Genomic DNA, 56145 nt, shown 5'->3' on the forward strand with positions numbered 1-56145 from the left:
CGTCTCCTACCCGGCCGCCTACCCGGGGGTCATCGCCACCACGGCCGTGGACAAGTACGGCACCCGCGCCTCGTTCTCCACCCGCCGCTGGTACGCCGCGGTCAGCGCACCCGGAGTCAACGTCGTGATCGCCGACCCCGACCACGAGTACTACGAGGGCTGGGGCACGAGCGCGGCCGCCGCCTTCGTCTCCGGCGCCGCGGCACTGGTCAAGTCCGCCCACCCCGGCCTGACCCCGGCGCAGATCAAGGAGATCCTGGAGGACACCGCCAGGGACGCCCCGGTAGGCGGCCGCGACGACTCCCGAGGCTTCGGCATGATCGACCCGGCGGCCGCCCTGAAGGCGGCCGCCCGCCTGAAGCCGAGGGGCCTGCGCCCGGCGTCGTACGGCGAGAAGTACTTCGGTCCGGGCCCGGACGCCTCCGAGGCCTCGAGCACCGCCTCCGACTGGGCGGCCCCCCTGGCGGGCAGCGCAGGCGGTGTGCTCCTGGTGGCAGGGGTGATCCTCTGGAGGAGCCGCAGGGCGACCCCCTGAGGGGCGCGGCGCACCGCGCGATCCGCCACGGCGCACCCGCGCCCCGCCGGACGGCAAGTCCCTACGGCGCCGGGGCGAACCCCGCCACCACCGCCTTCGCGGCCGCCACCACCAGCGCGATCCCCCTCGCCTGACTCAGGTCCCCCTCGACAGCACCGCCACCGGGTACTCGGCCGAGTCCACCGTCACCCGCCCGATGCTGTCGACGTCCCACAGGCCGGTCGTACTCCGCGCCAGCCACCCGTTCTTCAACGCCGACGAGGAACCGGCGGCGGCAGCCGAAACAACCCACCGCTGATCGGCCTCCACCCCCTTCATCAGCCCCCGTACATACGTCCGCGGCGCGGCACTCGGTTTCGACTCCACGCCGAACACCTGCTGGAGCAGGACCAGTTGATCCGCGGCCGCGGTCTGCGTCAGCCCCCACAGCCCGCCCGAGCCGGCAAAGACCTCTGTCAGCCCGAACCGCTTGTTCGCGGCGTCCAGCCCCGACGCCCGCCCGTCATCTCGGCCGCCGTCAGCCGCCGTCAGCCGCCGTCCCGCGTCCTGCGCCAGGAGCAGCAGCGCGGCCAGGATGTCGACCTTGACGATGCTCGCCGTGTCGGGGCCTGGACTGTGCGCCCCGCCGCGGGACCGACGTGAGACACGGATCAGGGAGAGCCGAGATCTTCGGGAAAGCGGTGACGCCGGCGTCTCCAGGCCCCGCACAAGCCCGGCGGCTTCCCCCCGATAGGGTCGGTGACCGTGGCGAACAAGAACATTCCCGACCCCGGCTTCTCCGACGACGACGGCTCCGCCGACCCCCGGCTGAGCGCGGCGCTCGCCGCCTGGGCCGAGGACCGCAGCGCCCTGGGGCCCGTCCTGGAGGCGCTCAAGGGCGCCCGGCTGCTGGTCCCCGTCGTCGCCGTGCTCGGCGAGGTCGAGGAGGGCGGTCGGGAGGGGGGCGAAGCTCCTTCGAAGGGTGGCGGGCTGCGCCGCGAGAAGACCAGCGACATGGCCGTACCCACCCTGAAGGCCGGCCGGCGCACCGCCCTGCCCGCCTTCACCTCCACCGACTCCCTGGCCCGCTGGGACCCCGAGGCCCGCCCGGTCGCCGTACCGCTGCACCAGGCCCTCGAGGCCGCCGCGCACGAGAAGGCCGACACGGTCGTACTGGACCTCGCCGGACCCGTGCCGTTCGAACTGACCGGCCCGGCGCTGCTCGCCCTCGCCGAGGGCCGCACCAGCACCGATCCGCTCGCCGATCCGGCCGTCGTCGAGGCCGTCCGCACGGCCGTGGCGGCGGAGCCCGCCGTGCTGCGCGCCCACCTCGGGCCCGGGCAGGCCGACGGCACCCTCGCGCTCGTCCTCGACCCGGCCGCCCCGCCCGCCGAGGCCGCCCGCGCCGTCGCCGAGCGTCTCGCGGCCGACGAAACGCTGAGGGCCCGCCTGGTGCGCGGCCTCGACCTGGCACTGCTGCCGGCCGGGACCACGCCTCCGGGCGAGCCCTTGTACGTGCGTGGACGAGCTGGATGAACTAGCCGTAGACGGGGCCGGTGTACTTCTCGCCGGGGCCCTGGCCCGGCTCGTCCGGGACGACCGACGCCTCGCGGAACGCCAGCTGCAGCGACTTCAGACCGTCGCGCAGCGGCGCCGCGTGGAAGGAGCTGATCTCGGTCGCGCTCGCGTCCAGCAGACCCGCGAGCGCGGTGATCAGCTTGCGGGCCTCGTCCAGGTCCTTGTACTTCTCGCCCTCCTCGCTGAGCCCGAGCTTCACGGCGGAGGCGCTCATCAGGTTGACGGCGACCGTCACGATCACCTCGACGGCGGGGACCTCGGCGATGTCCCGGGTCATCGCGTCGAAGTCGGGGGACTCGGCAGGGGTGTCACTCATGTCCCACACGATAGGCGGTCCGGCCGGGCGTCCTTCAATTAGCCCTTGTCAAGCGATGCTGCTAATCTGGTGGACGACCGGCCGGACATGCCATGAGGAATCAGGGCACCCGGCCCACAAGTGGAGGCTCCGATCTCCCACCTGACCGTCCTCCGGGACGGCGGGTCTCCGGTCAGGCGGCCACCATCGTTCCGTACGGACGATGGAGTCGCCCGAAAGTGCGCCCCGCGGTCACCGCGGCGGTGCTCCGGTAGTCATTGGAGCCCGCCTGTGATCGTCCGGGGCGTTTTTTGTGCTTCGGCGCGGTTAGGTCTAACGAACAAAGACGTTACGCGGCTGTCCGCCAGACCGTCGCGTGGTGCTACCGAGGAGGATCCATCAGCGCCGAGCCCCGCATCAACGACCGGATTCGCGTTCCCGAGGTGCGACTTGTCGGTCCCAGTGGCGAGCAGGTCGGCATCGTGCCGCTCGCGAAGGCACTGGAGCTTGCGCAGGAGTACGACCTGGACCTGGTCGAGGTCGCGGCGAACGCCCGTCCGCCCGTCTGCAAGCTCATGGACTACGGGAAGTTCAAGTACGAGTCGGCCATGAAGGCCCGTGAGGCGCGCAAGAACCAGGCGCACACGGTCATCAAGGAGATGAAGCTCCGGCCGAAGATCGACCCGCACGACTATGACACCAAGAAGGGTCACGTCGTCCGGTTCCTCAAGCAGGGCGACAAGGTCAAGATCACGATCATGTTCCGTGGTCGCGAGCAGTCCCGCCCCGAGCTGGGCTACCGACTGCTGCAGCGTCTCGCGGAGGATGTCCAGGACCTCGGTTTCGTCGAGTCGAACCCGAAGCAGGACGGCCGCAACATGATCATGGTTCTCGGTCCGCACAAGAAGAAGACCGAGGCCATGGCCGAGGCCCGTCAGGCGCAGGAGGCCCGCAAGGCCGAAGCGAAGGCGAACCCCGGTAAGTCGCAGAACCCTGCCGAGGCTGAGGCGCCGTCCGAGGAGCCTGCCGAGGCGTGATCCCGGGGGACACCCGTCCCCAAGGATGTAACCGACAGAACGAGCGACGCTCCACCGTGCCCGGTTTTCGTGACCGGGCACCGGAGCGCCACCGACGAGGAGAGAACGGCGCTATGCCGAAGAACAAGTCGCACAGCGGTGCCAGCAAGCGCTTCAAGGTCACCGGCTCCGGCAAGGTGCTCCGTGAGCGCGCCGGCAAGCGCCACCTGCTCGAGCACAAGTCGTCCCGCGTCACGCGTCGCCTCACCGGCAACGCCGAGATGGCCCCGGGCGACGCCGCGAAGATCAAGAAGCTTCTCGGCAAGTGACGCCGCGGCGCCGCCTGAGCGCCGTACGTCTGGACCGGGACCGAATCGTTTCCGGGCCGTGTGAGTACCCCCACGGCCCCGCTACAAGGAGTTAACAAGTGGCACGCGTCAAGCGGGCAGTCAACGCCCACAAGAAGCGCCGGGCGATCCTCGAGCAGGCCTCCGGCTACCGCGGTCAGCGCTCGCGCCTGTACCGCAAGGCCAAGGAGCAGGTCACCCACTCGCTGGTCTACAACTACAACGACCGCAAGAAGCGCAAGGGTGACTTCCGTCAGCTGTGGATCCAGCGCATCAACGCCGCTGCCCGCGCCAACGGCATCACCTACAACCGCTTCATCCAGGGTCTGAAGGCCGCGAACGTCGAGGTCGACCGCAAGATCCTGGCCGAGCTGGCCGTGAACGACGCGAACGCCTTCGCGGCGCTCGTCGAGGTCGCGCAGAAGGCGCTGCCGTCGGACGTCAACGCGCCGAAGGCCGCGTGACGCTGCGCCGGCCCTAGGCCGACGTAACGGTACGGACCCGTGGGCTGCCGCCTGCGGGTCCGTTCGTGTTGTGTGGTGCGGGTGTCTCCGGCACCGTCGAATTCCGCCGTCGTGGTCGCTCGCCGTTGCGACGGGACAAAGTTGAGGTGACTTTCGATGCCCCCCGTCAGCCCCGAGCTGATCTCCCCCCGCTCCGCCCGTGTGAGCGCCGCGCGGCGGCTCGGCAAGCGGAACTTCCGGGGCAAGGACCGGCTGTTCCTCGCGGAGGGACCGCAGGCCGTCAGGGAGGCGGCCGGGCATCGTGTCGACGGCACCCCCACGCTCGTCGAACTGTTCGCCACGGTCGAGGCCGCGGAGCGGTACGCCGACATCATCGGAGCGGCCCGGAGCGCGGGCGCCCGGGTGCACCTCGCCTCCGAGGAGGTCATCGCCGACATCTCCACCACCGTCACCCCGCAGGGCCTGGTCGGGGTCTGCCGGTTCCTGGACACCCCGTTCGAGGGCATCCTCGCCGCGCGCCCCAGGCTCGTCGCCGTCCTCGCCCATGTGCGCGACCCGGGCAACGCCGGCACGGTGCTGCGCTGCGCCGACGCCGCCGGCGCCGAGGCCGTGATCCTCACCGACGCCTCCGTCGACCTGTACAACCCCAAGGCCGTACGGGCCTCCGTCGGCTCGCACTTCCACCTGCCCGTCGCCGTCGGTGTCCCCGTCGAGCGGGCCGTCGAGGGGCTGAAGGACGCCGGGGTGCGCGTCCTCGCCGCCGACGGCGCCGGGGACCGAGACCTCGACGAGGAACTGGACAAGGGCACCATGGGCGGGCCGACCGCCTGGGTGTTCGGGAACGAGGCCTGGGGGCTGCCGGAGGAGACCCGCGCGCTCGCCGACGCCGTCGTGCGCGTCCCCCTCCACGGCAGGGCCGAGAGCCTGAACCTCGCCACGGCCGCCGCCGTATGTCTCTACGCGTCGGCCCGTGCACAGCGCGCCTCCGGAGGGTGCCGTTCCGTCACCGAGAGCTAGTCGAGAGCTAGTAGGGTGACCAGCTCGGGGCCCTGCGCCGTCTGAGAGGTGGGGTACGGGGATGAGTGTGGCCGGCACGAGCACTGCGCCGGAAGGACGGGACGCGCGGCGCACATCCGCGCCCGGGCACCGGGACACGGGGCCGGACATCGATCCCGACCAGCTGCCCGACGGCCTCGTCGTCGCCGACGAGCACGGCCGGGTCGTCCGGTTCAACGCCGCCGCCGCACGGATCACCGCCGTAGCGGCCGCCGACGCCCTCGGCGTGCCCCTGGAGAAGGCGCTGCCCCTGGAAGACCTGGAAGGGCGGCGCTGGTGGCAGCTCACCGACCCCTACGGCGGACTCGCCATCCGCGTCCGGCAGCCCGAGCGCAACCTGCTGCTGCCCGGCGGCCGGGAGGTGCTGGTCTCCGCCCGGTACGTGCGGGACGAGCCCCTCGGGCCCGTGCGGCGCGTGGTCGTCTCCCTGAGGGACACCGAGGCCCGCCGCCGCACCGAGCGCAGCCACGCCGAGCTGATCGCCACCGTCGCCCACGAACTGCGCTCGCCGCTGACCTCCGTGAAGGGCTTCACCGCCACGCTCCTCGCCAAGTGGGAACGCTTCACCGACGACCAGAAGCGGCTGATGCTCGAGACCGTCGACGCCGACGCCGACCGCGTCACCCGCCTCATCGCCGAGCTGCTGGACATCTCGAGGATCGACAGCGGGCGGCTGGAGGTGCGCCGGCAGCCCGTCGACATCGGCGCCGCCGTCTCCCGGCACATCCAGGCCCACGTCGCCGCGGGCCAGCGGGCCGACCGCTTCCTGCTCCGTATCGAACAGCCACTGCCAGCCCTGTGGGCCGACCCCGACAAGATCGACCAGGTGCTCAGCAATCTGCTGGAAAATGCCGTGCGGCACGGCGAGGGAACCGTCACCATTGACGTCACGCCCTCGGCGTCCCCGCGCGAAGGCGAGGAAACCGGCACGTCGGTCACGGTGGGCGACGAGGGGCCCGGCATCCCGGAGGAGTCCATGAACCGCGTCTTCACCCGCTTCTGGCGGGGCAGCAAGCGCGGCGGCACGGGCCTCGGCCTGTACATCGTCAAGGGCATCGTCGAAGCCCACGGCGGCACCATCACGGTCGGCCGCGCCCCCGAGGGCGGCGCCGAGTTCCGATTTACGTTGCCCGTGGGGGCCCCGGCGTATCTCACCTGAGAACGCCCGAGCAGCCCGCGGGCGCATTCGTACACCTCCACCCCGTTAGACTCGGCCTTTGGCACCTTTGTGTCCTGCACACGGCCCAGCGCCGGTCACGGGGACCATCCGCCAGCCAATCGGAAGCACGGGAAGAGATGTCGGCACCGAATAAGTCGTACGACCCTGTCGAGGTCGAGGCGTTGAAACCGGAAGAGATCGAGCGCATGCGGGACGAGGCGCTCGCCGCCTTCGCCGCCGCGGACTCCCTCGACGCGCTCCATGAGGCCAAGGTCGCCCACACCGGCCCCGCCTCCCCGCTGGCCCTCGCCAACCGCGAGATCGGCGCTCTGCCCCCACACGCCAAGGCCGAGGCCGGCAAGCGCGTGGGCCAGGCCCGCGGCGCCGTGAACAAGGCCCTCGCCACCCGCCAGAGCGAGCTGGAGGCCGAGCGGGACGCCCGCGTGCTGGTCGAGGAGAACGTCGACGTCACGCTGCCGTACGACCGCGTCCCGGCCGGCGCACGCCACCCGCTGACCACGCTCTCGGAGCGCATCGAGGACGTCTTCGTGGCCATGGGCTACGAGGTCGCCGAGGGCCCTGAGGTCGAGGCGGAGTGGTTCAACTTCGACGCCCTGAACATCGGCCCGGACCACCCGGCCCGCGGGGAGGCCGACACCTTCTTCGTGCAGGGCCGGGGCGGCGGCACCGAGTCCGGTGTCGTGCTGCGCACCCACACCTCGCCCGTCCAGATCCGTTCACTGCTCGACCGCGAGCTGCCGGTCTACGTGATCTGCCCGGGCCGCGTGTACCGCACCGACGAGCTGGACGCCACGCACACCCCGGTCTTCCACCAGGTCGAGCTCCTCGCCGTGGACGAGGGCCTGACCATGGCCGACCTCAAGGGCACCCTGGACCACATGGTCCAGTCGCTGTTCGGCGAGGGCATGAAGACCCGGTTGCGGCCGAACTTCTTCCCGTTCACCGAGCCGTCCGCCGAGATGGACATGGTGTGCTACGTCTGCCGAGGCGAGTCCGTCGGCAACCCCGACCGGCCCTGCCGCACCTGCTCCAGCGAGGGCTGGATCGAGCTGGGCGGCTGCGGCATGGTCAACCCGCGGGTGCTGGCCGCCTGCGGCGTCGACCCGGAGAAGTACAGCGGCTTCGCCTTCGGGTTCGGCATCGAGCGGATGCTGATGTTCCGCCACAACGTCGATGACATGCGAGACATGGTCGAGGGTGACATCCGGTTCACCCGGCCGTTCGGGATGGAGATCTGATGCGGGTCCCGCTTTCTTGGCTGCGGGAGTACGTCGACCTGCCGGCGACGGAGACCGGGCGCGACGTCCAGGCCAAGCTCATTTCGGCCGGCCTCGAGGTCGAGACCGTCGAGCACCTCGGTGCCGACCTCAAGGGCCCGCTCGTCGTGGGCCAGGTGCTGACCATCGAGGAGCTGGAGGGCTTCAAGAAGCCGATCCGCTTCTGCACCGTCGACGTCGGCCAGGCCAACGGCACCGGCGAGCCCCAGGAGATCGTCTGCGGCGCCCGTAACTTCGCGGTCGGCGACAAGGTCGTCGTGGTCCTCCCGGGCGCCACGCTGCCCGGCGGCTTCTCCATCTCCGCCCGCAAGACCTACGGCAGGACGTCCCACGGCATGATCTGCTCCAGCGACGAGCTGGGCATGGGCGACGACGGCAACCACGGCATCATCGTGCTGCCGCCGGAGACCGAGGTCGGCAAGGACGCCATCGAGCTGCTCGAGCTGGTGGACGAGGTCCTGGACATCGCCGTCACCGCCAACCGCGGCGACTGCCTGTCCATCCGCGGCGTCGCCCGCGAGACCGCCATCGCCTACGGCCTGCCGCTGCGCGACCCGGCCCTGCTCGACGTGCCGGCCCCGAACGCCTACGGCTACCCCGTCCAGGTCACCGACCCCGCGGGCTGTGACCGCTTCACCGCCCGCACGGTCACCGGCCTGAGCCCCGAGGCGCGGTCCCCGATCTGGCTGCAGCGCCGCCTGCAGAAGGTCGGCATGCGCCCGATCTCGCTCGCCGTGGACGTCACGAACTACGTGATGATGGAACTGGGCCAGCCCCTGCACGCCTACGACCGCAAGCTGGTCCAGGGCACCATCGGCGTGCGCCGCGCGGAGGAGGGCGAGAAGCTCGTCACCCTCGACGGCGTCGAGCGCACGCTGCACGCCGAGGACCTGGTCATCACCGACGAGCGCGGTCCGATCGGCCTCGCCGGTGTCATGGGCGGCGCCAACACGGAGATCGCCGACCACGAGGACGTGGAGAACGCCACGGCCGACGTGGTCATCGAGGCGGCCCACTTCAACGCCGTCTCGATCGCCCGCACGGCCCGCCGCCACAAGCTGTCCTCCGAGGCGTCCCGCCGCTTCGAGCGGGGCGTCGACCCGCAGGCCGCAGCGGCTGCCGCGCAGCGCACCGTGGACCTGCTGGTCCTGCTCGCGGGCGGCACGGCCGAGGCCGGCGTCACCGAGATCGTCGCGCCCTCCGCCCCGCACACGATCACCGTCCCGGCGAACCACCCGGACAGGGTCGCGGGCGTCGACTACGGCCGCGAGACCGTCGTCCGCCGCCTGCAGGAGATCGGCTGCGACGTGTACGGGCAGGACGAGCTGATCGTCACCGCCCCGTCCTGGCGGCCCGACCTCGCCGAGGCGAACGACCTGGCGGAGGAGGTCATCCGCCTGGAGGGCTACGAGAACCTGCCCTCCACGCTGCCCAAGCCCCCCTCGGGCCGCGGCCTGACCCACCGCCAGCGGCTGCACCGCCGCGCCGGTCGCGTGCTGGCGGGCGCCGGCTACGTCGAGGCGCCGAACTACCCGTTCCTCGGGGAGCAGGTCTTCGACCAGCTCGGACTCGACTCCGACGACCCGGCCCGCCGGGTCGTGAAGCTGGCCAACCCGCTCAACGACGAGGAGCCCGCTCTCCGTACGACGCTGCTGCCGGGCCTGCTGGGTGCGCTGCGGCGCAACGACGGCCGGGGCTCGCACGATCTGGCGCTGTTCGAGACCGGCCTGGTCTTCCTGCCGCGCGAGGAGCAGCGTGCCGCCGTGCACCTGCCCGTCCACCGGCGTCCCACCGACGAGGAGATCGCCGAGCTGAACGCCGCGCTGCCCGAGCAGCCGCGGCACGTCGCCGTCGTCCTCGCGGGCGCTCGCGAACAGGCCGGCTGGTGGGGCAAGGGCCGTCCGGCCGACTGGGCCGACGCGGTCGAGGCGGGGCGCGCCGTCGCGCGGGAAGCCGGTGCCGACCTGATCGTCCGCAAGGGCCAGTACGGTCCGTGGCACCCGGGCCGCTGCGCCCAGCTCGTGGTCGTCGCCGACGGCACCGAGAAGGTCGTGGGCCATGCGGGAGAACTGCACCCGCGTGTCCTCAAGGCGCTGGGTCTGCCCGAGCGCACCTGCGCGATGGAGCTGAACCTGGACGCCCTGGAGGCGGTGGGCGACGGTGCCCCGCAGGCGCCGCGGATCTCCACGTTCCCCGTTGCCACGCAGGATGTCGCCCTCGTGGTCGACAAGCCGGTTCCCGCGACCGAGGTCGAGGCGGCGCTGCGTGAGGGTGCGGGCGAGCTGCTCGAGTCCATTCGGCTGTTCGATGTGTATGAGAACGCCGAGCAGTTGGGTGAGGGCCGGAAGTCGCTGGCGTACGCGCTCCGCTTCCGTGCGGGTGATCGGACGCTGACCGTGGATGAGGCGTCGGCTGCTCGGGACGCGGCTGTCGCCCTGGCGGGCGAGCGGACCGGGGCTGTGCTCAGGGGCTGATCACCGTCGGGGTTGTGACTGCATAAATGCAGGTTGGCTGGGGTGGCCTCACTCGTTCGGGTGGGAATCGGAGCGGATAGTGCCCTCGCGGGCCATGCCTGTCGACAGAATCGGACCGGCCTTTCGGGGTCGGTCCGTCTGCTCTGTCAGGCCCACATGGGGGACCATCGGCATGATCCGCATCAAGGCACGGGCGCCCACCCCACGGGGAGCCGTACTGCCCACGCTCTGGGGCGCCGTGGCGGTCGGCTACAAGCTCGGCTGCCCGCTCGCCCAGCAGGACGGGATGGGCGCCCGCATTGTCACCAGCGCCGTCTTCTTCGCCGTCGGCACGGGCCTCATATGCCACGTCCGTCGCAGCCTGCTGCACGAGCTGCGGCTCGCCCGCCGGGCGGCCCGTGCCGCGCAGAGCGTCGTCCTGCGCCCGCCGCCCCCACGCCTCGACGGGCTGAACGTCGCCGCCGCCCAGCTCTCCGCGGACCGGGGCGCGAGCGTCGGTGGCGACCTGTACGAGGCGATCGCCACCGAGCACGGGGTACGGGTGGTGATGGGCGACGTGCGAGGGCATGGCCTGTCCGCGCTGGGTACCGTCGCCGCCGTCCTGGGCAGCTTCCGCGAGGCCGCCCACGACGAGCCGGAACTGGGCCGGGTCCTCGGCAGACTGGAACGCGCCCTGGCCCGGCACCTGCGCGAACGGGCCCGCGCCGAGCACCCGGCGCACGCCGGTCAGGGTGCCGGCCACCCGGTCGCGGAGGAGTTCGTCACCCTCCTGCTCCTGGAGATCGGCACGGACGGCGAGCTCCACGCGCTCAACTGCGGTCATCCGTGGCCGTACCTGCTGAGCGGTACGACCGTCGAACCGCTGACACGTGCCGATCCGCTCCCGCCGCTGGGCTCCTTCCCGTTGCCGGTGGAACTGGAGATCCACCCCTGTGGCCGGCTGCTCCCCGGCGAGTCCCTGGTCCTCTTCACGGACGGCGCCGAGGACGCCCGGGACCCCCGGGGCCGGTTCTTCCCGCTGCCGGAAGCGCTGCGCAAGGCGGTGCGTGATCACCCGGCCTCCCCCCAGACGGTCCTGCGCACGGTCTTCACGGCCCTCCTGCACCACACGGCCGGCAGACCCACCGACGATGTGGCGGTACTGGTCCTGCGGAACGATCGGGGAGGGCCCAGACTGTCGTGCCTGGGGGCGCGTGAGGGGGACGTCAGCGGCTCCCGCGCGCGGGCGCGACCAGCACCCACGGACCCACGGCCGACCACGCGCCCCTGACCGCCCCCTGGGGGCCCCGGCCGACCCGCCGGCCAGGCCGCCGCTGTTTCGAGGGGGAGCCGGCGGCCTGGCCGACCTCTTGCGAGGAGCCTCAGTCAACCGAGTCGACACGCTCCGCAACAGCGCGCGCACGCCGCGGATGCACGCGTTCCGTTCACACCCCGTGTGAACGCGGACGCACTACGCTGACCGCACCAGGCCACTCGGGGGGCATCCCATGCAGCCCAACACTCTGCTCGACGCCATCCTGGACGAGGCGGGGATCTCGCACGCGGGTCTCGCCGCCCATGTGAACCAGGCGGGCCGGAGACGGGGCCTCGCGCTCCGGTACGAACACACCGCCGTGGCGCGGTGGTTGAAGGGCCAGCGGCCCCGCGGCCAGGTGCCCGACCTGATCTGCGAGGTGCTGGCCGGGCGCCTGCACCGGCCGGTGACCCTGGACGACATCGGCCTCGGGGTGCCCGGTGAACCGAGTACACCGCACACCGGTTCACTCAGCGGTTTCGTGGAGCGGGCCACCGCACTCTGGCGGTCCGACGAACAGCAACGGCCGCATGTGCTCGGGGCTCCGGCCGTCACGGGCACCCCCGCCGTCATGCCGGTGTGGGAGTGGGAGAACCCGCCCGAGGACGTCGATGTCTCCCGCGGCGGCCGGCACCGGGTCACCGCCGCCGACATCGAGATGCTGCGCGCCGCCCGTGCGCACTACGAACAGATGTACCGCAAGGCCGGTGGCATCGCGACCCGGACGCGGATCGTCGGCTTCCTCAACACCGAGGCCGCCCCGCTGCTGCGCGGCAGCTACACCGACGGCACCGGCCGCCAACTACACAGGGCGACCGGTGGGTTGGTGGCGATCGCGGGGATCTGCGCATATGACTCCGACGCCCACGGACTCGCCCAGCGCTACTTCCATCAGGCACTCAGGCTGGCAAAGGCCAGCGGGGACCGGGGACTTGGGGCGTATGTGATAGCCCTGCTGGTCAACCAGTCGCTGTTCATGCGGGAGTACCGGCAGGCCGTCGCCTTCGCCGAGGCCGCGCTGCGCGCCGCCGGCAGGCACATCACCCCGGCGCTCGCCTCCGACCTGTACGCCATGCAGGCCAAGGCGTACGCCCACCTCGGCGACTCGGGCAGCGCGCTGTCCTGTATCCGGCGCGCCGAGACGGCCGCCGACCGCATCAGGCGCGGATACGAGCCCGACGAGACGGGCTACGTCCAGCCCGGGCTGGTCAACGTCCAGGTGGCCGAGGCGCTGCTCAGCCTCGGGGAGCTGGCCGCCGCCCGGGAGCACGCGGCCGCCGCCGTGGGCAATCCGGCGCACGACCGGGGGCGGGTGCACCGGCTCGCCATGCTCAGCACCATCGAACTGCGCCAGGGCAACGCCGACAAGGCGGTGACCACGGCGGTGCAGATGGCCGAGCAGGCTCGCGGAATGGAGTCCCGGCGGCTGCGCGACAGGCTGCGCGCGGTACGCGAGCACCTGGTGCGCTGCGGCTCGGCCGGAACCGCTGAAGCCGCCGAACTCATCGACGGCGCTCTCCGCGTGCCGCTGTAGGTCCACTGTAGGTACACAGTCCCTGCTGCGATATTGCCACTTACTCGACGGAAGGTGGCAGAACCGTGCAGTGGACGAAACAGAACGAACAGACTGTGTATGAAAACCGCTGGTTCAGCGTCAATCTCGCAGATGTCGAGCTGCCGGACGGTCGGCACCTCGACCACTTCCTGATCCGACTGCGGCCCGTGGCCGTGGCCACGGTCGTCAACGAGGCCAACGAGGTCCTCCTGTTGTGGCGCCACCGCTTCATCACCGACAGCTGGGGGTGGGAACTGGCCGCGGGCGTCGTCGAGGACGGCGAGGACATCGCGAGCGCGGCCGCCAGGGAACTGGAGGAGGAGACCGGCTGGCGGCCGGGTCCCCTGCACCACCTCATGAGCGTGGAGCCGTCCAACGGCCTCACCGACGCCCGGCACCACATCTACTGGTCCGACCGGGGCGAGTACACCGGACACCCCGTGGACGACTTCGAGTCGGACCGCCGGGAGTGGGTGCCCCTCAAGCTGGTCCCCGATCTGATCGCCCGTGGGGAGGTCCCCGCCGCCAACATGGCGGCCGCGTTACTCCTGCTGCACCACCTCAGGCTCGCGGAAGGCTAATGAGCCGCCAGCACCTGCCAGATCGTCACGACGAGCGCGCCCAGCGCTGTCAGCGCGGCGAGCGAGGGCAGCGGCCAGCGGGCGTGTTCGAGCGAGATCATGCGGGTGTTCAGCTCGTCCAGTTCCTTCGCGGTCTCCTCGGTACGGTGACTGAGCAGGGCCAGCCCTCCCTCGACACGGGCGTAGGCCACATCAAGGCGGCGCCGTAACTCTGCGAGTTCTCCATGGACCACGGGAAGCTCCGGGTCGGCGGTCACGGGTCCGCTCCTTTCGGTAGTCGGCATGGATGGTTCCGCATCCCTTGCATGCGCATGAAGAGTCAACTCGCCTGGTGGGTGCGTGGGGAGCGTGTGCGACGGGCATATGCGAGCCCGGCGCGCACACGGTGTGTGAAACGAACGGGCCCGGCACTCCCATGGGTGCCGGGCCCGCAGAGCGTCGCTCTTCGTAATCAGCCGTAGGTGTAGAAACCCGAACCGGTCTTCCGGCCGAGCCGGCCGGCCTCGACCATGCGCTGGAGCAGCGGGGGAGCGGCGTACAGCGGCTCCTTGTACTCGGCATACATGGAATTGGCGATCGAGACGATGGTGTCCAGGCCGATCAGGTCGGCCAGCTTCAGCGGGCCCATCGGGTGGGCGCAGCCCATCTCCATGCCGTTGTCGATGTCCTCGCGGCTCGCGATGCCCGACTCGAACATCCGGATCGCGGACAGCAGGTAGGGCACCAGCAGGGCGTTGACGACGAACCCGGAGCGGTCCTGGGCGCGGATGGCGTGCTTGCCGAGCACCTTCTCGGTGAACACCTGGGCGCGGCTGAGGGTTCCCTCGGAGGTGGTCAGCGCCGGGATCAGCTCGACCAGCGCCTGCACGGGGGCGGGGTTGAAGAAGTGGATGCCGACGACGTGGTCGGGACGCGAGGTGGCGACCGCCAGCTTCACCAGCGGGATCGAGGAGGTGTTGGAGGCCAGGATCGCGTCCGGCCGGGTCATCACCTGGTCGAGCACCTGGAAGATCTCGGTCTTCACCTGCTCGTTCTCCACCACGGCCTCGATCACGAGGTCACGGTCGGCGAACTCGCCGAGGTCGGTGGTGAAGCTGAGACGCGCCTGCGTGGCGTCCCGCTCCTCATCGGTGATCTTGCCGCGCTCGGCGGCCTTGGCCAGGGAGCCGAACAGCCGGGTACGGCCGATCTCCAGGGCCTCGCCGGTGGTCTCGGCGACCTTCACGTCCAGCCCCGCGCGGGCGCACACCTCGGCGATGCCCGCGCCCATCTGGCCGCAGCCCACGACTCCGACGCGCTCGATGTCGGTCACATCGTTCCCTTCGCTGGATTCTCCGGCTCGCTGGCAGACCTCCGGGTTCGGCGCCTGCTCCGATCGTGCACGTTACCGCCAAGTATCGATGATCGATCGCCCGGGTCGGGGCATCCTTGGGCGCGGAACGATCCGTGATGGAGCGGATCCGGAGCGTATGGGGGTGTGCGGATGACGCGCATGACGCGGATGTCACGGCGGGCCTTCACCCTGGCCGCGCTGTCGACGCTGGCCCCACCGGCCTTCGACGCGGTGGCGCACGGCGGGGCGGCGGCGCATCGCCGGCTCGCGCCGAGCGGGGTGGCCGCGCACGGCGCGGCAACCGGGCCTGCGACGCGTGCGACCGCCGAGATGCGGGGTGTGTGGATCGCGACCGTCCTCAACCGGGACTGGCCCTCGCGGCCCGGACTCACGGCGACCGCACAGCGCAAGGAGCTGACCGCCCACCTCGACAAGGCGGTCCGCGACCGGCTGAACACGGTGATCCTCCAGGTCCGGCCCACCGCGGACGCCCTGTGGCCGTCACCGTACGAGCCCTGGTCCCAGTACCTCACCGGCACCCAGGGCGGGAACCCCGGCTGGGACCCGCTCGGCACCGCCGTGCGGGAGGCCCATGCACGGGGCCTGGAACTCCACGCCTGGTTCAACCCGTACCGGATCGCCACCCACACCGACCCGACCCGGCTGGCCGCCTCCCACCCCGCCCGCAAGCACCCCGACTGGGTGGTGCCCTACGGCGGGCGGCTCTACTACAACCCGGGCCTGCCCGAGGTCCGCGCCTTCGTCCAGCAGGCGATGCTCGACGCGGTCGCGCGGTACCCGGTGGACGCCGTCCACTTCGACGACTACTTCTACCCGTACCCGGTCGCCGGACAGACCTTCGACGACGACGACGCCTACGACCGGTACGGCGACGCGTTCACCAGCCGCGCCGCCTGGCGGCGGGACAACGTCGACCGGCTGGTGCGGGAGATGGCGGCGGGCGTCAAGCGGGTCCGGCCCGGCACCCGGTTCGGGATCAGCCCCTTCGGGGTGTGGCGCAACGCCTCGGCGGACTCCCGCGGCTCCGACACGCGGGCGGGCATCCAGACGTACGACGACCTGCACGCGGACACCCGCAGATGGGTCAGGAACCACTGGATCGACTACATCGTCCCGCAGTTGTACTGGCACATCGGCTTCGCCGCCGCCGACTACGCGACACTGGTGGCCTGGTGGGCGGAGGTCGCCCGGGGCACCAGGACCCACCTCTACCTCGGCGAGGCCCTGTACAAGGCGGGCGCCGCCGCGCAGCCCTCGGCCTGGCAGGACCCGGTCGAGCTGTCCCGCCACCTCACCCTCGCCGCCCGGTACCCGCAGGTGCGCGGGCATGTGTTCTTCGCCGCCAAGGAATTGGCGGCGGACCCGATCGGGGCGATGGCACGCGTGGTCGCCGATCACTACGGGCGATCGGCGAATCCACCGCGTTGATCTACTGCTGTTGCTCGTCCTGGTGCTTGACCTGACAGTCGGGGCCCGGGGACATGATCGCCTCGTGGCCGTCCGGGAAGCGGACCCGGTAGGGCGGGTTGCCCTCCTGCCCCATCACTTCGACGACTTCCGTGACCTGGTCGTGTTGGCCGACCACCCTGCCGTGCTGGACAAGACGGTCACCCTTGGATGCGCGCATCTACAGGCCCTCCTCATGATCACGACCGTTGGGTGACGGCGATGCACACGAGCACGGCGACAGCGGTCAGGGGAGCGGCCGCCGTGAAGTGCTCACCCAGCAGCAGCGCCGACCACACCAGTGTGAGCAGCGGCTGAGCCAACTGCAACTGGCTGGCGCGGGGGACGCCGATGGCGGCCATCCCCCGGTACCAGACCACCAGACCGAGGAACTGCGAGCCCAGCGCCACCCACAGCAGACCGGCGATACCGTGCCCGGTGAGCTGCACGGGCTCGTACGCCAGCGCCACCGCGGCGGCCGGCACGCTGAGCGGCAGGCACAGCACCAGCGCCCAGCCGATGACCTGCCAGCCCGGCACGACCCGGGCCAGCCGGCCGCCCTCGGTGTACCCGGCCGCGCACACCAGCAGGGCCGCGAACAGATAGCCGTCGGCGGCCGTGAGCGCACCGCCGCTCTGGCCGGCCGTGAAGGCGAGCACGGCCGTGGCGCCCGCCACGGCCGCCAGCCAGAACCGGCGGGAGGGCCGGTTGCCGGTGCGCAGGGCGGAGAACACGGCGGTGGTCAGCGGCAGCAGCCCCACCACCACGGCGGCGTGCGCGGTGGTGGAGGTCTGCAGGGCGAGCGTGGTCAGCAACGGGAAGCCCAGCACCACGCCGAGGGCGACGACGGCCAGCCCCGGCAGATGGCGGCGCTCGGGCAGCCGTACCCGCAGGACCAGCAGGCAGGTGCCGGCGACGAGCGCGGCCAGAACGCTGCGCACGGCCACCAGGGACCAGGGGCCGAAGCCCTCCAGACCCCAGGCGGTGGCCGGGAAGGTAAGGGAGAAGGAGGCGACGCCGAGGGCGGCCAGCCCGGTGCCGAGGGACCGGTGCTCCCCGGTGTCGGTGACCGCTATCGGGGTCGCGATAGTAGCGCTACTCTCTGTTCTCATGCACGAGCGTAGCAGCGTCAGCGAACTGGCAGAACAGCTCCGGCGGGAAATCGACCGCTACTCGCCAGGTGGAAAGCTGCCGTCGAGTCGGGCGCTGGTGGAGCGGTTCCGGGTGAGCCCCGTGACCGTCTCGCGGGCCCTCGCCCAGTTGTCCGCCGAAGGGCTGGTGGTCACCCGGCCCGGCGCCGGTGCCTTCCGGGCCCGGCCCCGCGCGACGGAGTCCCCGGCCGGGGACACCTCCTGGCAGGAGGTCGCGCTGAGCGCCGACGGCACCGCCGACCTCGTACCGCGCACCGTGGACGCCTCCGGTGTCACGGTGTCGCTGGCCGCCCCGCCGCCCGGAGTGCTGGAGTTCAACGGCGGCTATCTGCATCCCTCCCTGCAACCGGAGCGGGCCATGGCGGCGGCCCTCGCCCGGGCCGGGCGGCGGCCGGGCGCCTGGGGGAGGGGAGACCTCCGCTGGAGGGGCTGCCGGAGCTGCGGGAGTGGTTCGCGCGCGGGATCGGCGGAGCCGTCACCGCGGCCGAGGTCCTGGTCGCGGCGGGCGGCCAGGCCGCGCTGGCCACCGCCCTGCGCGCGCTCGCCCCGCCCGGCGCCCCGGTCCTCGTCGAGTCGCCGACCTACCCGGGCATGCTGGCCCTCGCCCGCGCGGCCGGCCTGCGCCCGGTACCGGTGCCCGTGGACCCCGACGGGGTGCGCCCCGACCTGCTCGCCGACGCCTTCCGCGCCAGCGGCGCCCGGGTGTTCGTCTGCCAGCCGCTGTTCCAGAACCCGACCGGCGCCGTGCTGGCCCCGGGGCGGCGGGCCGAGGTGCTGCGCATCGCACGCGAGGCCGGCGCGTTCGTCATCGAGGACGACTTCGTCCGGCGCCTGGTGCACGCCGACGCCGGCCCGCTGCCCCGCCCGCTGGCCGCCGACGACCCCGACGGCGTGGTCGTCCACGTCGGTTCGCTCACCAAGGCGACCTCGCCCAGCTTCCGGGTGAGCGCCCTGGCCGCGCACGGCCCGGTGCTGGAACGCCTGCGCGCCATCCAGGTCGTGGACAGCTTCTTCGTTCCCCGGCCGCTGCAGGAGGCCGCCCTGGAACTCGTCGGCTCACCGGCCTGGCCCCGCCATCTGCGGGTGCTGGCGGCCGAGTTGAAGTCCCGTCGCGACGCCATGACGAGCGCGCTCGCCCGGTATCTGCCCGAACTGGCCCTGCCGCACGTCCCGTCCGGCGGCTACCACCTCTGGCTGCGCCTCCCCGACGGTGCCGGAAGCGCCTCCCGGGCTTTCAGCTCCGAGGGAGAGGCCGTGCTGGCCGCCGCCGCCCTCCGCGCGGGCGTCGCCCTCACCCCCGGCCGCCCCTACTTCTGCGCCGAACCCCCGGCCGGCCACCTCAGGCTGAGCTTCGCGGCGGTCGCCGGGACGGGGGAGATCACGGAGGGGGTACGACGGCTGCGGGCGGTCTGTGACGAGGTGCTGTAGCCGGGGCGGCGCCTCGGGACATCCGGTCGCCCCGGTGACGCCTGCCGTCGATCATCACGCGATGAGGGGTGCACCCTCCCCGACGGCTACGAGTTCTCCGCCGCCCCCGCCCGTGTCGGCGTCGGCCGCGTCCATGGCTGGTCGTCGGCCGGCACCAGCTGGGCGAAGGGCCGCCCGCGCGAGAATCACGAACGTGCCATGGCGTCCTCTGCCGGCTTCGGGCTGTACGAGCCGGCCTCGGGCGAGCAGGCGGCCTGCGCGCGCGTGGTCACCGACCGGCCGCTGTTCGCCTGGCTCGCCCATGGGTACGTCGGCAGTTCGGTGCGGTGCAAGGGTGTCGGCCCGGCCTTCGTCGGCCGCGTCCGCGAGCATCTGGAGCCGTACGGCCCGCGCCGCATCCTCCTCGCCACGCAGGACGCGCACGCTCGCTGCGAGAGGCCGGGCTTCCGTCCGCCGGACCGCCCTGAGCAGCGGCGGGCGCACCCCCTGGAGTAAGCATCCGCATACCGCCGATAACTCAGAGGTAACAGCTCTTGACCTGTGTACCTCAGCGGCTCACCATCACCGCATGCCACTGAGGGTGACGTTCGTCGCCGCCGCGCGCAGTTCCCCGCTGCTCGCGGAGCGCTTCGAGGACGACCGGCCGCTGGACCAGGCCGGCTGGGACGAGGTGCAGCGCGCCGCCGGGGAGCTGCTGCCGCTGGCGGCGGCGGAGCTGCGCTACTGCTCGCCGACCCCGCGCAGCAGGGCCACCGGCGACGCCCTGGGGTACGCCCCGCTGGTGCAGCTGGCCCTCCGGGACTGCGACATGGGCCGCTGGCGCGGGATGACGCTCGGCGAGGCGATGGCCCGCGAGCCGGAGGCGGTGGACGCCTGGCTCGCCGACCCGCGCGCCAGCCCGCACGGCGGCGAGTCCCTGCTGGCCTTCATCTCCCGGGTCGGCGGCTGGCTCGACACCCGGCCGGTGGACGACGCCGGCCGGATCGTGGCCGTCGCCGAGCCGTCCGTGATCCGCGCGGCCCTGGTGTACGCCCTGAAGGCACCGCCCGCGAGCTACTGGAACATCGACGTCCGCCCCCTGTCCACGACCAGTGTGACCGGCCGGTCGGGCCGCTGGAACCTCCGTCTCGACGGGGTCTGCGCTCAGCCCTCGCCCGCCTAGTGGCTCGGCTCGGATGGTCGGCCGAGTATTGATCCGCTGTCGGACGGTGTCGGACGACGTCCGGCTGTCTCTCGGTGCTGATCACGAAGGTGCTGGCGGAGGCTGGGTGGAGTGTTCCTCCGGCCGGGCGCCTCGAGGTGGTGGGGTCCGTCTCGGCGGATCAGCGGACCACAGATGATCAGTACGTGCGGTCGATGATCACTACCGGGATCTCGCGGCTGGCCGCCTCCTGGTAGTCCTGGGCGTTGGGTCCACTGCCGGATGGGTGAGTCGGGGGCGAAGTTCGTCTTCGGTTCCGCGCGGGTGTTGCGCCATCGGACGTAGGCGGCAATGGCGGCGTTCTGCTCGTCGTGGCCGCGGTGGTCGGTGCCGTTGAGCGCGAAGTAACGCAGGGCCGCGAACCCGGCCTCGATCCAGTTCAGCCAGGAGCCTGCCGCACGCCGCCATAGCGGTTGTAGGTGGCCCGCAGCCTGCGCGGACGCCTCACTGGCCCCCGCGCCTTGCCCTTGCGGGGCATCAGGTTCAGCGGTCCGAACTCGTCGACGCATATCACCCGTCCGTCGGCGGGCAGGGTGTCGTACAGCGCCAGGACGCGGTGCGTCTTGGCGATGAACTCCGGGTCGGCGGACGCCTTCCACGTCGTGGTGGTCTTCCATGAGACCTTGTCGGCGCGCAGGATCCGGCGCAGGGTCTCCCGGCTGATGGCCGCGGTCACCTTCTGCTTGATCAGGTGGTCGGCGGGCTTGCTCAGGCTCCAGGTGGAGAAGGCGGTGATCTTCCAGTCGGCGGGGGACGTCCGGGTGATCAGGCAGATGTGCTCACGCACCTGGTCACTGATCGCCTTGGGGCGTCCCCCGCTCCATTTCGGGTCCAGCGCGTCGAACCCCCGCTCGTTCAGGGCGTGGATGACATCGCGGACGTAGATCAGGTCTTGGAGACAGTCTGCTGGCCGACGAGCAGCGGATCGATCACCCGGCCAAGGCTGCGTGACAAGCCACTAGCCGGCGGTCTCGCGCACATAGTCGGTGGTGAGGACGAGATCCTTCGCCGGGCCGCCGACCCGCCACACCGAACACCAGTGGTCGGCGTCCCGGACGGTGAACTCGCCCCGGTAGAGGTCGGCCGCGCAGGGGTGGCCGGCGACGTACCGCCCCGACGTCAGGTCCAGCTCGTGGAAGAGCCGCCCGTCCGCGAACCGTACGTCCGCCGTGCCCGGTGCCCGCCCCGGCAGGAACCGCAGGATCCGGGTCGCGGGCCGCGCCACGCCCTGCCAGGTGAAGCTGCCGGACTCCTCGTGCAGCAGCCCGCCGCCCTCCAGCGGACTGAAGACGGTGACCCCTTCGAAGTGCCCCTCTTCTCCGCTCGCCAGATCCCGCGCGCTCCGCCGCACCCGCCAGCGCCCGGCCAGATGGGCCAGTACGTCGGCCACGGGCCAGAACTCGCCGGGACGGGTCCCTCCCGCGTCCGTCCGGGAGGTCGGCGGGGCTGACGGGACCAGGTACGGCGGCGGCGCATCCATGAGGCCGAGCTTAAGGGCGGCGGTGTTCGCCCATTGACGTGCTCATACCCCTTCCCTCTCGTGCGTTCGAAGTGCTGACCAATATTTGATGAGCGCCCTGCTGCTCGCCACGGCCGCCCTCCCTCACCCCGCCCACGCCCAGGAGGTCACCGACTACTCGATCACCGTCGACCCGTCGACCAAGGGGCCGCGGATCGACAAGACGATGTACGGGTGTTCTTCGAGGACATCAACCGGGCCGCCGACGGCGGCCTGTACGCCGAACTCGTCCAGAACCGGTCCTTCGAGTACTCCACCGACGACAACAGGTCGTACACCCCGCTGACCGCCTGGACGGTCTCCGGCACCGCGCGGGTCGTGAACGACTCCGGCCGGCTGAACGACCGCAACCGCGACTACCTGTCCCTGGGCGCCGGTTCGGCGGTCACCAACTCCGGCTACGACACCGGCCGCGTTCACGTGGACGTCCGGCTGGGCCTCGCAGCCGCCGAGCGCGGTGAGTATGCCCAGGGCGACCGGCTGGCGGTCGCGCGGGGCGAGACCGGGCCGACCGCAGAACCGATTGCATAAACGTGCAGCGATACGTATAGTCATGCCATCCAGAGGAGGGTGGACATGGCGGTACGTGCGGCGGTGGCCGGAGCGAGCGGGTACGCGGGCGGAGAGGTCCTGCGGCTGCTCCTCGCACACCCCGAGGTCGAGATAGGTGCCCTGACCGGCAACTCCAACGCCGGGCAGCGGCTCGGCGCGCTCCAGCCGCATCTGCTGCCGCTGGCCGACCGCGTGCTGGCCGGGACCACGGCCGAGGCCCTCGCCGGGCACGACGTCGTCTTCCTGGCGCTGCCGCACGGGCAGTCCGCCGCCGTCGCCGAACAGCTCGGACCGGACGTCCTCGTGGTCGACATGGGCGCCGACTTCCGGCTGAAGGACCCGGCCGACTGGGAGACGTTCTACGGCTCCCCGCACGCCGGCACCTGGCCCTACGGCCTCCCCGAACTTCCGGGTGCCCGCGCCGCGCTGGAGGGGTCCAAGCGCATCGCGGTGCCCGGTTGCTACCCTTCCGCCGTCTCCCTCGCCCTGTTCCCGGCCTACGCGGCCCACCTCGCCGCGCCCGAGGCGGTGATCGTCGCCGCGTCCGGTACCTCCGGTGCGGGCAAGGCGCCCAAGCCGCACCTGCTGGGCAGCGAGGTCATGGGCTCCATGTCGCCGTACGGCGTCGGCGGCGGCCACCGGCACACCCCCGAGATGATCCAGAACCTCAGCGGGGTGGCGGGGGAGCGGATCTCGGTCTCCTTCACGCCGACCCTCGCGCCGATGCCCCGCGGCATCCTCGCCACGTGCAGCGCCAAGGCCGTCGGCGGGGTGACCGCCGAGTCCCTGCGCGCCGCGTACGAGAAGGCCTACGCCGACGAGCCCTTCGTCCATCTGCTCCCCGAGGGCCAGTGGCCCGCGACGGCATCCGTCCACGGTTCCAACGCCGTTCAGGTGCAGGTCGCGTACGACGCGGCGGTGGGCCGCGTCATCGCGATCAGCGCCATCGACAACCTGACCAAGGGCACCGCCGGCGGTGCCGTCCAGAGCATGAACATCGCCCTGGGTCTCGAGGAGACCACCGGGCTTTCCACGATCGGAGTCGCACCGTGAGCGTCACGGCAGCCAAGGGATTCACGGCGGCGGGCATCGCCGCCGGGATCAAGGAGAACGGCAACCCCGACCTGGCCCTCGTGGTCAACAACGGGCCCCGCCGTGCCGCCGCGGGCGTCTTCACCTCCAACCGTGTGAAGGCCGCGCCGGTGCTCTGGTCCGAGCAGGTCCTCAAGAGCGGCCAGGTCTCGGCCGTCGTCCTGAACTCCGGCGGTGCCAACGCCTGTACGGGCCCCCAGGGCTTCCAGGACACCCACGCCACCGCCGAGAAGGTGGCGGAGGTGCTCGACCGGGGCGCCATCGAGGTGGCCGTCTGCTCCACCGGCCTGATCGGTGTGCCGCTGCCCATGGACAAGCTCCTCAAGGGGGTGGAGACGGCGGCCGCGTCCCTGAGCGAGCACGGTGGCGAGAAGGCCGCCATCGCCATCAAGACCACCGACACCGTCCACAAGACGTCCGTCGTCACCCGGGGCGGGACGGAGTCCGGGGGAGGCTGGACCGTCGGCGGAATGGCCAAGGGCGCCGGCATGCTCGCACCGGGCCTCGCCACCATGCTGGTCGTCCTCACCACCGACGCCGACCTCGGCAACGACGTCCTGGACAAGGCCCTGCGCGCCGCCACCAAGGTCACCTTCGACCGGGTCGACTCCGACGGCTGCATGTCCACCAACGACACCGTGCTCCTGCTCGCCTCCGGCGCCTCCGGGATCACCCCGGAGTACGACGCGTTCGCCGAGGCCGTACGGCAGGTCTGCGACGACCTCGGCCGGCAGCTCATCGGCGACGCCGAGGGCGCCAGCAAGGACATCAGGGTCGAGGTGGTCAACGCGGCGACCGAGGGGGACGCCGTCGAGGTGGGCCGCTCCATCGCCCGCAACAACCTCCTCAAGTGCGCCCTCCACGGCGAGGACCCCAACTGGGGCCGTGTCCTGTCCGCGATCGGCACCACCCGGGCCGTCTTCGAGCCGGACCAGCTCAACGTCGCCATCAACGGCGTCTGGGTCTGCAAGAACGGTTCCGTGGGCGAGGACCGCGAGCTGGTCGACATGCGCTACCGCGAGGTGCACATCGTCGCCGACCTCGCTGCCGGCTCCGAGACCGCCACGATCTGGACCAACGACCTGACCGCCGACTACGTCCACGAGAACAGCGCCTACTCCTCATGAGCGACTCCGGCAAGAGCGGCACGACGCGGAAACACACGGCACTGCCCAAGGCCAAGATCCTCATCGAGGCGCTGCCCTGGCTGACCCGGCACCACGGCAAGATCGTCGTCATCAAGTTCGGCGGCAACGCCATGCTGAACGAGGACCTGAAGGCCGCCTTCGCCCAGGACGTCGTCTTCCTGCGGCACGCCGGTCTCAGGCCGGTCGTGGTGCACGGCGGCGGCCCGCAGATCAGCGCGGCCCTCGACAGGCACGGCATCGTCAGCGAGTTCAAGGCGGGCCTGCGCGTCACCACCGAGGACGCCATGGACGTCGTACGGATGGTGCTCGCCGGGCAGGTGCAGCGCGAGCTGGTCGGCCTGCTCAACCAGCACGGCCCGTTCGCCGTCGGCCTGACCGGTGAGGACGCCCACACCATCACCGCCACCAAGCACCAGCCCGAGATCGACGGCGAACGCGTCGACATCGGGCGCGTCGGCGAGATCACCGCGATCGACACGGGCGCGATCGAGGCCCTGCTCACCGACGGCCGCATCCCGGTCGTCTCCTCCATCGCCCGTAGTCAGGACGACGGACATGTCTACAACGTCAATGCTGATACGGCGGCTGCGGCACTCGCTGCGGCACTGGGCGCCGAAACCCTCATGGTCCTCACCGACGTCGAGGGCCTCTACGAGGACTGGCCGCATTCGGACGAGGTGATCAGCCGCCTCACCGCGTCCCAACTGGAGAAGCTCCTGCCGGAGTTGAGCTCCGGCATGGTGCCGAAGATGGAGGGCTGCCTGCACGCCGTGCGCAACGGCGTGACGACCGCCCGCGTCATCGACGGCCGGGTCCAGCACTCGATCCTGCTGGAGATCTTCACCGACGAGGGCATCGGCACCATGGTCGTGCCCGACGAAGCCGAGGGGGAGCAGTCATGACGGGCAACCAGGAGCTGACCGCGCGGTGGCAGGGCGCGCTCATGGACAACTACGGCACCCCGCGCATGCCCCTCGTGCGCGGTGCGGGCACGAAGGTGTGGGACGCCGAGGGCCGGGAGTACCTCGACTTCGTCGGCGGTATCGCCACCAACGCCCTCGGTCACGCCCACCCGGCGATCGTCGAGGCCGTCAGCCGGCAGATCGGCTCCCTCGGCCACATCTCCAACTTCTTCATGGCCGAGCCCACCGTCGCCCTCGCCGAACGGCTCCTGCAGCTGTTCGGCCGGGAGGGCAGGGTCTTCTTCTGCAATTCCGGCGCCGAGGCCAACGAGGCCGCCTTCAAGATCGGCCGGCTGACCGGGCGCACCCACATGGTCGCCACCCAGGGCGGCTTCCACGGCCGCACCATGGGCGCCCTCGCGCTCACCGGCCAGCCCGCCAAGCGGGACCCGTTCCAGCCGCTGCCCGGCGATGTCACCCACGTGCCCTACGGTGACGCGCAGGCGCTGGCCGCCGCGGTCACCGAGGAGACGGCCCTGGTGATCATCGAGCCCGTCCAGGGGGAGAACGGGGTCGTCGTACCGCCGGCCGGCTACCTCAAGGCGGCCCGCGCGATCACCGCGGCCACCGGCGCCCTGCTGGTCCTCGACGAGGTGCAGACCGGCATCGGCCGCACCGGGAACTGGTTCGAGTACCAGGCCCACGAGGGCGTGCTGCCCGATGTCGTCACCCTCGCCAAGCAGCTCGGCGGCGGACTGCCGCTCGGCGCCACCGTGGCCTTCGGGCGGGCCGCCGAACTGCTCCGGCCCGGCCACCACGGCACGACCTTCGGCGGCAACCCGGTCGCCTGCGCCGCCGGGCTCGCCGTACTGGACACCATCGCCGACGAAGGGCTGCTGGACAACGTCAAGCGGCAGAGCGCCGCGCTGCGCGACGGAATCGAGGCGCTGGACCACCCGCTGATCGATTATGTCCGGGGCGCGGGCCTGCTCCTGGGTATCGTGCTCACCGGGCCGCGCGCACCGCAGGTGCAGCAGGCGGCCCAGGAGGCCGGGTTCCTGGTGAACGCGCCCGCTCCCGACGTCGTACGGCTCATGCCGCCGCTGAACCTCCGCGACGACGAGGTGGGTGCCTTCCTCCGGGCGCTGCCCGGCATCCTCGAGCAGGCGAACCCAGTCGGTGGGGACGGACGATCCGGAGAATGAGACGACGATGAGCCAGGCGCAGGACCACGAGCAGGCGGCGGGCGCCGGGCCCGCCGTGCCGCAGACCCGCACCGCACGGCACCGCCGGATCGTGGACATCCTCAACCGGCAGCCGGTGCGGTCCCAGAGCCAGCTGGCCAAGCTGCTCGCCGACGACGGGCTGAGCGTCACCCAGGCGACGCTCTCCCGGGACCTCGACGAGCTGAACGCGGTGAAGATCCGCAACAACGACGGCGACCTGATCTACGCGGTACCGAGCGAGGGCGGCTTCCGCACCCCGCGCGCTCCGCTGGGCGAGTCGGCGAAGGAGGAGCGGATGCGGCGCCTGTCCCAGGAGCTGCTGATCTCCGCGGAGGCCTCGGCGAACCTGGTGGTCCTGCGCACCCCGCCCGGGGCGGCTCAGTTCCTCGCCTCGGCCATCGACCAAGCCGAGCTGCACGACATCCTCGGCACCATCGCCGGTGACGACACGCTGCTGCTGATCAGCCGGAACCCGACCGGCGGCCAGGCCCTGGCCGACCACCTGCTGCGGCTGGCGCAGAACGGACACTGACCCACATGCGGGGCCCGGCCCGCCGACGGAGAATGGGTATGTGATCTTCCCCGGCGAGCAGGCAGGCGGGCGGGGAATCCGCTGGCGGCCGTCGAACGTATACAGAGGTGTGTCGGGCTTCCGGTTCCCCGTCGGCCGCCTCCCGGACGAGGCTCTGCTGTCCGGGCTGGCGACCGGAGATCCGGAACTCGCGGTGATGTTCGTACGGAGGTTCCAGCACCGGGTCTTCGGTGTGGCCATGGCCGTCACCGGGGACCAGCAGCTCGCCGAGGACGTCGCCCAGCAGACGTTCGAGCGTGCGTGGCGGCACGCGCAGATCTACGACTCGCGCCGCGGCTCGGTGATGACCTGGCTGGCGGCCATCGCGCACAATCTCGCCATCGACGCCGTCCGTGCCCGGCGGACGGAGCCGATGGCACCGGAGGACCTGGACGCCCTCCTCGGAGTCGTCACCGAGACCCCGGAGCAGTGGGCACTGGCCGACGAGGCCTCCTCCCAGCTCCGGGCCGCCCTGGCACGGCTGCCGCGGGAACAGGCCCGGGCCCTGATGATGGCCGGGATCTACGCCATGACGGCCCAGCAGGTCGCCGACGTGGAGCAGATCCCGCTGGGGACCGCCAAGACGCGGATCAGGGCGGCGATGGCGAAACTGCGCACCACACTCGCGTCTCCGAACCGAGGCGACCATGTCGAGTGACCCGAACTGCGAGAAGCTGCGGGAGGCCGGCGCCGAACTGGCGCTGGGCGTGCTGCCCGGCCGCGAGCGGGCCGAGGCGGTCGCCCATCTGGACCGGTGCGCGGACTGCCGGGAGCACGTCCGGCAACTGACCGGGATCGGCGACCGGTTGATCGGCCTGCTGCCGGACCGCGAGCCGCCGCTCGGCTTCGAGACCCGGGTGGCGCGCGGGCTGGCCGAGCGGGTGATGTCCGAGGGGCACCGGTCCGCACGCGCCTCCGGCCGCAGGCACCAGAGCCTGCGCAGCCGCGCCCGCCGGGCCCGGCTGCGGATCGCGGCGACCGGTGCCGCGCTCGCGGTCGCCGTCGGAGTCGCCGGCTGGGCGATCGGTACCGCCGTCGAGGAGGTCACCGCCTCACCGCCGGCCGCCGTCCAGTCCGAGCCCGTCCTGGTCGGTGACATGACCCCGGCCGGGCGCGGCGGGCAGCCCGTCGGCGAGGTCTACGCCCACCCCGGCAGCCCCAGCTGGATCTTCGTGTCCGTCGCCCTCACCGGCCCCGGCAGCCCGTACTCCGGTACGGTCACCTGCCTCCTCGAGCGTACTGACGGCACGACCGTGCGCGTCGGCGACTTCCCCCTGCGCGACGGACACGGTGACTGGGGTGTGGCGGTCCCCGTCGACCTCACCCGGTTCTCCGGCGCCCGCCTGACGTCTCCCGAGGGCGCCGTCCTCGCCACCGCCGACCTGCACGAGGGCCAGGTCCTCACCCGGGATGCGTGACCCGCGCCGGCTCAAGGGCGGCGGCGCGGGACGGGCAGCGTCGCCTCCAGAGCGGCGGCCAGACCGGCGACGGTGGGCCGGGCCGACGGATCGGCCCGCAGGCAGCTGTCGACGGCGGCGGCGAGAGGGGGTGGCAGCCGCCGCCGGGACCCGACCGGCGGTGCACTCCGTTCCGGCTGCGGACACCAGCCGTCCGGGCCACCGGGGCCGGTTCCGCCGGTCGCGGCGCATTCGAACGGCACGTCGCCGCACGCGGCTTCGAACAACGTGATGCCGATGCCCCACACGTCGGCGGCGGGCGTGAGGGTTCCGCCGCGTGCCTGCTCCGGGGCGAGGTAGCAGCACGTGCCCACCCCCGCCGGGGCGGGCCCCGCGGGCCGTGCGACGCTCAGGTCCAGGACCTTCGCATGACCGCAGTCCACCACCACGTTCGACGGCTTGAGGTCCAGGTGCAGCAGGCCTCGGCCGTGCAGGTAGTGGACGGCGGAACACAGCTGCACCCCGAGGAGCGCCACATCCGCCGCGGACGGCCGGTGCCGCAGCCGGTGCAGCAGGTGGGACAGCGTCTCACCGGTCAGCGTCTCCAGGACGACGAGCGGCTCGGGCGAGGTGAAGACGTCGTAGGCGCGGACCAGATGGGGATGGGTGAAGTCCCGCAGCCAGCGGCCCTCCCGCAGCAGCCGCTCGCCCAGCTGCTCTTCGTCCCGCCGGTCGGGGCGCACCACCTTGATCACACACCGGCAGTCCCGCTCCTCGCTCCAGGCGTCGTAGACGTCGAGCCAGCCGGTCCGCGTGAGTCCCGCCAGGATCGCGTAGCCCGGGACCGGTTCTGTGCCCGGGGCCAGGGGCGGGGTGTCCCGTACGGCCGTGCCGCTCATGACAGCACCGCTCCCGCGTTCAGCCGGTGCAGCCGGGCGTAGGTACCGTCGTGCCCGAGCAGGTCGTCGTGGGCGCCGTGCTCGACGACCCGGCCGTGGTCGAGCACCACGATGCGCGTGGCGTCGCGGACGCTCAGCAGGTTGTGGGAGATGACGACGGTCGTGCGCCCGGCCATCAGCCGGCGCAGCGGGTCCATGATCCGCCGGCCCGACCGGACGTCGAGCCCGGCGGTCGGTTCGTCGAGGAGCAGGACGGGCGCGTCCCGGATCATCGCGCGGGCGATCGCCAGGCGCTGGCACTGTCCGCCGGACAGCGTCCGGCCGCGCTGGCCGACCAGCGTGTCGTAGCCCTCCGGGAGCATCTCGATGAACTCGTGCGCGTCCGCCGCGCGCGCCGCCGCGACGATGTCCGCGTCCGTGGCCCCCGGCCGCCCGTAGGCGATGTTGTCCCGCACGGTGCCGTGGAAGACGAGGGTCTCCTGCAGCACCACCGCGACGCTCTCCCGTACGTCGGACAGGCTGAGCTCCCGCAGATCGGTCCCGTCGAGACGGACCGCGCCCCGGTCGGGGTCGTAGAAGCGCAGCTGGAGCTTGGCGACCGTCGACTTGCCCGCCCCGCTGGCCCCGACCAGCGCCAGCGTCTCCCCGGGCGCCACATGGAAGGACACATCCGACAGTGCCCAGGACGAGGCGCCGGGATAGCGGAACCACACCCCGTCGAACTGCACGTCACCCCGCGCGCGGCCGATCCGCCGGGCGTCCGCGGCCTCGGCCACCTGCGGCCGCTGGTCCAGCAACTCGATGATCCGTTCCGCAGAGGCGGAGGCCGCGTAGAAGGTGGTGCCGAGGTGGGACAGGCCGCGGACCGGGCTGTACAGCTTGCCGATCAGTGCGAGGAAGATCAGCAGTCCGCCGAGCGTGAGCTGCCCCTGGGCCAGCTTCCAGGTGCCCAGGCCCATCACCGCGAGGCCGCCGGTCACCTCGATGAGCTCGACGACGGGTCCGTAGACGGCACGGATCCGTGCCGAGACCATCGCCGCCCGGAACCTGCCGAGGTTCTCCCGCTCGAAGCGGCGCTCCTCCCAGCCCTGCCGGTTGTACGCCTGCACCAGGACGACGTTGCCCAGCGACTCCTCGGCGATCGCGCTGAGCGAGCCGCTGCGGCGCCTGCGCTCCCGCGACGCCTCCTTGACCAGCCGCGAGAAGTGCCGGGCGGCACCCCAGAACAGGGGCACGATGACCAGGGCGAGCAGGGTCAGGTCCCAGCGCAGATAGAACAACAGGCCGAGGAAGACACCCAGGCGGATCACGTAGTAGAGGGCGTCGGCGACGCCCGAGAGCAGGAACGTCTCCACCGCGTCGACATCGCCCGTGACCCGCGACAGCACGTCCCCGAGCCGCCTGCGCTCGAAGAAGCCGAGCGACAGCCCCTGGACGTGCCGGAACACATCGGAGCGCAGAGCGAGCAGGAACCGCTCGCCGACCCAGGTGGACGTCACGTCGTCGGCGAAGCCCAGAATGCCGGAGCAGAGGACGAGGCCCAGATAGGCCGGCGCGATCCACAGGAACGGTTGCAGATCCCGGGGGACGAGCACGTCGTCCACGACGATCTTGAACAGCCAGAGTTCCGCGGCGTCGACGGCGGGCGCGGTCAGGCTGAACAGGACGACGGGCACGAGCCAGCGCCGGCCACCGCGGGTGTACGGCCAGAACCGCCGGAACACCTCGCGCGGGGGCACCGGGGGCGCGGCCGCGACGACGGCGTCGGAGGTCTCACCCGTCGAGAGCAGACGCCGCAGGGCATGGGCCATGGCAGATGTTCCCGGGGGAGCGGTGAAGCGGACCGGGTCCTCCGGACTCCGGTCCGCTCAGCCTTCGGGTGCGCTCAGTAGCGGTCGTGGCCGTGCCGGTCGCCGTGGTCATTGCGGTGGCCGCTGCTGTGCCGGTTGCCGTGGTCGTGACGGTGCCCGTGCCGCGTGGTGTCGTGCCGCGACGTGTCCTTGTCGCGGTCCCGGTGCTTCGCGGGCATCAGGCTGCTGAAGATGGCCATGTCGTTCCTCCTGAAACTTGCCTCACACGGGATACGTCTCAGGGCGGAAGTCGGATGGCCTTCCGGGCGAAAAAGATCCGAGAAAACGCCTCTCTCAGCCCAGGCGGGCCGCCAGCCCCCCGGTGCACCGCACCTCGTCGCCCGCGGTGATCAGCAGGCCCTCGACGTCCGGCACGGACTCCAGCCACGCCAGGCCCGCCCGTGACCCCATCGCGAAGGCCGCCGTGGCCCAGCAGTCCACCCAGGTCAGCCGCGGCCCCACCACCGTGACCGCCACCAGGTCCGTCACCGCCGGCCTGCCCGTACGGGGGTCCACGATGTGCGCCCCGCGCTCCGCCGTCCCGGACGTCGCCACGGACAGCTCCGCCACGCCGGCCGCCGAGATCACCGCCGCGAGACCGCCGGTGCGGACCGGATCGGCCACCCCCACCCGCCACGGCCGCTGTGGTTCCGGTGTGCCGAGCATCTGCACGTCCCCGCCCCCGTTGACGCTGACCCCGCGTACCCCGTCGACCTCAGCCAGCAGCCGAGCCGCCCGCTCGGCCGCCCAGCCCTTGACGATGCCGGTGGGATCCACGGAGCCGCGGTAGCGGGTGCTGAACCAGCCGTCGCTCACCCGCTCCGCCTCGTCCGCCAGCTCCAGCACCTCGGCCACCTCGGCAGCACACCGCGCCACGGGCAGTTCGCCCCGGGCCAGCCGTGAGACCTCGCTGTCCTCGCGGTAGGTACTGAACAGCGCGTCCACCCGGTGCAGGCCGGCGACGGCCTCGGCGAGCGCCGCCCGTACGGCACCGGGTTCCCCGCCGCGGACGTCGAAGGAGAAGACGGTCCCCATGACCTCCTCCGCATGACGCACCGCGGCGGGAGCCCCGGCCGGCTCGGCCACCGTCTCAGCCACCGGCCTGGTCCAGCGCCGACTGCAGCGACTGCCGGTAGCCGGTGCTGGTGTAGGTGGCACCGGAGACGGCGTCGATGTCCGCGCTCTGAGCGGCCACGGCCTCCTGGTTGAGTTCGGGGACGGCGAGCTGCGTCTTCTGGTCGCTGAGTCCGCCCTTGGGTGCCTGGACCGCCTCCGCCTTGGTGATTTTCCCGTCGCTGACCGTGATCCGCACCTGGACCGGACCGTACTGGGTCTGCGCGACCTTCCCGGTGACCGTGCGGGCCTCAGCCGAGCCGGAAGCGCCGGCAGAACCCGAGGGTCCCGAGGGGGCCGCCGACTTCATCTTGTCCAACGCCGACTGCAGCGACTTCTTGTACCCGGTGCTCGTGTACGTCGCCCCGGACACCGCGTCGATCTGCGCGCTCTGAGCGGCCACGGCCTCCTGGTTGAGTTCGGGGACGGCCAGTCGTGTCTTCTGGTCGCTGAGTCCGCCCTTGGGTGCCTGCACCGCCTCCGCCTTGGTGATCTTCCCGTTGCTGACCGTCAGCCGTACCTGCACGGCCCCGTACTGGGTCCGCGCCGCGTCTCCGGTCACCGTGCCGGAGCCGGTGGCGGCCTGCGCGCCGCCCCGGGGGGCCTCCCGGCCGGGCGCCGTCTGCTGCGAGGCCGCGCCCGACGCCGACGCGGGGGCCGGGTCGGACGCCGGCTTCAGCGACAGCAGCAGCACGACACCGGACACGGTCGCGGCGGTGGCCAGCACGACCCGCCGAAGGGGGTGGCTCTTCCTCATCTCTCCGTAGCTCCCGATCTCTCCGTGGCTCCCGCTCACATCTCGAAGGACTCGTGGTGGATGCGGCGGGCGGGGACCCCCGCGCCGCGCAGTGCCTCGTACACCGACTGCGCGAACCCGGGTGGGCCGCACATGAAGACGTCGTGGTGGTCGATGTCGGGGATCTTCCGCTGGAGGTTCTCCGCGGAGATGTCCGGCCGCTCACCCTCCGGGCTGTTGACCGCGTACATCAGCCGGGCGCCCCGCTCCTCGGCGATCGCCGCCAGCTCGTCCCACAGGGCCAGGTCCTGGGTGGTGTTGGCCCGGTACAGCAGCGTGATGTCACCGGCCGCTCCGGGCAGCGTCTCGAACAGCGCCCGCATCGGCGTGATGCCGACCCCGCCCGCGACCAGCAGCACCTTGCCCCGGCTGCGACGCTGCGCGGTGAGCGCGCCGTACGGGCCCTCGGCCCACACCTTGGTGCCGGGCGTCAGCTCGCGCAGCCGGGCACTGTGGTCGCCGATCGCCTTCACCGTGATCCGCAGCAGACCGGGCCGGGGTGCCGCCGACAGCGAGTACGGGTGTGAGCTGAAGCGCATACCGGGGGCGAGGAAGCGCCAGCGGAAGAACTGGCCCGCCTCCGCGCCCATCCGGTGCAGCTTCCGCCCGCCGATCAGCACCGACACGATGCCCGGGGCCTCCTCGATGACCGCCTCCACCCGCATCCGGTGCCGGAGATTCAGCCGGATGGGGGTCAGGACCCGGTACCAGATCACCAACGCGGTGACCGTGCCGTAGAGCGCGTACCAGAAGGTCTTGGCGGTGGGCTCGACCGCGAAGTCGTTGCCGGTGGTGATCTGGTGCCAGAACGTCAGGAACACCGCCGCGTAGGTGAGCAGGTGGACGTGGTACCAGGTGTCGTAGGGCATCCGGCGGCGGATCCCGCCGATCGACGTCAGCCCGATGAGCACGAACAGGCCGGTGCCGATGGCGGCCTTGCCCATGTCGGGCAGCTGGCCGACGGAGTCGACGGTCTGCTGGACGATGTCGCCGAGCGTCTTGCCGGCCTGTAGCGCGTAGCCCCACATGGTGAGGAAGACGTGCGCGACGATCAGGCAGAGCGTGTACCGGCCGCTCATCGCGTGCCAGCGGGCCACCCGGTCGGAGCCGACCCGCCGTTCCAGCGCCGGCACGCGCGCCATCTGGAGCACGACCAGCGCCATCAGATAGCCGGCCAGCAGGCCGGTGATCCGGCCCGCGTTCAAGATCCTGCTGTTGTCGTCGGCGATGGACGGGGTGTTGTGCCACCAGAGCCACAGCACGGCCGCCGCGCCCGCCCAGACCGCAAGGAGCAGCGGTACGGCCGGGGAGCGGCGCGGGCGGATGCGGCGCATCGTCTGGCGGCGGGCGGCACGTCCGCCTGCGAGCGTGGTGGTCACGGTTCCTCCGTGGGGACTTGACCCTTGGCCCACAGATACGGCCCCCGTCCGCCGAGTGTTCAGAGGCCAGCCGAGTCCAGGGCGGACTGGAGTGACCGGCGGTAACGGTCACTCGTGTCCGTCGCGCCCGACACGGTGCCGGTCTGCGCGCGCTGCGCCGCCGGCGCCTCGCGGCGCGGCGCATGGCTGTTGATCTCCTGGTCGCGGAGGCTGTCCCGCAGGTGGTCGACGGCCGTCACGTCGGTGAGCCTGCCGTCCTTCGGCGTGACCCGCACCCGAGCCGGTCCCCAGCGGAGTCCCCGGTGACCGTCCCGCTCCCTGAGGCGGAGCCAGGCACCGAACCGCGACGCGGCAGGCGAGTGGAGGCGCGCGGGGGGAGCGTGCGGATGGAGAGCGCGGCGGGGGCCACGACGTTCGGTGCTCGGCTGCCCCGAGCCCCTGCGTGACCCCCGGCGGACGGGTCACTCGCCCCCGGAGTCACAACTCGCGACCGGGGTCACCGACGTGACGGCGTGCGCGGGCAGCACGGCCCGCCGGTCGCCCTCCGCTCGCAGCACCACACCGTCCGGCCCGGAGCCGAGGAACTCCCCGCAGCGCTCGCCGCTGGTCGTCACGACTCGCACCAGATGGTCCGGGGAGTCACCGGTCGTCACCCACGCGACCACCACGGCGACCGCCACCAGCGTCACCCCGGCCACGCAGCACCCGGCCGCGTGCCGCAGCGCTCCGGAGACCCGGTCGACCTCCTGCCGGGTCCAGTCACGCAGCGCCTGTCCGGCCAGGAGCACCCGGGCGCCGGGAACGCCGTGGGCGGCGCGCACGGCAAGGACGGAGCCCAGCAGCAGGAGCAGGAACGCGAGGCCGAGGAGGACCCCCACGGTCTGCCGCGCGGCGGACGGGAGCCGGGTGAGGTCGTCCCGCCCCTTGAGCATGACCAGAATGGCGAGCAGCGCGGTCAGCCCGGTGAGCCCGGTGCGCCATCCCTCGGCCTGCCGTCTCAGCTCGGGGAGCTGAGCGAATTCCAGTTCCCGCGCGAGCTGTGCCCAGCGCCGGTCCGACTGGGCGCTCATCCGTTCCCCTCACCACCGCTCAGTCGCGACAGCCGCCAGCTCGCTCCGCAGCCCACGAACGGAGCGTCGGCCGGCAGCCCGGGGTGCGGATGCCCGCACTCGCAGAAGTGCACCTCCCGCAGCAGGGCGGCGTCCTGCTCCTGCGGGGCCGGAGCCTGACGTACGGCCCTCAGCCGGTCCAGCAGCCCCTTCGTACCGGTGCCGGGCGTCCCGTAGCGGTACTCCGAGACGGTGCCGCCCAGGCAGCGCGGGCAGGTCCCCTCGACCCGGACGCCCTGCGCCTCGCCGGCGGAGCACCGGACGAAGCCCTCCGGGGCCACACCCACGTACGTCTCCGCGTACGACGTGGAGAACACATGCCGCATTCCGCGTGGCTCACTCACCGGAGTCGCACCCCCGCTCGTCGATGACCAGCTCGAACATCGTTGCGTACAGACGGAGCCGGTCCGCGATCCACTCCTCGCTCTCGCCGGTGGCCTGCGCGGCCAGCCGGATGTGCCCGGTGGTCACCCGGCCTTCGAGGGCGGGCAGCAGTCCGTTGCAGCCCTGAGTGAGCAGGGCCAGGTCCTGCCAGAGCGGGATGACCTCCGGTACGGGTGGGAGGACGCTCGGGGCCGGGCACAGGGGGAGGTAGGGGGCGATGCGCGCGACGGTGCGGGGGAGCGGCTCCCCGAGGCGGCCGGCGATGCTCACCAGGTCGAGGGGGCAGTAGGGGGCGTCCCAGGTCGCCGCACGGTGACTGAGGCCGAGCGCGACGAAGTCCCGGGCGTCGGGCATGAGGCCGCGAAGGGCCTCCAGGTCATCGGCGCGGAGTTCCGGCACGAGGGCACCTATCTCGTGCAGCGGCCGCAGGCGCAGATAGGCCGAGGCCGCGTCCATCGCCGTCCTCTGGGCATACCTGGCCAGGGCGAGAGGCGTCAGGCGGATCCACGCCGCCGTGCCGAACTCGCTGTAGCTGCGGCCCGGTTGATCGCTCAGTGCGATTCTCATCGAATCGGAGGGGCGGAAATCGGCAAGGCCGTCGGGGAGTGGCGGCACGCTGAGCCCGAAGCGTTCGGCGTGCCCGGCCGCCAGCCCCCAGACGTCGCTCAGCGTCTCGTTGAGCCGGGCCGCGGCGTGGAAGAGGACGGCGGAGGTCAGTTCCCCGGCCGCGTAGTCCTCGTCCTCGCCGGCGGGTTCCTTGCCCGACAGGATGTAGCGGTCACGCAGGGGAAGCCGGTCCCATTGGAAGAGAAGGGAGATGTCGTCCGGGACGCGGACACCTGAGGCTCGCAGGTCGTCGACGGCTGTCTCGAGGTCGAACTCGTCCGAGTTCGCCATCTGGGCCACGGCCAGATCCTCCAGATCGACCCCCTGTTCGAGCCGGACTCCGTCGCCGTTCAACCGCCGTACCAGGAAGGCCGCGTCGTACGACGGCATATGGCCGGCGGACGCGTCGCCGTCCGCGTACCTGCGCTCATAGCGCAGTCCGAGGTTCTCGGCCAGCGCCGAGAGCTGTTGGTCGGCCTCCCGCAGATCCGCCCCGAGGGTGTCGGCGAAGTCCACGGTGGCCGCCCAGTGCAGCACCCGCGTGCCGTCCGGCGCCTCGGTCGTGAACAGACTCACGACCTCGTGCAGCTCGTCGTCCAGGTCCGTCCAACGGGAGATCTCCTCCTCGGTCGGAGGAGCCCAGCCCAGCCAGGAGAAGTCGGTGAGCCGCCGCAGCACCTCCGTCGCAGGCAGGTCCCCGCTCTCGCACAGCTGAAGCCACTCCAGATGGCCGTCCGGCAGGCGCCAGGTGACGGCCTGCGCGCTCCGGAAACGGATGAAGAGGCTGTCGAGGTCGTCGTCGGTGCACACATGGTGCTCGTGATGCGGAGGTACCTCGGGCAGAGCCGCCGGAAGGAGGGGGGTGAACCGCGTCAGGTGGCGCACGAGGTCGCCCAGGGAGACGGAGAGACGCGCCGAGGCCAGGACCAGACCGCCCCAGTGCTCTGAACCGTCGCCGCCCATCACCAGGCCCGCGCCGCCCTCACTGTCGTGCAAGAGGCGCGCGAGGGCGCGGTCCGCCTCGTCGGGGATCCACTCCAGATCACCTTCACCGATGGGCGGGGGTGCGAAGTCGGGACTCGCGATGCGGAGACCTCGCTGTCGGCGCAGCACCTCCGCAAGGGGCAGTTCGTTCCCCGCCGCGTAGGCGACCACGCGCGACCAGGAACGCAGCAGGGTCGTCGCGATGTAGGCGTCCCCGGGCGCCGGCACCGGATGTCCGACGAGGCTCGAAGGGTGGTCGTCGGTGCGTCGCGGAACGCCCAGGGCGGCGGAGCGCCAAGGAGAGACGGCGTCGAATCCCCGTCTGTTCAAGCCCCTGCCGTGGACGACGTCGCGGTCGAGATGGAACCAGCCCACCCGGTCCAGCTCCACGGTCCGTTCGAGCCACCCCGGCACGAGGACTGCCTTGCCCCGCCACTCCCGGTCCAGCACCCGGGCCAGCGCGGGGTTCGCCTCGTCCAGCTGCGTCAGCCAGTCCATCGAGAGGCGGGACCAGCCGAGCAGTTCCTTCGCTCCCCGCCGCCACAGCGACTCGACCCACTCCATGTCGAAGGCCTGGAGTTCGTTCCGGCTGACACTGAGCTTCCCGGCGTGCGGTCCGGTCAGGTTCACGACGAAGCCGAACGGTTTCTGGTCGGTCACGATGCCGTCGCACAGGATCGCGCCCTGTCCCGGCACCCACCAGAGCGTGTCCGGCACGGCCGCCAGCGATCCGTCCGGGTCCTCGCCCGGCAGGGGCTGCAGCACGCCCGCGTCCCAGACGTGCGCCTGTCCCGTCTCCTCTCGTGCCTCCAGGGCGAACTCGCTCACCCTGACCAGTTCCCGCAGCACCTGCACGCACGACAGGCGGTCGGCCGCCCCTTGCTCACGCAGATACAGCCGCACCCGTGTGCCGCCCTCGGCGAGACCGTCGTCCGAGCCGTCGTGGCGCTGGATACGGAAGAGACTTCCACTGCTCGGGATCTCCACCCGCAGCGCGTGCTCGGCCGGAATGCCCTCGGGGCTGACCTGCCGGGTGACGATCGTCATCTCGTCGGCGAGCATGAAGTAGCTGAACACGCCGATCCCGAAACGGCTGTTGGGGTACAGCCGCAGGGCAGGATCATGACGCAGCCACCGGGACTGCTCCTGGCGAAAGGCCCGGGACCGCTCGAAGCGGCTGCCGGCGCGCGTGAAGGTCTGTTTGAGCTGTTCCGCGCTCATGCCGACGCCGTTGTCCCGGCACTCGACGTAGCGGCCGCGCTCGTCCCGCCCCTGGGTGACCACGATCCGGCCGGACCAGTCGGCGGGCGGGGACGAGATGCGGGTCAGGTACTCCCGGCGCATCGCCCGGTAGCGGCAGGCGTCCATGGCGTTCTGGTACAGCTCCCGAAGCGCCAGTTCCGGGCGCCCGCCGTACAGTTGCTCGCCCATCAGCAGGTCCCGCACCTCGGTCTGCGCGAGGTGGAAGCGCAGCAGGGGAACCTCGTAGGCGGAGTGGCTGCCCACCCGGAGGGGGCGCAGGTCGCGGTCGGTGACGCGGCTGGGCACGGCCGACAGGAGCACCGCCTCCGACTCGCGCGAGTCGCCGGCCAGTTCCTCGGTCTCTGCGGCCAGCCGATCCGCCTCGTCCGCGACGTCCACGAGGGCCGCGTGCATGGCCTGGTGTGCGCACAGCGCGTCCAGGTGCAGGGCGTTGCCGTCCCGGTGCCAGCTCAGGCCGCGCGCCATCGCGACGATCTGCTGCGGCAGTACCGGATCCGTCACGGCCAGGTGCTCGGCCACGATGTCCGGGAGCGTCCGCACGTCCACGGCCAGCAGGCCGGCGAGCCGGAGCAGGGCGGCCAGGGGACGGATCCGTAACGTCTGGTACCCGCCGGGCAGGAGCACCTTGCGGGACGCCCACCCGTGCGACTCGTCGAAGGGCTCGACCATGGCCAGGGCGGATGCCGCCGTGTGCAGCAGCTCCGAGAGTTCGTGCACCCTCTCGTCCGGGACTCCCAGCCGGGCGGCCAGCAGCCCGCCCCCGGTGGCCGGCACGCCCTCGTCGTCGGTCTGGAAGCGGTCGGCGATCCAGCGGTGCACCAGCCACATTGCGATCGCGTTCGCGTCCTCGACGCGGTCACGGGCACGGCAGTGGGCCAGCTTGCGCGCGACGCGCCCGTACTGCTCGACGATCTGCTCGTAGTGGCGGCGATGGGCACTCGCGTGGGTGTGCCGCTCGAGGTCGGCGGGGGAGACCTCCGCCGCCTGGCTGAGCCGCTGAGCCCAGGCCACCTCGTGCAGGAAGGGAGCCGCGGCGAGCAGGGCCACCTCGATCGCCGCGAGCGGTTCGTCACCGGGCAGCAGGAGGGGCAGCCGGTCGCACAGCAGCCGGACGGGGAAACCGTCGTCGACCCAGGGGTCGGGGAAAGGCATACGCTGCTGGGCGAGATGGACGGAGCGTGCGCACTCCTCGACGAAGACGCCCAGGGCGTCCTGGAAGCCGGGCACGCTCGCCGCGTCCTCGGCCGCGACCCGCTGCCACAGCGGCGTGGACCGCGCCGCCTCCAGCCAGGCTTCGAGAAGGGGACGGCCGCCGCAGATCTCGCGCTGCTTGGTCTCCTCCTCGGCATGGGTGCCGTAGCGGATCAGGGGCGTCTGGGACAGCCCGTGGCGGCGGGCCGCCTCCCGGGTCCTGGCCCGCGCGGTGGCGAACACGTCCTGGATGGTGCGGGCCGGCGTCAGCGGCCCGAGCGCGTCCGCGAGGCCCCGGGTGAAGAAGCTGCCCTCGCCCGTGTAGCCGCTGTGCTCGCCGGCCGAGCAGCCGGTCAGGACCGCGAACCCCCCGGTGGGCGGGCCGTTGTCGATGCTGTTGCCGAACGCCTCGCCGTCGCCGGCGGTGTCGGTGCGGCAGGCGTCGATGAGCCACAGCACGGTGCCCGCCGCGCAGTCTCCCAGCAGCGGACTGATGTGGGCGGGCAGCAGCAGATCCGTGTACGGAGCACGCCAGTTGCCGTCGGCCGGGGGAACGGCATCGGCCGGGACGAGGTAGTCGGTGCGGCCGACACGCAGGCCGTGTCCGGTGAAGTAGAGCAGGAGCGTCCCGCCCGCCGGGGTCGCGGCGGCAACCTCGTAGATCTTCGACTTGATCAGGCTCAGACCGGCGTCGGACAGGGTTTCCACCTCGTATCCGGAGGCCTGCAGCGACGTGCTCATCAGCCGTAGGTCCGCCTCGACCGGCTCGTCGAGCGGCTCGAGTGTGTCGGCTACCGCCGGCGCCCGCCCGATGCCGATGAGCAGGGCCCTGCGTGCCTTGTCCATGTCTCTCGTTCCCCTCCCACGCCCAGAGGAACATGATGGCACCGCGCACGGACCGGGAGGGCGGCTCTCGGCAGCGCGTGACCTACGTGTGCCGTCCACCGCCCCGATGGCGACGTGCGGCTGCTTCCCGGCCCGGCCCACTGCCGGATCCGTCGCATCGCATCCTCCGGCACCGACACGCAACCGCCCGTGGCCGCCTGCCGGTTGCCATGCGGGAAGGTGCCGGCGCCGCGTCCCGGTACCGGCCGGTCGCAGGGGAACCCGATGACGAGGCCGTACGCGTACGGCGCCGCGCCGGCCCGGTCCGGGTCCGACGGGCTCGTCGAGGGCGGCTCTCGGGCGCGGCGCGGAAGACGACTCCCACCCGGCTGTACGGCTTCCCTTCGCCTTCGGCGTCGAGGCGGCGCCGGCCGGGACGCAGGCCGAGTACCTCCTGGCGCGGGAGAGTCCGTGCAGGTGCCAGGACAACGAGTCGGAGGCGTACGACCGGTGGGCGTCTCCCCTGCCGGGCGACTGCCGCGCCCACTGCCCCGCAGGTCCACCAGGTGAGCGTTCCCGACGTCGAGGCGTTCACCGGGGCCTGAGCGGTGATCAGCTGGGTGCCTCCGCCCGTGTCCGCCGTGCGCGCGGGCAACGCGGCCTGCTCCGGTCCGCGCGTGAATCCGAGCAGGGTCGGGGAGGAGGCGCAGACGAGGGCGAGGCCGGCACCGGGGCCATGGTTCAGACGGTGGACGGGGGGAGCGGCAACGGCAGCCCGGGGAGTCCGTCCATGCTCGTCGCGATGTACTCCTTCTTGGCGAAGTAGGCGCTCAGCGAGGCGTCGTCCTCGCGCGTGAAGCGCTTTGCGTGCAGGTCGCGATCCTCCTCGTACGCCATGTAAGGAACGGCGTACCCGCAGCTGTCCCGCACCACCTCGGCATGGACGACGATGATGGCGCGCAGCCCGTGCGCGCCCGGGTCGATGTCCGGGAAGCGGGTGAGCAGTTCCCTGAAACGGGGGTCGTCACGGAAGACCGCCTCGCCCCGGCCGTGCACGCGCACGATGTTCGGCGGCCCCTGGAAGGCGCACCACATCAGGGTGATCCGCCCGTTCTCCCTGAGGTGCGCGATGGTCTCGGCGTTGGACCCGGCGAAGTCCAGGTACGCCACGGTGAGTTCGTCCAGTATGACGAACGAGCCCCTGAGCCCCTTGGGGGAGAGGTTGACCGTGCCGTCGGCGGACAGCGGGGCGCTGGCGGTGAAGAAGAGGGGCTGCTCCTCGATGAACGTGCGGAGTCTGCCGTCTATGCGCTCATGGATCTTTCCCATGGCTGACGAGTATCGGCGAGATTCGTTCGCCTGTCTAAGGAATTGCCGAACCGGCGCGGGGCGGGACCGGAGGAGATCGCCGTGCCCGCTTCGGCCGGGGCGGCCACGGCTGCCTGTCAGATCACCGCGCGAGCGTGCAGGCGGCCAGTGAGCCGAGGCCGGTGGGCTTGGCCGAGGTGCGGCCGATGGCGATGGCGATGCGGTCGATGGTGGAGGCGCGCTTGTCCTCGAGGGGGCCGAGGATGGCGTTGTTCTCCTCTGCCGAACTCCCGGATCGCACGCCACTCGAAGTGGCGATTGACGAACCATGCAGAGTTCTGCATACTCATGCATGTCAGCGAATGCACTGTGAGGAGAACCCCGTGACCGAGCGCGTCGTACTCGCCTACTCAGGCGGTCTGGACACCTCCGTCGCCATCGGCTGGATCGCCGAGGAGACGGGCGCCGAGGTCATCGCCGTTGCGGTCGACGTCGGCCAGGGCGGCGAGGACCTGGACGTCATCCGCAAGCGCGCTCTCGCGTGCGGTGCCGTCGAGGCCGAGGTCGCCGACGCCAGGGACGAGTTCGCCGACGAGTACTGCCTTCCGGCGATCAAGGCCAACGCCCTCTACATGGACCGCTACCCGCTGGTCTCCGCCCTCTCCCGGCCGACGATCGTCAAGCACCTCGTCGCCGCCGCCAAGAAGCACGGCGCCACCACGGTCGCCCACGGCTGCACCGGCAAGGGCAACGACCAGGTCCGCTTCGAGGCCGGCATCGTCGCCCTCGCCCCCGACCTGAAGTGCATCGCCCCGGTCCGTGACTACGCGATGACCCGGGACAAGGCGATCGCCTTCTGCGAGGAGAAGCAGCTCCCGATCGCCACCACCAAGAAGTCCCCGTACTCCATCGACCAGAACGTCTTCGGGCGCGCCGTCGAGACGGGCTTCCTGGAGGACATCTGGAACGCCCCGATCGAGGACATCTACGAGTACACCTCCAACCCGGCCACCCCGCGCGAGGCCGACGAGGTGATCATCACCTTCAAGGAGGGTGTCCCGGTCGCCCTCGACGGAAGGCCCGTCACCGTCCTGCAGGCCATCCAGCAGCTCAACGAGCGCGCCGGCGCCCAGGGCATCGGCCGGATCGACATGGTCGAGGACCGCCTCGTCGGCATCAAGTCCCGCGAGGTGTACGAGGCTCCGGGCGCGATCGCCCTGATCACCGCCCACCAGGAGCTGGAGAACGTCACCGTCGAGCGCGAGCTGGCCCGCTACAAGCGGCAGGTCGAGCAGCGCTGGGGCGAACTCGTCTACGACGGCCAGTGGTTCTCCCCGCTCAAGCGCGCCCTCGACGGCTTCATCGACGAGGCGAACCAGCACGTCTCCGGCGACATCCGCATGACCCTGCACGGCGGCCGCGCGGTCGTCACCGGCCGGCGCTCGGAGTCGTCGCTGTACGACTTCAACCTCGCCACCTACGACACCGGCGACACCTTCGACCAGGCGGCGGCCAAGGGCTTCATCGACATCTACAGCCTGTCGTCGAAGATCGCCGCCAAGCGCGACCTGGCGTAAGGCTTCCGGGTCACCTCACACGCATCAGCTGACAGCCGCCTCCTCGCCTGCAAGGGTGGGGAGGCGGTCGCGCAGAGACATCTGCGACGCAAAGACATCTCCGAGGAGCAACGCAAGTGAGCAGCAACAGCGGTGACGTACGGCTCTGGGGCGGCCGCTTCGCCGACGGTCCCGCCGAGGCCCTGGCGAAGCTGTCCGCGTCCGTCCACTTCGACTGGCGGCTCGCGCCCTACGACATCGCCGGTTCGCGTGCCCACGCGCGCGTGCTGCACAAGGCGGGGCTCCTCACCGAGGACGAGCTGCGGCGCATGCTCGCCGGGCTCGACCGGCTCGAGGCGGACGTCGCCGACGGCTCCTTCGTCGGGACCATCGCCGACGAGGACGTCCACACCGCCCTCGAGCGCGGCCTGCTGGAGCGCCTCGGCCCCGACCTGGGCGGCAAGCTCCGCGCGGGCCGGTCCCGCAACGACCAGGTCGCGACCCTCTTCCGGATGTACCTGCGCGACCACGCCCGGATCATCGGCGGCCTGATCGCCGACCTCCAGGACGCGCTGACCGGCCTGGCCGAGGCCCACCCGGACGTGGCGATGCCCGGCCGCACGCACCTCCAGCACGCCCAGCCGGTGCTCTTCGCCCACCATGTCCTCGCACACGTGCAGTCCCTGTCCCGGGACGCGGAGCGGCTGCGCCAGTGGGACGAGCGGACGGCCGTGTCGCCGTACGGCTCCGGTGCCCTCGCGGGCTCCTCCCTCGGCCTGGACCCGGAGGCGGTGGCCGAGGACCTCGGTTTCGAACACGGCAGCGTCGGCAACTCCATCGACGGCACGGCCTCCCGTGACTTCGTCGCCGAGTTCGCCTTCATCACCGCGATGATCGGCGTCAACCTCTCACGGATCGCCGAGGAGATCATCATCTGGAACACGAAGGAGTTCTCCTTCGTGACCCTGCACGACGCGTTCTCCACGGGCTCGTCGATCATGCCGCAGAAGAAGAACCCGGACATCGCCGAGCTGGCCCGCGGCAAGTCGGGCCGTCTGATCGGCAACCTCACCGGTCTCCTCGCGACCCTCAAGGCCCTCCCGCTCGCCTACAACCGCGACCTCCAGGAGGACAAGGAGCCGGTCTTCGACTCCTGCGACCAGCTGGAGGTGCTGCTGCCCGCCTTCACCGGCATGATCGCCACCCTCACCGTCCACCGCGAGCGCATGGAGGAACTGGCCCCGGCCGGCTTCTCGCTCGCGACCGACATCGCCGAGTGGCTGGTCAAGCAGGGCGTGCCGTTCCGCGTGGCGCATGAGGTCGCGGGGGAGTGTGTGAAGGTCGCCGAGGCCGAGGGCAAGGAACTGGACGACCTCACGGACGAGCAGTTCGCGAAGATCTCCGCCCACCTCACCCCTGAGGTCCGCACGGTCCTGAACGTCCCCGGCGCCCTCGCCTCTCGCAACGGCCGCGGCGGCACGGCGCCCAGCGCGGTCGCCGTCCAGCTGGCGGAGGTCAAGGCGGACGTGTCCGCGCAGCGGGCGTGGGCCACCGCCAAGCGGTGACTCGCCCGCCCAGCCGGCCCGGCCTCCTGAGAGGCCGAGCCGATCCTGGGGCTCCGCCCCGGACCGCGCGGGGTTGCGCCCCGGGGCCGGTGGGCTGGGCCCGAGCGGGCGGTCTGCGGCCGGGACTCCGGGGGAGCCCGTTGTGCCCCCGAGCCGGGGGCTGCGGCCGTGCCTCCGTCCGGGTTGCGGCCGAGCTGGTGACTCCGCCCCGACCCGGGCGAGGTCGCGCCCGGAGCCCCTGGGCCCGGGACCCGAGTCCTCTGGGCTCGGAGTCGGACTCCGTGGTCCGTGGGGCGGCATCCGCCCCTGTGCCCCGCCCGTCGGGATCGCCCGCGGGCGGGAGCGGTCGACGTGCGTCGGGTGCGTGACGCGTGCGGCGTTCGTGTGCGGCACGCGGGTGGCGGCGGAGCATCGCGGTTACGTTGGTCCTGAGCCGTAGGAGCCGACCGAACGGAGCCCGCGATGCCCTTCGCCCGTCTCACGACCGCCACGACGCCGACCTGCCACCTCGGACTGGGCCTGGCCGCCGTAGGCCGTCCCGGCTACATCAATCTCGGCCGTGAGCAGGATCTCCCGCCGGTCCGCAGTGTCGACGCGCTGCGCGAGCGCACCCACGAACTGCTCGACGCCGCCTACGCCCAGGGTGTCCGTTACTTCGACGTGGCCCGTTCCTACGGGCGTTCGGAGGAGTTCCTCGCCGACTGGCTGAACGCGCGCCCCGACATCGACGACATCGTGGTCGGCAGCAAGTGGGGCTACACCTACACCGCCGACTGGTCCACCGACGCCGAGCGGCACGAGGTCAAGGACCACAGCCTCGCCGCCTACGAGCGGCAGCGCGCCGAGAGCGACGCCCTGCTCGGCGACCGGCTCGACCTCTACCAGATCCACTCGGTGACCCCGGACAGCCCCGCCCTCACCGACAAGGAACTCCACGCCAGACTGGCCGAAGCCGCCGCCGAGGGCCTGACCGTCGGCTTTTCCACCAGCGGCCCCGCCCAGGCCGACGCCATCCGCGCCGCCCTCGCCGTCACGGTCGACGGCGAGCCCCTCTTCCGTACCGTCCAGTCGACCTACAACGCCCTGGAGACCTCGGCGGAGTCCGCCCTCGCCGAGGCGCACGACGCCGGGCTCACCGTGATCGTCAAGGAGGGCATGGCCAACGGCCGGCTGGCCGCGCCGCACGCCCCGGACGCACTGCGGGCCGTGGCCGAGGAGACCTCCCTCGGCTGTGACGCCGTGGCCCTCGCGTGGATCCTGCGCCGGCCCTGGGCCGGCGTCGTCCTCTCCGGCGCCGCGACCGTCACTCAGCTCGTCTCCAACCTCCACGCTCCCGCCGTCGACCTGGACGCGGACCAGCTGACCCGCCTCGCCACGCTGGCGGAGGACCCGCGCGCCTACTGGGAGCGGCGCGGACAGCTGCCCTGGCACTGACGGAGCACCGCGATGATCAGCTGCTGGCACCGGCGATGACCAGCAGCTATGAGTCACGCATGCCCGTCGTGAGACATTCATGTCTCACATGGGCTATTGTTGTCTCATGGCCCTCGATCGTGACCACGTACTGCGCTGTGCAGCCGCCCTGCTGACCCGTAAGTCCACCGCGACCATGGACGAGGTCGCCAAGGCCGCCGGGATCAGCCGTGCCACGCTGCACCGCCACTTCGCCGGCCGCGACGCGCTCGTACGGGCGCTGGAGGCACTCGGCATCGCCGAGTGCGAGGCGGCGCTGGACACGGCCCGCCTGGACCAGGGCCCGGCGGGCGAGGCCGTACACCGCCTGGTTCGCGCGATCGAGCCCTGCGCCGGACTGCTCGCCTTCCTCTATACCGAGAACCAGCTGTTCGAGGGCGAGCAGCAGAACCAGGGCTGGGCCCGCATCGACGAGCGCCTCACCGCCCTGTTCCGGCGCGGTCAGGAGACCGGCGAGTTCCGCATCGACCTCACTCCGGCCTGGCTCACCGAGGCGCTGTACGGCCTGCTGGCCTCCGGCGCCTGGGCCGTGAGCGAGGGCCGCGTGGCCGCCAAGGACTTCACCTACATGATCGTCGAGCTGCTGCTCGGCGGCGCACGACGCACCAACGCGTAACGAAGAGAGGAATCATGACCAGCACCCTGCAGCCGGCTCGCGCGACGGAGGTGGAGAAGCGCCCGGGCCGCTGGCTGGCGCTCTCCGTCCTCGTCCTGGCCGTGCTGCTGGTGGCCGTCGACGCCACCGTCCTCGGCCTGGCGACCCCCTACATCAGCGAAGACCTGGCCCCCTCCGGCACCCAGCTCCTGTGGATCGGTGACGTCTACTCCTTCGTCATCGCCGGCCTGCTGGTCTCCATGGGCAGCCTCGGCGACCGCATCGGCCGCAAGCGAATCCTGCTAGGCGGCGCGACCGCGTTCGGCGCGATCTCCGTGCTCAACGCCTACGCGACGACCCCCGAGCTGATGATCCTGGCGCGGGCCCTGCTCGGCGTCGCGGGCGCGACCCTGATGCCCGCCACCCTCGCCCTGATCCGCAACCTCTTCCACGACCCGCGCGAGCGGAGCCTCGCCGTCGGCATCTGGGGCGCCACCGCCTCCGCCGGCACGGCCGTCGGCCCGATCGCGGGCGGATTCCTCCTCGAACACTTCTGGTGGGGCTCGGTCTTCCTGATCAACCTGCCGGTGATGGCGGTCCTGGTCCTCGTCGGCATCCGTACGCTGCCCGAGTCCCGCAACCCGAATCCCGGCCCCTGGGACCTGGCCAGCGTCGTCCTGTCCCTCGTCGGCATGATCGGCATCGTGTACGCGGTCAAGGAGATCGCCACGCACGGCCTCACCTGGCCCACGTCGGCCGCGGGCCTGCTGGGCGCGGCGGCCCTCCACGGCTTCGTCCACCGCCAGTTCACCATGCCCGTCCCGCTGCTGGACATGCGGCTGTTCCGGCGCCGCGGGTTCAGTGGAGCGGTCCTCGCCGATCTGCTGACCGTCCTCGGCATGTCCGGTCTGGTCTTCTTCCTCTCCCAGTATCTTCAGCTCGTCCAGGGCAGGCGCCCGTTCGAGGCCGGCCTCGCCGAACTGCCCGCCGCCGTCGGCGCGGTGGCGGCCGGTCTGCTCGCGGGCCGCGCGGCCCGGCGTTTCTCGGTCCGCGCGGTGGTCTCGGGCGGTCTGGCGGCCGTCGGACTGGCCCTGGCCGCGCTGACTACGTTCGGCCAGTCCACCGGCTACCCGGTCCTCGGCGCCACCCTCCTGGTCGTGGGCGTCGGCGCGGGCTTCTCCTTCACGGTCACCGCCGACGTGATCCTCTCCAGCGTGCCCAAGGAACAGGCGGGTGCCGCCTCGGCGGTCTCCGAGACGGCGTACGAACTGGGCGCGGCCCTGGGCATCGCCCTGCTGGGGTCCATCGTGACCGGCGTCTACCGCGATTTCACGGGCCCGGCCGGCACCCCGGCCCAGGCCCACGAGTCACTGGGCGCGGCGGTCGAAGCGTCGGCACGCATGTCCCCCCACTCGGCGGAGGCCCTGCTCGACGCGGCCCGCGGCTCCTTCGTCCACGGCCTCCACCTGGCCTCAGGTGCGGGAGCGGCCGTCCTGCTGGGCACGGCGGTGGCGGCGTGGTTCCTGCTGAAGGGTCAGAAACTGGAAGGTACCGGCTGAGGTGAGTCCCCCGGGGGCGCGGGGAACCGCGCGAGCAGCCCTCGCGCACCCGCACCGGCGACCGCCCGAACCCCCTCGCACGTCACCGCCGGTACCCGAGCACCGTCATCATCCCGCTCTCCGAGTGGTACTGGTTGTGACAGTGCAGCATCCACAGCCCCGGGTTGTCGGCGTCGAATTCGATGACCAGCTTCCGGTGCGGCAGCACAAGCGCGGTGTCCTTGCGGGCGCCCACGGAATCCACGCCGGTCAGCGCGAAGGTGTGCCCGTGAAGGTGCATCGGATGCCACATGTCCGTGGCGTTGATGAGGGTGAGCCGTACCCGTTCACCGGCGCGGACCGGATGGCGGTGCCGGACGGAGTAGGCCTGGTGGTCGAACCCCCAGTCGAACTTCTTCATGCCGCCGGTGACCTTGATGCGCAACTCGCGATCGGGGTCGCGGTCGTCCAGGGCCACCGAGTCGTCGGGCACGAGGCGGCGCGCGGGGACCGTCTTCCCGTCGAGTTCGTCCGGGCGGACATCGGGTGAGGGAAGGTTCTTCCCCTTGTCGGTGCGCAGGACGGCGAGGGCCTGGCCCTTCTTGCCCTCGGCGAGTGCGACCAGCGGGAAGACGCCGTCCCGGGCGGTGACCAGGACGTCGTACCGCTCCGCCATGCCGATGAGGAGGGCGTCGGTCTTCTTGTGCTTCACGGGATAGCCGTCGGTGTGCGTGACCGTCATGGTGTGGTCGCCCAGCGCGACACGGAAGGCGGTCTCGGAACCGGCGTTGATGATGCGCAGCCGGATGCGGTCGCCGGGGCGGCAACGGAACACCGAGGGATGGGCGGGCAGGCGCCCGTTGGCCAGGTAGTGGGGGTAGGCGACGCTGCCGCCCTCCCCGTGGAGCATGCGGCTGTGGGACTTGTGCAGCACCCGGGAGGGCCCCGCGGACTTCCCGGACGGCGACGGATGCGCGCTCGCCGACCGGCGGGGACCCGGGCTCCCGTGGCCAGGACCCATGGCCATGTTTCCCATGTCCATGGAGCCGCCGGGCTTGAGCTGCCTCAGGACCTCCTCGGGGGTTGAGCCTTCCACGCCGTCGAGCCAGTCGTCCAGGACCACCACCCACTCCTTGTCGTAGGAGAGGGGTTCTCTGGGGTCGTCGACGATGAGCGGTGCGTAGAGGGCTCGGTCGGGTTGCATCCCGACGTGGGAGTGGAGCAGGTAGGTGCCCGGATACCTGATGGTGAAGCGGTAGCGGAAATCGGACCCGGGGTGGATGGCCTGCTGGGTCAGGTCCGGAACGCCGTCCATGTCACAACGCAGCCGCACCCCGTGGGAGTGCAGCGTGGTCGTGGCGGGCAGCCGGTTGGCGAGCGTCAGGTTGAGCACGTCACCGGCGGTGACGCGCACCAGCGGGCCCGGTACCTCCTCGTTGTACGCCCAGCTTCGGACGGACCGGCCGCCCAGGTCCAGCGTGGTCTCGGCAGCCGTGATCCGGTACGTGCGTACGGGGCCGGATCCGCGTTTCCGCTCGGCGGCGAGGACCTCGGGATCCGACGGGTTGACGTACCCTCGGGGCCCTGCCGGGACGAACTTCCCCCCGGTGATCGCGCGTTGGGGGCCGGGGCGGGGCTCGGAGTCGGAGCCGGTGCAGGCTGCCAGGAGGCCCGCGCCGGCGGCGGCGATCGGGGTACGGAGCAGGGTACGCCGAGAAGGTTTGAACATGCCTAAATAAGACATGTTGTGTGCTTATACGGCCGGGCGGATACGGCCGAATGCCGGATGTGCCAGGGGCAGATTCCACCAGCAGGCGGACGGACGCGGGCCACCGCGCCCGTGGCGTCCGTCCGCCCGTGAGGTCCTACGCGGCCTTGGCCTTCGTGGCGTACATGTCCACGTACTCCTGGCCCGACAGCCGCATGACCTCGGCCATGACGGAGTCGGTCACGGCCCGCAGCACATACCGGTCCCGGTCCATGCCCTCGTACCGCGAGAACTCCATCGCCTCGCCGAACCGGACGGTGACCCGGCCGGGACGCGGAATCCCGCGCCCGCCCGGCTGCAGCTTGTCCGTGCCGATCATCGCGAAGGGAACGACCGGTGCACCGGTCATCAGCGTCAGCCGCGCGATGCCGGTGCGCCCCCGGTACAGCCGCCCGTCGGGCGACCGCGTGCCCTCGGGGTAGATCCCGAAGACCTTGCCCTCCTCCAGGATCCGACGCCCGGTCATCAGCGCGGCCACGCCACCGCTCGCCCCGTCCCGGTCCACCGGGATCATGCCGACACCGGTGAAGAACCACGCCATCAGCCGGCCCTTGAAGCCCTTGCCGGTGACGTACTCGTCCTTGCCGATGAAGAACACCTGCCGCTTGGTGACGATCGGCAACACGATCGAGTCGATGAACGTGAGGTGATTACCGGCCAGAATGACCGGACCCTCCCCGGGGATGTGCTCCGCGCCCTCCACCTGTGGGCGGAACATCAGGCGCATGATCGGTCCGAGCACTGCCTTGATGAGCGCGAAGCGGGACAACGGGTCCTCCGATGCCGAGGGGAAGCGATATGAGTCTGTGCAGGTGAGGACATTACTCGCGGCGCCCCGGCGAGCGCACATCGGGGAGGCCCGGTTCACCGAGGCCTTACGAAGTGTTGACGCGGGTTTACCTGCGGTGCCGTGCCCGGGACGGCCCGTGACACCGTGGCGACGGTGTGACGGACATCGCGCGGAGCCCTCGTCCTCCGGTTACCCGGGCCCTGCCCGCCGATGCCGACGGACCGTCACCTTCCGCCATCCACAGGACACCAGGCATCACCCGCGTGTTCGAACCCAGGACTCCCCTCCGCCATGTACGCGGCCCTACGATCGGCGCGCACCGAAGGCGCGCGGGGCGCCGGGAACAGACGCACGGCGGACGGCAGGAGGGCGCTGATGGGCGGCGACCAGACGAACGAGCGGACACAGGGCAGCACGGGACGGCGGGCGATCCTCGGCGCCGCGGTGCTCGGCGCGGGCGGAGCGGTCCTCGGGCTGCCCGGCGCGGCCGGAGCCGCCGAAGCCCGGACGGCCGGGCACGGAGGACGCGGGCTGAAGAGCCTGCCGGTGCCGACGATCATCGGCCACCGCGGGGCCAGCGGCTACCGCCCCGAGCACACCTTCGGCTCGTACGACCTGGCCCTGGATTTGGGCGCCGACATCGTCGAGGCCGGTGACCTCGTCCCCACCAGGGACGGCCACCTCGTCTGCCGGCACGAGCCGGAGATCGGCGGCACCACGGACGTCGCCTCCCACCCCGAGTTCGCCGACCGCAGGACCACCAAGGTCCTCGACGGCGTCGCCACCACGGGCTGGTTCGCCGAGGATTTCACGCTCGCCGAGCTGAAGACGCTGCGCGCGATCGAGCGCATCCCGGCCAACCGGCCGCACAACACCCTCTACAACGGACGCTGGGAGATACCCACGTTCGAAGAGGTCCTCACGTGGCAGGACGAGCAGACCCGCAAGCGCGGCAAGCAGGTCTGGATCTACCCCGAGACCAAGCACCCCACCTACTTCCGCAAGCTCGGCCTCGGCCTCGAGGAGCGGGTCGCGAAGTTGCTGCGCAAGCACGGCAAGGACGGCCGGAACTCGCCGGTCGTCCTGCAGTCCTTCGAGCCGAGCAGCATCCAGAAGCTGAACCAATTGGTCGACAACCCGCTCGTCGTCCTGCTGTCCTCGGCGAGCAGCCGCCCCTGGGACTTCGTCGAGGCGGGCGACCCACGCACGGTCGCGGATCTGATCACCCCCAAGGGCCTCAGGGAGATCGCCGGCTACGCGCAGGGCATCGGCCCGACCCTGGACCTGGTCATCCCCAGGAACGCGGACGGCACCCTGGCCGAACCGACCACACTGGTCGCCGACGCGCACAGGGTGGGCCTGATCCTGCACCCGTACACCATGCGCAACGAGAATCCCTTCCTGCCGGCCGAGTACCGCGAGGGCAGCGCGGCGGACGCCTACGGTGACGTCTTCGGCGCCTTCAGGACGTACTTCTCGACCGGCATCGACGGCGTCTTCACCGACAACGCCGACACCGGCCTGCTCGCCCGCGCCGACTTCCTGAACGGCTGACCACGTCAACCGGCGCAGCCGCCGGCACCCCGTTCGGGGTGACTCCGAGCCGCCCCGGCAACCCACCGCCGGGGCGACTCGTCGTTCCGCGTATGACGCACGACCTGGTAGCCGCCCTGAGCCCCCTGCTCACCGCCGAGGCCTCCGCCGAGGCATATGCCTCCGGGAGTGAGCCGGGCGATCTCGAACAGGCCGTCTGGCTCCGCCTGCTGGAGCGGCTGGAGACCGACGGGCCGCCGCTGGACCCGCAGGGCTGGCTGCGCAAGGCCGTCCGCGCCGAGGCCCGCCGCACCCGCCGCACCACCCGCCTCGAACGCCCGTACGGCAGCGAGCCGGCCGACGAGGTCCGTCCCGGGCCCGAGCAGCACGCCCTCACCACCGCCCGGTACCGCGCGCTGCGGGACGCGGTCCGCCGGCTGCCCGGCCGCTGCCCCCGGCTCCTGGAGGCACTGCTCTCTCCGAAGGACCTGACATACCGGGAAGTCGCGGGGGAGTTGGGTATCTCACAGGGCAGTCTCGGCCCGGAACGCTCCAGATGTCTGGGATGTCTGCGTCGTTTGCTCACCCCGGAGGTTGCTTCCCGTGAGGGGCGGGGATAGGAGTGGGGGACGACAGGTGATCAGGTGAGCGGGAGGCATGCGCACATGGGCATGAGCGTGACCATCTCGGTGGCGACCGAGCAGGACGCGGAGCAGATCTTCAGGCTCCAGTACCTGTGCTTCCAGAGCGAGGCGGCGCTGTACGGCAACTACCGCATCGACCCGCTCGTCCAGACCCTGGACTCCGTGCGTCAGGAGGTCGCCTCGGACTGCGTCTTCGTCGCCCGGCTCGGCGAGGAGGTGGTGGGCTCCGTGCGCGGCAAGGTCACCGAGGACGGCGCCGCGGCCATCGGCAAGCTCTGCGTCCACCCGCGCCTGCAGGGCCACGGCATCGGCGCGAGGCTGCTGCGCGCGGCCGAGGCGGCGTTGGCGGAGGAGCGCGGAGCCAAAAGGTTCCGCCTGCACACGGGGCACCGCAGCGAGGGAAACCTCCGCCTGTACCGCCGCTCCGGCTATGAGACCGTCGGCCGCTCCAAGGGCGCCGACGGCGTGGAGATGATCGTCCTGGAGAAGCAGGCGGGGGCGTACGCGCAAACGGCCTGAGGGCGAGCGCCCCGAGGGGCGCGGAGCTGTAGCGCCAGAGGGGGCTCCGCCGTGTGAGCGCGGGCAGCCAGGACGCACCCGCGCCCGCCGGTGTCCTCAGGCCCCCTGGCGGCCGGCCGCCTTCCGCAACCAGTACATGGCGGAAAGCGGCAACAGCACGGGAATGAAGAGGTACCCCATCCCGTACTCGGACCACACGGTCGCATCCGGAAACGCGGACGGCTCCACCAGCGTCCACGTCCCCACGATCAGCACACCCGCAAGCTCGGCGGCGCAGCACACCAGCGCCGCCTTGCGGGCCGTCTCCCCGCCCCGCACCAGCGTGTACGTGATGAAGCCGTACACCAGGCCGGCCACCGCCGAGAGGGAGTACGCGAGCGGTGCCCGGTCGAAGTCCGTCGCGATCTGGTACGCCGAACGCGACACCGCGCCGACCACCATCACGCCGTAGAACCAGACGAGCAGCGTGCCCGGCCCGCTGATCAACCGGGTCGGCTTCTCCTGCGCCGCCGTCACATCAGCCTCCCCAGATGTCATAGAGCCGTACTTCGAGCACGGCCAGGACCACACCGCCCGCCGCGACCGTCACCGACCCCCAGCGGGTCCGCTCGGACAGCGACATGAACCCCGTCACCGGAACGCACGCGAACGCGCCCAGGAGATACGCCACGAAGATCGACGTGCCCTGCTCCGGCTTCTCGCCCCGCGCCAGTCGCACGATCCCGATCACCAGTTGGACAAGGGCGAGCAACGACACCACGGCCATGCCGATGAAGTGCCAGTCCTTGGTCGGCTGGTCCCGGTAGGCGGCCCAGCCGCACCAGGCGGCGAGCAGCAGCGCGGCGACCCCGGTCACCAGCGTCAGGGCATTGAGCATGCCGTGACCTTATTACGGCCGAAACGACCCACCGCCGCCGACCCCGTGGTGCGCCGTAGGGTCACCTCCGGCGAGTTCGGGCGCGTGGAACGACACGGGCGGCCGGCGGGGGAGAAAGCCGCCGACCTGCTGCCCGGCCGTCGGGTGCCGTAGGCGTCCTCGAGGATCGCCCCCGCCGGAATCCGCGCGGGCCGCGCGGCCGGTATGGCCACCGTGGCGTTTGCCACAACCCACCGGGCGGAAGAACTGGACGCCGATCTCGTGGTCAGGGACCTGTCGACCTTGTCCGCGCTGGTCATCGGCGAGGAAGGGGAGATCTCCATCCGCGACCAGGCCTGTGACCAGGGGTGTCCGCCGCTGTCCACCATGCGGACAGCGGAGACCGGTCAGGACCGTACGTCTGCTTTACTGATCACATGACCACCACGAGCAGCCGCACCCTTGCGACCGAGGCGACCCCGACGCCCGGTGCTCGTTGTATGTGTCCGTGTCGAATGTGCGCCTTCTAGAGGGCCCCCGCACCATCTGAGCCTCGCGCCCCGAAGCGAGAGCCTGGCCCGTCCGACGCCGGGATTCCGGCGTACGCGACCGAGCCCCCCACTGCCTGAACGGCGTGGGGACCCCCACCACGCACACGACGTTCTCCCCGGTTCCACACCTTCCCCCGAGCTCTCGGCTTCGCTCGAGCAGGGGGACCCCATCGGGCACACCCACGCCCGCGAACCCGACAGTGACGGAAACCCAGTGATCACCACCACGGGCCTGACCAAGGTCTACCGCTCCCGCGGCCGTGAGGTCACCGCCCTCGACGGCGTCGATCTCCACGTCCGCGAAGGCGAGGTCTACGGCGTCATCGGCCAGTCCGGCGCCGGCAAGTCCTCTCTCATCCGCTGCGTCAACCTGCTGGAGCGCCCCACCGCCGGCACCGTGACCGTCGCCGGGCAGGACCTCACCGCCCTGGC

The 56145-nt window shown here is 71.6% G+C and carries 54 protein-coding genes and 6 pseudogenes (2 of these 60 only partly in view); 34 read left to right on the plus strand and 26 right to left on the minus strand.

Translation table 11 applies throughout. The features are described from left to right. Positions 1–535, plus strand: the end of a protein-coding gene (gene mycP / locus ABZ079_RS11410) for a type VII secretion-associated serine protease mycosin (protein WP_356939195.1). 653 nt of this gene lie to the left of the window's left edge; 535 of the gene's 1188 nt are visible here — the last part of the coding sequence; its start codon lies off the left edge, out of view; it ends in the stop codon at positions 533–535. A 61-nt stretch (positions 536–596) separates the two neighbouring features. Here the strand turns inward: mycP and ABZ079_RS11415 are convergent. Beyond that, positions 597–1138: pseudogene (locus ABZ079_RS11415) on the minus strand (hypothetical protein); the annotation flags it as partial. Between the two features lie 141 nt (positions 1139–1279). Between ABZ079_RS11415 and ABZ079_RS11420 the strand changes: the two are divergent. Then, positions 1280–2050 carry an SseB family protein gene (locus ABZ079_RS11420; RefSeq protein WP_356939196.1) on the plus strand — a complete coding sequence of 257 codons (771 nt, stop codon included), beginning with the start codon at positions 1280–1282 and terminating at the stop codon, positions 2048–2050. A 1-nt stretch (position 2051) separates the two neighbouring features. On the opposite strand, the gene ABZ079_RS11425 is transcribed toward ABZ079_RS11420, so the two are convergent. Further along, on the minus strand, positions 2052–2408 hold the full coding sequence (locus ABZ079_RS11425) for a DUF1844 domain-containing protein (RefSeq protein ID WP_356939197.1): 357 nt from the start codon (positions 2406–2408) through the stop codon (positions 2052–2054). Positions 2409–2785: 377 nt separating this feature from the next. Between ABZ079_RS11425 and infC the strand changes: the two genes are divergently transcribed. The 10 genes from infC to ABZ079_RS11475 all read left to right on the plus strand — a co-directional run bounded on the left by infC (position 2786) and on the right by ABZ079_RS11475 (position 13631). Beyond that, positions 2786–3424 carry a translation initiation factor IF-3 gene (gene infC, locus ABZ079_RS11430; RefSeq protein ID WP_078637498.1) on the plus strand — a complete coding sequence of 213 codons (639 nt, stop codon included), beginning with the start codon at positions 2786–2788 and terminating at the stop codon, positions 3422–3424. 113 nt (positions 3425–3537) lie between these two features. Continuing rightward, a complete protein-coding gene (gene rpmI, locus ABZ079_RS11435) occupies positions 3538–3732 on the plus strand; it encodes a 50S ribosomal protein L35 (RefSeq protein WP_004933563.1) in 195 nt (64 codons plus the stop codon). A gap of 98 nt (positions 3733–3830) precedes the next feature. Beyond that, entirely contained in the window at positions 3831–4214 is a 384-nt protein-coding gene (rplT, locus tag ABZ079_RS11440; RefSeq protein ID WP_006141703.1) for a 50S ribosomal protein L20, read from the plus strand. Positions 4215–4370: 156 nt separating this feature from the next. Beyond that, the gene (locus ABZ079_RS11445) at positions 4371–5231 is read left to right on the plus strand and encodes an RNA methyltransferase (protein ID WP_356939198.1); all 861 of its coding nucleotides are present in this window, start codon (positions 4371–4373) and stop codon (positions 5229–5231) included. A gap of 61 nt (positions 5232–5292) precedes the next feature. Next, complete coding sequence (locus ABZ079_RS11450; RefSeq protein ID WP_356939199.1) at positions 5293–6429, plus strand: ATP-binding protein; 1137 nt, start codon at positions 5293–5295, stop codon at positions 6427–6429. Positions 6430–6566: 137 nt separating this feature from the next. Further along, a complete protein-coding gene (gene pheS, locus ABZ079_RS11455; RefSeq protein ID WP_356939200.1) occupies positions 6567–7688 on the plus strand; it encodes a phenylalanine--tRNA ligase subunit alpha in 1122 nt (373 codons plus the stop codon). Then, positions 7688–10201: a phenylalanine--tRNA ligase subunit beta gene (gene pheT / locus ABZ079_RS11460; protein WP_356939201.1), complete on the plus strand. Its 2514-nt coding sequence runs from the start codon at positions 7688–7690 to the stop codon at positions 10199–10201. Before pheS ends, pheT begins: the two co-directional genes overlap by 1 nt. Before the next feature lie 172 nt (positions 10202–10373). After that, on the plus strand, positions 10374–11471 hold the full coding sequence (locus ABZ079_RS11465; RefSeq protein WP_356939202.1) for a PP2C family protein-serine/threonine phosphatase: 1098 nt from the start codon (positions 10374–10376) through the stop codon (positions 11469–11471). 217 nt (positions 11472–11688) lie between these two features. Continuing rightward, positions 11689–13029 (plus strand): transcriptional regulator, encoded by a 1341-nt coding sequence (locus ABZ079_RS11470; protein WP_356939203.1) that lies wholly within the window; start codon positions 11689–11691, stop codon positions 13027–13029. 65 nt (positions 13030–13094) lie between these two features. Further along, positions 13095–13631 carry an NUDIX hydrolase gene (locus ABZ079_RS11475; protein WP_356939204.1) on the plus strand — a complete coding sequence of 179 codons (537 nt, stop codon included), beginning with the start codon at positions 13095–13097 and terminating at the stop codon, positions 13629–13631. Here the strand turns inward: ABZ079_RS11475 and ABZ079_RS11480 are convergent. Further along, positions 13628–13888 (minus strand): hypothetical protein, encoded by a 261-nt coding sequence (locus ABZ079_RS11480; protein WP_356939205.1) that lies wholly within the window; start codon positions 13886–13888, stop codon positions 13628–13630. The genes ABZ079_RS11475 and ABZ079_RS11480 overlap by 4 nt on opposite strands. A gap of 194 nt (positions 13889–14082) precedes the next feature. Beyond that, a complete protein-coding gene (locus ABZ079_RS11485; RefSeq protein WP_356939206.1) occupies positions 14083–14943 on the minus strand; it encodes a 3-hydroxybutyryl-CoA dehydrogenase in 861 nt (286 codons plus the stop codon). Positions 14944–15123: 180 nt separating this feature from the next. Here ABZ079_RS11485 and ABZ079_RS11490 point away from each other — a divergent pair, with 180 nt between their 5' ends. Beyond that, entirely contained in the window at positions 15124–16413 is a 1290-nt protein-coding gene (locus tag ABZ079_RS11490) for a family 10 glycosylhydrolase (protein WP_356939407.1), read from the plus strand. Between the two features lies 1 nt (position 16414). On the opposite strand, the gene ABZ079_RS11495 is transcribed toward ABZ079_RS11490, so the two are convergent. Both ABZ079_RS11495 and ABZ079_RS11500 read right to left on the minus strand, forming a co-directional pair. Next, positions 16415–16612, minus strand: coding sequence for a DUF1918 domain-containing protein (locus ABZ079_RS11495; RefSeq protein ID WP_356939207.1), 198 nt, complete (start codon positions 16610–16612; stop codon positions 16415–16417). A gap of 19 nt (positions 16613–16631) precedes the next feature. Then, positions 16632–17543, minus strand: coding sequence for a DMT family transporter (locus ABZ079_RS11500; protein WP_356939208.1), 912 nt, complete (start codon positions 17541–17543; stop codon positions 16632–16634). Between ABZ079_RS11500 and ABZ079_RS11505 the strand changes: the two are divergent. The 3 genes and pseudogenes from ABZ079_RS11505 to ABZ079_RS11515 all read left to right on the plus strand — a co-directional run bounded on the left by ABZ079_RS11505 (position 17542) and on the right by ABZ079_RS11515 (position 20172). Further along, a pseudogene (locus ABZ079_RS11505) lies at positions 17542–19010 on the plus strand (PLP-dependent aminotransferase family protein). The gene ABZ079_RS11500 and the pseudogene ABZ079_RS11505 overlap by 2 nt on opposite strands. A 198-nt stretch (positions 19011–19208) precedes the next feature. After that, positions 19209–19505, plus strand: coding sequence for a hypothetical protein (locus tag ABZ079_RS11510; RefSeq protein WP_356939209.1), 297 nt, complete (start codon positions 19209–19211; stop codon positions 19503–19505). A gap of 73 nt (positions 19506–19578) precedes the next feature. Beyond that, the gene (locus ABZ079_RS11515) at positions 19579–20172 is read left to right on the plus strand and encodes a histidine phosphatase family protein (RefSeq protein ID WP_356939210.1); all 594 of its coding nucleotides are present in this window, start codon (positions 19579–19581) and stop codon (positions 20170–20172) included. A 418-nt stretch (positions 20173–20590) separates the two neighbouring features. On the opposite strand, the gene ABZ079_RS11520 is transcribed toward ABZ079_RS11515, so the two are convergent. Both ABZ079_RS11520 and ABZ079_RS11525 read right to left on the minus strand, forming a co-directional pair. After that, entirely contained in the window at positions 20591–21100 is a 510-nt protein-coding gene (locus ABZ079_RS11520; RefSeq protein WP_356939408.1) for a helix-turn-helix domain-containing protein, read from the minus strand. 69 nt (positions 21101–21169) lie between these two features. Next, positions 21170–21691 carry a DUF6314 family protein gene (locus ABZ079_RS11525; protein ID WP_356939211.1) on the minus strand — a complete coding sequence of 174 codons (522 nt, stop codon included), beginning with the start codon at positions 21689–21691 and terminating at the stop codon, positions 21170–21172. A gap of 88 nt (positions 21692–21779) precedes the next feature. Between ABZ079_RS11525 and ABZ079_RS11530 the strand changes: the two are divergent. Beyond that, a pseudogene (locus ABZ079_RS11530) lies at positions 21780–22141 on the plus strand (alpha-N-arabinofuranosidase); the annotation flags it as partial. On the opposite strand, the pseudogene ABZ079_RS11535 reads toward ABZ079_RS11530, so the two are convergent. Continuing rightward, positions 22139–22240, minus strand: a pseudogene (locus tag ABZ079_RS11535) (carboxymuconolactone decarboxylase family protein); the annotation flags it as partial. The pseudogenes ABZ079_RS11530 and ABZ079_RS11535 overlap by 3 nt on opposite strands. Positions 22241–22306: 66 nt before the next feature. Here ABZ079_RS11535 and argC point away from each other — a divergent pair. The 7 genes from argC (at position 22307) to ABZ079_RS11570 (ending at position 28639) form a co-directional block, all read left to right on the plus strand. Then, a complete protein-coding gene (gene argC / locus ABZ079_RS11540) occupies positions 22307–23335 on the plus strand; it encodes an N-acetyl-gamma-glutamyl-phosphate reductase (RefSeq protein WP_356939212.1) in 1029 nt (342 codons plus the stop codon). Further along, positions 23332–24501: a bifunctional glutamate N-acetyltransferase/amino-acid acetyltransferase ArgJ gene (gene argJ / locus ABZ079_RS11545; RefSeq protein WP_356939213.1), complete on the plus strand. Its 1170-nt coding sequence runs from the start codon at positions 23332–23334 to the stop codon at positions 24499–24501. Before argC ends, argJ begins: the two co-directional genes overlap by 4 nt. Continuing rightward, positions 24498–25424, plus strand: coding sequence for an acetylglutamate kinase (argB, locus tag ABZ079_RS11550; protein ID WP_356939214.1), 927 nt, complete (start codon positions 24498–24500; stop codon positions 25422–25424). The genes argJ and argB overlap by 4 nt, the downstream gene beginning before the upstream one ends. Then, complete coding sequence (locus ABZ079_RS11555; protein ID WP_356939215.1) at positions 25421–26629, plus strand: acetylornithine transaminase; 1209 nt, start codon at positions 25421–25423, stop codon at positions 26627–26629. Before argB ends, ABZ079_RS11555 begins: the two co-directional genes overlap by 4 nt. A 7-nt stretch (positions 26630–26636) precedes the next feature. After that, complete coding sequence (locus tag ABZ079_RS11560) at positions 26637–27182, plus strand: arginine repressor (RefSeq protein WP_356939216.1); 546 nt, start codon at positions 26637–26639, stop codon at positions 27180–27182. Positions 27183–27291: 109 nt separating this feature from the next. After that, the gene (locus ABZ079_RS11565; RefSeq protein ID WP_356939217.1) at positions 27292–27879 is read left to right on the plus strand and encodes a sigma-70 family RNA polymerase sigma factor; all 588 of its coding nucleotides are present in this window, start codon (positions 27292–27294) and stop codon (positions 27877–27879) included. Further along, positions 27869–28639, plus strand: coding sequence for a hypothetical protein (locus ABZ079_RS11570; protein WP_356939218.1), 771 nt, complete (start codon positions 27869–27871; stop codon positions 28637–28639). The genes ABZ079_RS11565 and ABZ079_RS11570 overlap by 11 nt, the downstream gene beginning before the upstream one ends. Positions 28640–28650: 11 nt before the next feature. On the opposite strand, the gene ABZ079_RS11575 is transcribed toward ABZ079_RS11570, so the two are convergent. The 13 genes and pseudogenes from ABZ079_RS11575 to ABZ079_RS11635 form a co-directional block, all read right to left on the minus strand. After that, complete coding sequence (locus ABZ079_RS11575) at positions 28651–29517, minus strand: serine/threonine-protein kinase (RefSeq protein ID WP_356939219.1); 867 nt, start codon at positions 29515–29517, stop codon at positions 28651–28653. Further along, the gene (locus ABZ079_RS11580) at positions 29514–31328 is read right to left on the minus strand and encodes an ABC transporter ATP-binding protein (protein ID WP_356939220.1); all 1815 of its coding nucleotides are present in this window, start codon (positions 31326–31328) and stop codon (positions 29514–29516) included. Before ABZ079_RS11580 ends, ABZ079_RS11575 begins: the two co-directional genes overlap by 4 nt. Before the next feature lie 74 nt (positions 31329–31402). Beyond that, positions 31403–31567 carry a hypothetical protein gene (locus ABZ079_RS11585; RefSeq protein ID WP_356939221.1) on the minus strand — a complete coding sequence of 55 codons (165 nt, stop codon included), beginning with the start codon at positions 31565–31567 and terminating at the stop codon, positions 31403–31405. A 94-nt stretch (positions 31568–31661) separates the two neighbouring features. After that, positions 31662–32465, minus strand: a complete 804-nt coding sequence (locus ABZ079_RS11590) for an FAD:protein FMN transferase (RefSeq protein ID WP_356939222.1) — start codon at positions 32463–32465, stop codon at positions 31662–31664. Continuing rightward, positions 32458–33237: an FMN-binding protein gene (locus ABZ079_RS11595; RefSeq protein WP_356939223.1), complete on the minus strand. Its 780-nt coding sequence runs from the start codon at positions 33235–33237 to the stop codon at positions 32458–32460. Before ABZ079_RS11595 ends, ABZ079_RS11590 begins: the two co-directional genes overlap by 8 nt. A 35-nt stretch (positions 33238–33272) precedes the next feature. Then, complete coding sequence (locus tag ABZ079_RS11600) at positions 33273–34655, minus strand: ferredoxin reductase family protein (protein ID WP_356939224.1); 1383 nt, start codon at positions 34653–34655, stop codon at positions 33273–33275. A gap of 59 nt (positions 34656–34714) precedes the next feature. Beyond that, positions 34715–34986 (minus strand): annotated as a pseudogene (locus tag ABZ079_RS11605) (FMN-binding protein); the annotation flags it as partial. Positions 34987–35116: 130 nt separating this feature from the next. After that, complete coding sequence (locus ABZ079_RS11610; protein ID WP_356939225.1) at positions 35117–35725, minus strand: hypothetical protein; 609 nt, start codon at positions 35723–35725, stop codon at positions 35117–35119. After that, positions 35722–36108: a hypothetical protein gene (locus ABZ079_RS11615; protein WP_356939226.1), complete on the minus strand. Its 387-nt coding sequence runs from the start codon at positions 36106–36108 to the stop codon at positions 35722–35724. The genes ABZ079_RS11610 and ABZ079_RS11615 overlap by 4 nt, the downstream gene beginning before the upstream one ends. Then, positions 36101–41038 carry a caspase family protein gene (locus ABZ079_RS11620; RefSeq protein WP_356939227.1) on the minus strand — a complete coding sequence of 1646 codons (4938 nt, stop codon included), beginning with the start codon at positions 41036–41038 and terminating at the stop codon, positions 36101–36103. The genes ABZ079_RS11615 and ABZ079_RS11620 overlap by 8 nt, the downstream gene beginning before the upstream one ends. 105 nt (positions 41039–41143) lie before the next feature. Then, positions 41144–41708 (minus strand): annotated as a pseudogene (locus ABZ079_RS11625) (hypothetical protein); the annotation flags it as partial. A 50-nt stretch (positions 41709–41758) separates the two neighbouring features. Next, on the minus strand, positions 41759–42346 hold the full coding sequence (locus tag ABZ079_RS11630) for a pyridoxamine 5'-phosphate oxidase family protein (RefSeq protein ID WP_356939228.1): 588 nt from the start codon (positions 42344–42346) through the stop codon (positions 41759–41761). Positions 42347–42467: 121 nt separating this feature from the next. After that, complete coding sequence (locus ABZ079_RS11635) at positions 42468–42626, minus strand: hypothetical protein (RefSeq protein WP_356939419.1); 159 nt, start codon at positions 42624–42626, stop codon at positions 42468–42470. Between the two features lie 82 nt (positions 42627–42708). Here ABZ079_RS11635 and ABZ079_RS11640 point away from each other — a divergent pair, with 82 nt between their 5' ends. The 5 genes from ABZ079_RS11640 (at position 42709) to ABZ079_RS11660 (ending at position 49073) form a co-directional block, all read left to right on the plus strand. Further along, positions 42709–43902, plus strand: coding sequence for an argininosuccinate synthase (locus ABZ079_RS11640; RefSeq protein ID WP_356939229.1), 1194 nt, complete (start codon positions 42709–42711; stop codon positions 43900–43902). A 116-nt stretch (positions 43903–44018) separates the two neighbouring features. Further along, entirely contained in the window at positions 44019–45446 is a 1428-nt protein-coding gene (gene argH, locus ABZ079_RS11645) for an argininosuccinate lyase (protein ID WP_356939230.1), read from the plus strand. 462 nt (positions 45447–45908) lie between these two features. Continuing rightward, complete coding sequence (locus ABZ079_RS11650) at positions 45909–46880, plus strand: aldo/keto reductase (protein ID WP_356939231.1); 972 nt, start codon at positions 45909–45911, stop codon at positions 46878–46880. 106 nt (positions 46881–46986) lie between these two features. Continuing rightward, positions 46987–47535, plus strand: coding sequence for a TetR/AcrR family transcriptional regulator (locus ABZ079_RS11655; protein WP_356939232.1), 549 nt, complete (start codon positions 46987–46989; stop codon positions 47533–47535). 14 nt (positions 47536–47549) lie between these two features. Further along, positions 47550–49073, plus strand: coding sequence for an MFS transporter (locus ABZ079_RS11660; RefSeq protein WP_356939233.1), 1524 nt, complete (start codon positions 47550–47552; stop codon positions 49071–49073). Between the two features lie 82 nt (positions 49074–49155). Here the strand turns inward: ABZ079_RS11660 and ABZ079_RS11665 are convergent, their stop codons facing one another. Continuing rightward, positions 49156–50781, minus strand: coding sequence for a multicopper oxidase family protein (locus tag ABZ079_RS11665; RefSeq protein ID WP_356939234.1), 1626 nt, complete (start codon positions 50779–50781; stop codon positions 49156–49158). 136 nt (positions 50782–50917) lie between these two features. Beyond that, positions 50918–51670: a lysophospholipid acyltransferase family protein gene (locus tag ABZ079_RS11670; protein ID WP_356939235.1), complete on the minus strand. Its 753-nt coding sequence runs from the start codon at positions 51668–51670 to the stop codon at positions 50918–50920. A 315-nt stretch (positions 51671–51985) separates the two neighbouring features. On the opposite strand from ABZ079_RS11670, the gene ABZ079_RS11675 reads away from it, so the two are divergent. From ABZ079_RS11675 to ABZ079_RS11685, 3 genes are all read left to right on the plus strand, one after another. Continuing rightward, positions 51986–53164 carry a glycerophosphodiester phosphodiesterase gene (locus tag ABZ079_RS11675; protein WP_356939236.1) on the plus strand — a complete coding sequence of 393 codons (1179 nt, stop codon included), beginning with the start codon at positions 51986–51988 and terminating at the stop codon, positions 53162–53164. Positions 53165–53256: 92 nt separating this feature from the next. Beyond that, positions 53257–53763, plus strand: coding sequence for a sigma-70 family RNA polymerase sigma factor (locus ABZ079_RS11680; RefSeq protein ID WP_356939237.1), 507 nt, complete (start codon positions 53257–53259; stop codon positions 53761–53763). Positions 53764–53808: 45 nt separating this feature from the next. Next, positions 53809–54306 carry a GNAT family N-acetyltransferase gene (locus ABZ079_RS11685; RefSeq protein ID WP_356939409.1) on the plus strand — a complete coding sequence of 166 codons (498 nt, stop codon included), beginning with the start codon at positions 53809–53811 and terminating at the stop codon, positions 54304–54306. Positions 54307–54402: 96 nt separating this feature from the next. Here the strand turns inward: ABZ079_RS11685 and ABZ079_RS11690 are convergent, their stop codons facing one another. Together ABZ079_RS11690 and ABZ079_RS11695 are read right to left on the minus strand one after the other, a co-directional pair. Then, positions 54403–54822 (minus strand): hypothetical protein, encoded by a 420-nt coding sequence (locus ABZ079_RS11690; RefSeq protein WP_356939238.1) that lies wholly within the window; start codon positions 54820–54822, stop codon positions 54403–54405. 1 nt (position 54823) lies between these two features. Then, positions 54824–55183 (minus strand): hypothetical protein, encoded by a 360-nt coding sequence (locus tag ABZ079_RS11695; protein WP_356939239.1) that lies wholly within the window; start codon positions 55181–55183, stop codon positions 54824–54826. Positions 55184–55396: 213 nt separating this feature from the next. Here ABZ079_RS11695 and ABZ079_RS11700 point away from each other — a divergent pair, with 213 nt between their 5' ends. Both ABZ079_RS11700 and ABZ079_RS11705 read left to right on the plus strand, forming a co-directional pair. After that, positions 55397–55603: a hypothetical protein gene (locus ABZ079_RS11700; protein WP_356939240.1), complete on the plus strand. Its 207-nt coding sequence runs from the start codon at positions 55397–55399 to the stop codon at positions 55601–55603. Between the two features lie 324 nt (positions 55604–55927). Next, positions 55928–56145 carry the beginning of an ATP-binding cassette domain-containing protein gene (locus ABZ079_RS11705; protein ID WP_356939241.1) on the plus strand. Its footprint extends 826 nt past the window's final position, so 218 of the gene's 1044 nt are visible here — the first part of the coding sequence; it begins with the start codon at positions 55928–55930; the stop codon falls past the right edge of the window.

Origin of the sequence: Streptomyces sp. NPDC006314 (assembly GCF_040613075.1) — a bacterium.
GTDB lineage: Bacteria > Actinomycetota > Actinomycetes > Streptomycetales > Streptomycetaceae > Streptomyces.

What these genes read in the sequence shown, in the direction of transcription:
- ABZ079_RS11650 (WP_356939231.1), top strand. Translation starts at nt 45,909, where the DNA reads ATGCCCTTCGCCCGTCTCACGACCGCCACGACGCCGACCTGCCACCTC.
- ABZ079_RS11575 (WP_356939219.1), bottom strand. Translation starts at nt 29,517, where the DNA reads ATGAGCGGCACGGCCGTACGGGACACCCCGCCCCTGGCCCCGGGCACA.
- ABZ079_RS11425 (WP_356939197.1), bottom strand. Translation starts at nt 2,408, where the DNA reads ATGAGTGACACCCCTGCCGAGTCCCCCGACTTCGACGCGATGACCCGG.
- ABZ079_RS11655 (WP_356939232.1), top strand. Translation starts at nt 46,987, where the DNA reads ATGGCCCTCGATCGTGACCACGTACTGCGCTGTGCAGCCGCCCTGCTG.
- ABZ079_RS11445 (WP_356939198.1), top strand. Translation starts at nt 4,371, where the DNA reads ATGCCCCCCGTCAGCCCCGAGCTGATCTCCCCCCGCTCCGCCCGTGTG.
- ABZ079_RS11555 (WP_356939215.1), top strand. Translation starts at nt 25,421, where the DNA reads ATGACGGGCAACCAGGAGCTGACCGCGCGGTGGCAGGGCGCGCTCATG.
- ABZ079_RS11620 (WP_356939227.1), bottom strand. Translation starts at nt 41,038, where the DNA reads ATGGACAAGGCACGCAGGGCCCTGCTCATCGGCATCGGGCGGGCGCCG.
- ABZ079_RS11665 (WP_356939234.1), bottom strand. Translation starts at nt 50,781, where the DNA reads ATGTTCAAACCTTCTCGGCGTACCCTGCTCCGTACCCCGATCGCCGCC.
- ABZ079_RS11685 (WP_356939409.1), top strand. Translation starts at nt 53,809, where the DNA reads ATGGGCATGAGCGTGACCATCTCGGTGGCGACCGAGCAGGACGCGGAG.
- ABZ079_RS11580 (WP_356939220.1), bottom strand. Translation starts at nt 31,328, where the DNA reads ATGGCCCATGCCCTGCGGCGTCTGCTCTCGACGGGTGAGACCTCCGAC.
- ABZ079_RS11595 (WP_356939223.1), bottom strand. Translation starts at nt 33,237, where the DNA reads ATGAGGAAGAGCCACCCCCTTCGGCGGGTCGTGCTGGCCACCGCCGCG.
- ABZ079_RS11500 (WP_356939208.1), bottom strand. Translation starts at nt 17,543, where the DNA reads ATGAGAACAGAGAGTAGCGCTACTATCGCGACCCCGATAGCGGTCACC.
- ABZ079_RS11610 (WP_356939225.1), bottom strand. Translation starts at nt 35,725, where the DNA reads ATGAGCGCCCAGTCGGACCGGCGCTGGGCACAGCTCGCGCGGGAACTG.
- argC (WP_356939212.1), top strand. Translation starts at nt 22,307, where the DNA reads ATGGCGGTACGTGCGGCGGTGGCCGGAGCGAGCGGGTACGCGGGCGGA.
- ABZ079_RS11585 (WP_356939221.1), bottom strand. Translation starts at nt 31,567, where the DNA reads ATGGCCATCTTCAGCAGCCTGATGCCCGCGAAGCACCGGGACCGCGAC.
- ABZ079_RS11470 (WP_356939203.1), top strand. Translation starts at nt 11,689, where the DNA reads ATGCAGCCCAACACTCTGCTCGACGCCATCCTGGACGAGGCGGGGATC.
- ABZ079_RS11680 (WP_356939237.1), top strand. Translation starts at nt 53,257, where the DNA reads ATGACGCACGACCTGGTAGCCGCCCTGAGCCCCCTGCTCACCGCCGAG.
- ABZ079_RS11560 (WP_356939216.1), top strand. Translation starts at nt 26,637, where the DNA reads ATGAGCCAGGCGCAGGACCACGAGCAGGCGGCGGGCGCCGGGCCCGCC.
- ABZ079_RS11670 (WP_356939235.1), bottom strand. Translation starts at nt 51,670, where the DNA reads ATGTGCGCTCGCCGGGGCGCCGCGAGTAATGTCCTCACCTGCACAGAC.
- ABZ079_RS11675 (WP_356939236.1), top strand. Translation starts at nt 51,986, where the DNA reads ATGGGCGGCGACCAGACGAACGAGCGGACACAGGGCAGCACGGGACGG.
- ABZ079_RS11450 (WP_356939199.1), top strand. Translation starts at nt 5,293, where the DNA reads ATGAGTGTGGCCGGCACGAGCACTGCGCCGGAAGGACGGGACGCGCGG.
- ABZ079_RS11510 (WP_356939209.1), top strand. Translation starts at nt 19,209, where the DNA reads ATGGCGTCCTCTGCCGGCTTCGGGCTGTACGAGCCGGCCTCGGGCGAG.
- rpmI (WP_004933563.1), top strand. Translation starts at nt 3,538, where the DNA reads ATGCCGAAGAACAAGTCGCACAGCGGTGCCAGCAAGCGCTTCAAGGTC.
- ABZ079_RS11495 (WP_356939207.1), bottom strand. Translation starts at nt 16,612, where the DNA reads ATGCGCGCATCCAAGGGTGACCGTCTTGTCCAGCACGGCAGGGTGGTC.
- ABZ079_RS11490 (WP_356939407.1), top strand. Translation starts at nt 15,124, where the DNA reads ATGACGCGGATGTCACGGCGGGCCTTCACCCTGGCCGCGCTGTCGACG.
- ABZ079_RS11465 (WP_356939202.1), top strand. Translation starts at nt 10,374, where the DNA reads ATGATCCGCATCAAGGCACGGGCGCCCACCCCACGGGGAGCCGTACTG.
- ABZ079_RS11660 (WP_356939233.1), top strand. Translation starts at nt 47,550, where the DNA reads ATGACCAGCACCCTGCAGCCGGCTCGCGCGACGGAGGTGGAGAAGCGC.
- ABZ079_RS11515 (WP_356939210.1), top strand. Translation starts at nt 19,579, where the DNA reads ATGCCACTGAGGGTGACGTTCGTCGCCGCCGCGCGCAGTTCCCCGCTG.
- ABZ079_RS11525 (WP_356939211.1), bottom strand. Translation starts at nt 21,691, where the DNA reads ATGGATGCGCCGCCGCCGTACCTGGTCCCGTCAGCCCCGCCGACCTCC.
- pheT (WP_356939201.1), top strand. Translation starts at nt 7,688, where the DNA reads ATGCGGGTCCCGCTTTCTTGGCTGCGGGAGTACGTCGACCTGCCGGCG.
- argB (WP_356939214.1), top strand. Translation starts at nt 24,498, where the DNA reads ATGAGCGACTCCGGCAAGAGCGGCACGACGCGGAAACACACGGCACTG.
- ABZ079_RS11570 (WP_356939218.1), top strand. Translation starts at nt 27,869, where the DNA reads ATGTCGAGTGACCCGAACTGCGAGAAGCTGCGGGAGGCCGGCGCCGAA.
- ABZ079_RS11630 (WP_356939228.1), bottom strand. Translation starts at nt 42,346, where the DNA reads ATGGGAAAGATCCATGAGCGCATAGACGGCAGACTCCGCACGTTCATC.
- ABZ079_RS11695 (WP_356939239.1), bottom strand. Translation starts at nt 55,183, where the DNA reads ATGCTCAATGCCCTGACGCTGGTGACCGGGGTCGCCGCGCTGCTGCTC.
- pheS (WP_356939200.1), top strand. Translation starts at nt 6,567, where the DNA reads ATGTCGGCACCGAATAAGTCGTACGACCCTGTCGAGGTCGAGGCGTTG.